This is a genomic window from Pseudomonas sp. NFACC02 (genome assembly GCF_900110765.1).
GTDB lineage: Bacteria > Pseudomonadota > Gammaproteobacteria > Pseudomonadales > Pseudomonadaceae > Aquipseudomonas.
In genome coordinates, this window is sequence record NZ_FOEO01000030.1 from 1 (window position 1) to 57,181 (window position 57,181).

The 57,181-nt window shown below is 60.2% G+C and carries 52 protein-coding genes and 2 pseudogenes (1 of these 54 cut by a window edge); 35 read left to right on the forward strand and 19 right to left on the reverse strand.

Annotation, left to right across the window (positions count from 1 at the left end; translation table 11 throughout):
* Positions 1-405 precede the first annotated feature (405 nt).
* From BMY73_RS20435 to BMY73_RS20455, 5 genes are all read right to left on the reverse strand, one after another.
* A complete protein-coding gene (locus tag BMY73_RS20435) occupies positions 406-783 on the reverse strand; it encodes a response regulator (RefSeq protein WP_062381871.1) in 378 nt (125 codons plus the stop codon).
* Positions 784-950: 167 nt separating this feature from the next.
* On the reverse strand, positions 951-2,132 hold the full coding sequence (locus BMY73_RS20440; RefSeq protein WP_092409286.1) for a hybrid sensor histidine kinase/response regulator: 1,182 nt from the start codon (positions 2,130-2,132) through the stop codon (positions 951-953).
* Positions 2,126-2,743, reverse strand: coding sequence for a chemotaxis protein CheB (locus BMY73_RS20445; protein ID WP_092409288.1), 618 nt, complete (start codon positions 2,741-2,743; stop codon positions 2,126-2,128). Before BMY73_RS20445 ends, BMY73_RS20440 begins: the two co-directional genes overlap by 7 nt.
* Complete coding sequence (locus tag BMY73_RS20450; protein WP_092409290.1) at positions 2,740-3,561, reverse strand: CheR family methyltransferase; 822 nt, start codon at positions 3,559-3,561, stop codon at positions 2,740-2,742. Before BMY73_RS20450 ends, BMY73_RS20445 begins: the two co-directional genes overlap by 4 nt.
* Positions 3,562-3,609: 48 nt before the next feature.
* Entirely contained in the window at positions 3,610-7,107 is a 3,498-nt protein-coding gene (locus BMY73_RS20455; RefSeq protein WP_092409292.1) for a response regulator, read from the reverse strand.
* A gap of 286 nt (positions 7,108-7,393) precedes the next feature.
* Here BMY73_RS20455 and BMY73_RS20460 point away from each other — a divergent pair, with 286 nt between their 5' ends.
* Positions 7,394-7,756 carry a response regulator gene (locus BMY73_RS20460; protein ID WP_062381876.1) on the forward strand — a complete coding sequence of 121 codons (363 nt, stop codon included), beginning with the start codon at positions 7,394-7,396 and terminating at the stop codon, positions 7,754-7,756.
* Entirely contained in the window at positions 7,752-9,053 is a 1,302-nt protein-coding gene (locus BMY73_RS20465) for a glycosyltransferase (protein WP_256571252.1), read from the forward strand. Before BMY73_RS20460 ends, BMY73_RS20465 begins: the two co-directional genes overlap by 5 nt.
* Before the next feature lie 22 nt (positions 9,054-9,075).
* Here BMY73_RS20465 and cobF read toward each other — a convergent pair whose 3' ends face one another.
* The 3 genes from cobF to BMY73_RS20480 are packed head-to-tail and all read right to left on the reverse strand — an operon-like array spanning position 9,076 to position 10,486.
* The gene (gene cobF, locus BMY73_RS20470) at positions 9,076-9,837 is read right to left on the reverse strand and encodes a precorrin-6A synthase (deacetylating) (protein WP_092409294.1); all 762 of its coding nucleotides are present in this window, start codon (positions 9,835-9,837) and stop codon (positions 9,076-9,078) included.
* Between the two features lie 27 nt (positions 9,838-9,864).
* Complete coding sequence (locus BMY73_RS20475; RefSeq protein ID WP_092409296.1) at positions 9,865-10,266, reverse strand: type II toxin-antitoxin system HicB family antitoxin; 402 nt, start codon at positions 10,264-10,266, stop codon at positions 9,865-9,867.
* Positions 10,267-10,303: 37 nt separating this feature from the next.
* Entirely contained in the window at positions 10,304-10,486 is a 183-nt protein-coding gene (locus BMY73_RS20480) for a type II toxin-antitoxin system HicA family toxin (protein ID WP_092409298.1), read from the reverse strand.
* A 147-nt stretch (positions 10,487-10,633) separates the two neighbouring features.
* Here BMY73_RS20480 and BMY73_RS20485 point away from each other — a divergent pair, with 147 nt between their 5' ends.
* The 9 genes from BMY73_RS20485 to BMY73_RS20525 all read left to right on the forward strand — a co-directional run bounded on the left by BMY73_RS20485 (position 10,634) and on the right by BMY73_RS20525 (position 20,962).
* Complete coding sequence (locus BMY73_RS20485; protein WP_092409300.1) at positions 10,634-11,539, forward strand: AraC family transcriptional regulator; 906 nt, start codon at positions 10,634-10,636, stop codon at positions 11,537-11,539.
* 242 nt (positions 11,540-11,781) lie between these two features.
* A complete protein-coding gene (locus BMY73_RS20490; RefSeq protein WP_062381881.1) occupies positions 11,782-13,104 on the forward strand; it encodes an ABC transporter substrate-binding protein in 1,323 nt (440 codons plus the stop codon).
* A 78-nt stretch (positions 13,105-13,182) separates the two neighbouring features.
* Positions 13,183-14,115 (forward strand): carbohydrate ABC transporter permease, encoded by a 933-nt coding sequence (locus BMY73_RS20495; protein WP_092409302.1) that lies wholly within the window; start codon positions 13,183-13,185, stop codon positions 14,113-14,115.
* Positions 14,116-14,125: 10 nt separating this feature from the next.
* The gene (locus tag BMY73_RS20500) at positions 14,126-14,959 is read left to right on the forward strand and encodes a carbohydrate ABC transporter permease (protein ID WP_062381883.1); all 834 of its coding nucleotides are present in this window, start codon (positions 14,126-14,128) and stop codon (positions 14,957-14,959) included.
* 139 nt (positions 14,960-15,098) lie between these two features.
* Positions 15,099-16,202, forward strand: coding sequence for an ABC transporter ATP-binding protein (locus BMY73_RS20505; RefSeq protein ID WP_062381884.1), 1,104 nt, complete (start codon positions 15,099-15,101; stop codon positions 16,200-16,202).
* Between the two features lie 33 nt (positions 16,203-16,235).
* Positions 16,236-17,753 carry a mannitol dehydrogenase family protein gene (locus tag BMY73_RS20510; protein ID WP_062381885.1) on the forward strand — a complete coding sequence of 506 codons (1,518 nt, stop codon included), beginning with the start codon at positions 16,236-16,238 and terminating at the stop codon, positions 17,751-17,753.
* 39 nt (positions 17,754-17,792) lie between these two features.
* Positions 17,793-19,274 carry a xylulokinase gene (gene xylB, locus BMY73_RS20515; RefSeq protein ID WP_092409304.1) on the forward strand — a complete coding sequence of 494 codons (1,482 nt, stop codon included), beginning with the start codon at positions 17,793-17,795 and terminating at the stop codon, positions 19,272-19,274.
* Positions 19,275-19,297: 23 nt separating this feature from the next.
* Positions 19,298-20,239 carry a carbohydrate kinase family protein gene (locus BMY73_RS20520; protein WP_092409306.1) on the forward strand — a complete coding sequence of 314 codons (942 nt, stop codon included), beginning with the start codon at positions 19,298-19,300 and terminating at the stop codon, positions 20,237-20,239.
* A gap of 114 nt (positions 20,240-20,353) precedes the next feature.
* Complete coding sequence (locus BMY73_RS20525) at positions 20,354-20,962, forward strand: FMN-dependent NADH-azoreductase (RefSeq protein WP_092409308.1); 609 nt, start codon at positions 20,354-20,356, stop codon at positions 20,960-20,962.
* Here the strand turns inward: BMY73_RS20525 and BMY73_RS20530 are convergent.
* On the reverse strand, positions 20,957-21,376 hold the full coding sequence (locus tag BMY73_RS20530) for a winged helix-turn-helix transcriptional regulator (protein WP_062381889.1): 420 nt from the start codon (positions 21,374-21,376) through the stop codon (positions 20,957-20,959). The two genes, BMY73_RS20525 and BMY73_RS20530, sit on opposite strands and share 6 nt — an antisense overlap.
* Before the next feature lie 85 nt (positions 21,377-21,461).
* On the opposite strand from BMY73_RS20530, the gene BMY73_RS20535 reads away from it, so the two are divergent.
* From BMY73_RS20535 to BMY73_RS20545, 3 genes are all read left to right on the forward strand, one after another.
* Positions 21,462-22,319 (forward strand): SDR family oxidoreductase, encoded by an 858-nt coding sequence (locus tag BMY73_RS20535; protein ID WP_092409310.1) that lies wholly within the window; start codon positions 21,462-21,464, stop codon positions 22,317-22,319.
* Positions 22,320-22,518: 199 nt separating this feature from the next.
* A complete protein-coding gene (locus BMY73_RS20540; protein WP_092409312.1) occupies positions 22,519-22,827 on the forward strand; it encodes an RcnB family protein in 309 nt (102 codons plus the stop codon).
* Between the two features lie 188 nt (positions 22,828-23,015).
* Entirely contained in the window at positions 23,016-23,945 is a 930-nt protein-coding gene (locus BMY73_RS20545) for an AEC family transporter (protein WP_092409314.1), read from the forward strand.
* A gap of 39 nt (positions 23,946-23,984) precedes the next feature.
* On the opposite strand, the gene BMY73_RS20550 is transcribed toward BMY73_RS20545, so the two are convergent.
* Positions 23,985-24,743, reverse strand: a complete 759-nt coding sequence (locus BMY73_RS20550) for an SDR family NAD(P)-dependent oxidoreductase (RefSeq protein ID WP_092409316.1) — start codon at positions 24,741-24,743, stop codon at positions 23,985-23,987.
* Positions 24,744-24,867: 124 nt separating this feature from the next.
* Here BMY73_RS20550 and BMY73_RS20555 point away from each other — a divergent pair, with 124 nt between their 5' ends.
* The 5 genes from BMY73_RS20555 (at position 24,868) to BMY73_RS20575 (ending at position 28,369) form a co-directional block, all read left to right on the forward strand.
* Positions 24,868-25,773 carry a LysR family transcriptional regulator gene (locus BMY73_RS20555; protein WP_092409318.1) on the forward strand — a complete coding sequence of 302 codons (906 nt, stop codon included), beginning with the start codon at positions 24,868-24,870 and terminating at the stop codon, positions 25,771-25,773.
* Between the two features lie 141 nt (positions 25,774-25,914).
* Complete coding sequence (locus BMY73_RS20560; RefSeq protein ID WP_062381895.1) at positions 25,915-26,184, forward strand: BufA1 family periplasmic bufferin-type metallophore; 270 nt, start codon at positions 25,915-25,917, stop codon at positions 26,182-26,184.
* A 69-nt stretch (positions 26,185-26,253) separates the two neighbouring features.
* The gene (locus tag BMY73_RS20565; RefSeq protein ID WP_092409320.1) at positions 26,254-27,096 is read left to right on the forward strand and encodes an MNIO family bufferin maturase; all 843 of its coding nucleotides are present in this window, start codon (positions 26,254-26,256) and stop codon (positions 27,094-27,096) included.
* Entirely contained in the window at positions 27,081-27,836 is a 756-nt protein-coding gene (locus tag BMY73_RS20570; RefSeq protein WP_092409322.1) for an HvfC/BufC N-terminal domain-containing protein, read from the forward strand. Before BMY73_RS20565 ends, BMY73_RS20570 begins: the two co-directional genes overlap by 16 nt.
* Positions 27,837-27,898: 62 nt before the next feature.
* Positions 27,899-28,369, forward strand: coding sequence for a DoxX family protein (locus BMY73_RS20575; protein WP_092409324.1), 471 nt, complete (start codon positions 27,899-27,901; stop codon positions 28,367-28,369).
* 74 nt (positions 28,370-28,443) lie between these two features.
* Here the strand turns inward: BMY73_RS20575 and BMY73_RS20580 are convergent, their stop codons facing one another.
* Together BMY73_RS20580 and BMY73_RS20585 are read right to left on the reverse strand one after the other, a co-directional pair.
* Positions 28,444-30,012, reverse strand: a complete 1,569-nt coding sequence (locus BMY73_RS20580; protein ID WP_092409326.1) for a GMC family oxidoreductase — start codon at positions 30,010-30,012, stop codon at positions 28,444-28,446.
* Between the two features lie 11 nt (positions 30,013-30,023).
* Positions 30,024-30,584: a tat (twin-arginine translocation) pathway signal sequence gene (locus tag BMY73_RS20585; RefSeq protein WP_092409328.1), complete on the reverse strand. Its 561-nt coding sequence runs from the start codon at positions 30,582-30,584 to the stop codon at positions 30,024-30,026.
* Between the two features lie 364 nt (positions 30,585-30,948).
* Between BMY73_RS20585 and BMY73_RS28945 the strand changes: the two are divergent.
* The 3 genes and pseudogenes from BMY73_RS28945 to gloA all read left to right on the forward strand — a co-directional run.
* Positions 30,949-31,725 (forward strand): annotated as a pseudogene (locus tag BMY73_RS28945) (PAS domain-containing protein); the annotation flags it as partial.
* A 99-nt stretch (positions 31,726-31,824) separates the two neighbouring features.
* Positions 31,825-32,259 (forward strand): annotated as a pseudogene (locus BMY73_RS28950) (methyl-accepting chemotaxis protein); the annotation flags it as partial.
* 128 nt (positions 32,260-32,387) lie between these two features.
* On the forward strand, positions 32,388-32,915 hold the full coding sequence (gloA, locus tag BMY73_RS20595) for a lactoylglutathione lyase (protein ID WP_092409332.1): 528 nt from the start codon (positions 32,388-32,390) through the stop codon (positions 32,913-32,915).
* Positions 32,916-32,965: 50 nt separating this feature from the next.
* Here gloA and BMY73_RS20600 read toward each other — a convergent pair whose 3' ends face one another.
* The gene (locus tag BMY73_RS20600; protein ID WP_092409334.1) at positions 32,966-34,216 is read right to left on the reverse strand and encodes a serine hydrolase domain-containing protein; all 1,251 of its coding nucleotides are present in this window, start codon (positions 34,214-34,216) and stop codon (positions 32,966-32,968) included.
* A gap of 315 nt (positions 34,217-34,531) precedes the next feature.
* Entirely contained in the window at positions 34,532-35,551 is a 1,020-nt protein-coding gene (locus tag BMY73_RS20605; RefSeq protein WP_092409336.1) for a branched-chain amino acid aminotransferase, read from the reverse strand.
* A gap of 258 nt (positions 35,552-35,809) precedes the next feature.
* Between BMY73_RS20605 and BMY73_RS20610 the strand changes: the two genes are divergently transcribed.
* The 3 genes from BMY73_RS20610 (at position 35,810) to BMY73_RS20620 (ending at position 38,622) form a co-directional block, all read left to right on the forward strand.
* A complete protein-coding gene (locus tag BMY73_RS20610; RefSeq protein ID WP_062381905.1) occupies positions 35,810-36,577 on the forward strand; it encodes an MBL fold metallo-hydrolase in 768 nt (255 codons plus the stop codon).
* A gap of 146 nt (positions 36,578-36,723) precedes the next feature.
* Positions 36,724-37,548: an HDOD domain-containing protein gene (locus BMY73_RS20615; protein WP_092409338.1), complete on the forward strand. Its 825-nt coding sequence runs from the start codon at positions 36,724-36,726 to the stop codon at positions 37,546-37,548.
* A gap of 222 nt (positions 37,549-37,770) precedes the next feature.
* Positions 37,771-38,622, forward strand: a complete 852-nt coding sequence (locus BMY73_RS20620) for an NAD-dependent protein deacetylase (protein WP_092409340.1) — start codon at positions 37,771-37,773, stop codon at positions 38,620-38,622.
* Positions 38,623-38,662: 40 nt separating this feature from the next.
* On the opposite strand, the gene BMY73_RS20625 is transcribed toward BMY73_RS20620, so the two are convergent.
* Entirely contained in the window at positions 38,663-39,772 is a 1,110-nt protein-coding gene (locus tag BMY73_RS20625; RefSeq protein ID WP_092409342.1) for a DUF2817 domain-containing protein, read from the reverse strand.
* 299 nt (positions 39,773-40,071) lie between these two features.
* On the opposite strand from BMY73_RS20625, the gene BMY73_RS28360 reads away from it, so the two are divergent.
* From BMY73_RS28360 to BMY73_RS20670, 10 genes are all read left to right on the forward strand, one after another.
* On the forward strand, positions 40,072-40,218 hold the full coding sequence (locus BMY73_RS28360; protein ID WP_175500222.1) for a hypothetical protein: 147 nt from the start codon (positions 40,072-40,074) through the stop codon (positions 40,216-40,218).
* 792 nt (positions 40,219-41,010) lie between these two features.
* On the forward strand, positions 41,011-41,844 hold the full coding sequence (locus BMY73_RS20630; RefSeq protein ID WP_092409344.1) for an energy transducer TonB: 834 nt from the start codon (positions 41,011-41,013) through the stop codon (positions 41,842-41,844).
* A 50-nt stretch (positions 41,845-41,894) separates the two neighbouring features.
* Complete coding sequence (locus BMY73_RS20635; RefSeq protein WP_092409346.1) at positions 41,895-42,602, forward strand: MotA/TolQ/ExbB proton channel family protein; 708 nt, start codon at positions 41,895-41,897, stop codon at positions 42,600-42,602.
* On the forward strand, positions 42,602-43,003 hold the full coding sequence (locus BMY73_RS20640; protein ID WP_062381909.1) for an ExbD/TolR family protein: 402 nt from the start codon (positions 42,602-42,604) through the stop codon (positions 43,001-43,003). Before BMY73_RS20635 ends, BMY73_RS20640 begins: the two co-directional genes overlap by 1 nt.
* Positions 43,004-43,201: 198 nt before the next feature.
* Positions 43,202-45,937 carry a TonB-dependent receptor gene (locus BMY73_RS20645; protein WP_092409374.1) on the forward strand — a complete coding sequence of 912 codons (2,736 nt, stop codon included), beginning with the start codon at positions 43,202-43,204 and terminating at the stop codon, positions 45,935-45,937.
* A 250-nt stretch (positions 45,938-46,187) separates the two neighbouring features.
* On the forward strand, positions 46,188-48,029 hold the full coding sequence (locus BMY73_RS20650) for an extracellular solute-binding protein (protein ID WP_092409376.1): 1,842 nt from the start codon (positions 46,188-46,190) through the stop codon (positions 48,027-48,029).
* 1 nt (position 48,030) lies between these two features.
* The gene (locus BMY73_RS20655) at positions 48,031-49,101 is read left to right on the forward strand and encodes a microcin C ABC transporter permease YejB (protein ID WP_092409348.1); all 1,071 of its coding nucleotides are present in this window, start codon (positions 48,031-48,033) and stop codon (positions 49,099-49,101) included.
* Positions 49,101-50,123, forward strand: a complete 1,023-nt coding sequence (locus BMY73_RS20660) for an ABC transporter permease (protein ID WP_092409350.1) — start codon at positions 49,101-49,103, stop codon at positions 50,121-50,123. Before BMY73_RS20655 ends, BMY73_RS20660 begins: the two co-directional genes overlap by 1 nt.
* Before the next feature lie 9 nt (positions 50,124-50,132).
* Positions 50,133-51,731 carry an ABC transporter ATP-binding protein gene (locus tag BMY73_RS20665; RefSeq protein WP_092409352.1) on the forward strand — a complete coding sequence of 533 codons (1,599 nt, stop codon included), beginning with the start codon at positions 50,133-50,135 and terminating at the stop codon, positions 51,729-51,731.
* 516 nt (positions 51,732-52,247) lie between these two features.
* Positions 52,248-53,303 carry a permease gene (locus BMY73_RS20670; protein WP_062381914.1) on the forward strand — a complete coding sequence of 352 codons (1,056 nt, stop codon included), beginning with the start codon at positions 52,248-52,250 and terminating at the stop codon, positions 53,301-53,303.
* Positions 53,304-53,400: 97 nt separating this feature from the next.
* On the opposite strand, the gene mnmH is transcribed toward BMY73_RS20670, so the two are convergent.
* From mnmH to treS, 4 genes are all read right to left on the reverse strand, one after another.
* Positions 53,401-54,501 carry a tRNA 2-selenouridine(34) synthase MnmH gene (gene mnmH / locus BMY73_RS20675; protein WP_092409354.1) on the reverse strand — a complete coding sequence of 367 codons (1,101 nt, stop codon included), beginning with the start codon at positions 54,499-54,501 and terminating at the stop codon, positions 53,401-53,403.
* Positions 54,501-55,535, reverse strand: coding sequence for a selenide, water dikinase SelD (gene selD / locus BMY73_RS20680; protein ID WP_092409356.1), 1,035 nt, complete (start codon positions 55,533-55,535; stop codon positions 54,501-54,503). Before selD ends, mnmH begins: the two co-directional genes overlap by 1 nt.
* Before the next feature lie 282 nt (positions 55,536-55,817).
* Positions 55,818-56,957 carry an MFS transporter gene (locus BMY73_RS20685; protein WP_256571249.1) on the reverse strand — a complete coding sequence of 380 codons (1,140 nt, stop codon included), beginning with the start codon at positions 56,955-56,957 and terminating at the stop codon, positions 55,818-55,820.
* A gap of 2 nt (positions 56,958-56,959) precedes the next feature.
* Positions 56,960-57,181, reverse strand: the 3' portion of a protein-coding gene (gene treS / locus BMY73_RS20690; RefSeq protein WP_092409360.1) for a maltose alpha-D-glucosyltransferase. 1,848 nt of this gene lie beyond the right edge of the window; the window shows 222 of its 2,070 coding nt (coding positions 1,849-2,070); its start codon lies off the right edge, out of view; the stop codon is at positions 56,960-56,962.

Here is a 57,181-nt window from a genome sequence, read left to right on the forward strand (position 1 = left end):
AACAGTGAGTCTTATCAACACCACGCTGAGCGGTGACAAGTTCCGCCATCGCCACATCGACACCCACAATCGCCGCTGCATCAAGGATTGCCATGTCACACCCTCCGAGCTAGGGTTTAAGAGCTTGCTGGGGGTTCACCGTAAGCGCTGGCTTGCTTCTATCGTCGGTCCAGGCCGATGCATTCCATATCGGCGCTTATAGGTGACAGGGCGGGGCTGGAAGTCTCCCAACGGTCTGTACTGGCTAGAGTCAGATTCGGCTTTCCGTCCCTCCCACCCCATCAAGTCTAAACATACAAGCCGGCTTGCTGGCGAAGGCGTCTGCTCAGTCGCTGCGGGTGCACCGGCCTGGAATATTCGCCAGCAGGTCGGTGGACAGGGCTCGCCGGAATGAGGGCGTTTTTCTCAATTCAATAACTGCTGGATCTGCGAGTGCAGGGTGTCCATGGTGAACGGTTTCGCCAGAATCGGTGCCTTGCGGGCAATCGGGCTGCCGGACTCGACAATTTCGGCTGGATAGCCGCTGATGAAAATCACCTTCAGCTCCGGCCGCAGTTTGACCGCGGGCTCGGCGATCATCACCCCGGAAACGCCACCTGGCAGCCGATAATCGGTGATCATCAGGTCTAGGTGAGGTTTGGTGGCGAGGATTTCAAATGCCTGTTCGCCGTTTTCCGCCTGCAAGACCCGATACCCTTCGCCCGACAGGTAGTCGGACAGCAGCATCAGAATCAGCGGCTCGTCTTCGACGATGAGTACGACATTTTCTGCATCAGAGCTCATTGGAACGCCTTCGATCTTGTAAATAGCTGCCATTACGACCATGGCCCGCGCTGGAGGTTGCGCAGATAAATCAGTTATTTATCCTGACGGTCGTGGGTGCTTGAAACTGACGACGGCAAACACGCTGCGCACCGCTCTGGCCCGCGCCTGCCGGGCCAGAAATGCCTTTAGAGGGGCAAGCTGACGCGAAACAGCGAACCACTGCCCTCTTCGCTTTCCACGCTGATCGTGCCGCCGTGCGCCGCCACGATCTGGTCAGAGATGAACAGGCCCAGACCGAGCCCCGACACCGCATGACTGGCAGACACGCGTTCGAACTGCTGGAAAATGCGTTTCTGGTTCTCGGCGCTGATGCCGATCCCCTGGTCCTGCACTTCCACACGAGCCTCATTGCCCTCGCTGTACACCCGTACTTCGATGGGTTTATGAGCACCGTAACGCAACGCATTCGTTAACAGGTTCGCGACCACCTGTTCGATACGGAATTCGTCCCATACCCCGATCACCGGCTCGCTGGCCTGCAAGGTGACGACGCTCTCGGCCGCGGCAATCTGCGCGGCGTAGCTCTCCACCAGATTGACCACCAGCTCAGACAAGTCAAACGGGCTGGTACGGATGGAAAGCTTGCCGGTGCGGATGCGCGACACATCGAGCATGTCTTCGATCAGACGGATCAGGCTCTGGATCTGTCGCTCGTCGCGATCGACCATTGCCTTGAGCTTGTCCATGGTGAACGCCGACGCATTGTCTTTGGCCAGGTGCAGCTTGCGCAGTTGGGTTTCAAGGATCAAACCGTTCAGCGGCGTGCGCACTTCGTGGGAAACGATCGACATGAAGTCGTCGCGCATGCGAATTGCGTGTTCGAGTTCGTTCTGAGTCGACTTGAGCTCACGCAGTAGCGCTTCCTGCTCCTGACGGCTGCGTTCCAGCGCCTCGACTTGCTGTTTCATCGCCTTGCGTTGGCGGTACAGATCGACGAACACGTTGACCTTGCTCTTCACCGCGTGGATATCCAGCGGTTTGTGCAGGAAGTCGACCGCGCCGCTTTCGTAGCCCTTGAAGGCATAGTTGAGCTCGCGCCCGGCGGCGCTGACGAACACGATCGGAATGTTCTTGGTCTTCTCGGTACCGCGCATCATTTCGGCAAGCTCGAAGCCATTCATGCCCGGCATCTGCACATCGAGAATCGCCATGGCGAACTCGTGCTCCAGCAACAGCGACAGCGCCTCGTCGGCCGACAGCGCCTTGTACACCTGGCGGTCTTCACGTTTGATCAACGCTTCGAGCGCGAGCAGGTTTTCCGGCAGATCGTCGACGATCAGCAACTTGGCTTTGATTTCACTCAGCATGCAATTCGTTCCAGCTCGACAAGCAACAGACCAATGTCGGGCAAAGGCAGGAGAAAGTCTGGTGTGTGCAGGGCCAGCGCTGCGTCGGGCATGGTACGCGCCAACGCCAGGGCCGGGTCCTGGACCACGGTAAGACCACCGTATTCTTTGATTCGTGCCATCCCCCGGGCACCGTCGCTGTTGGCACCGGTCAATAACACGGCGGCGAGCCTCCCATCGTAGGCATCGGCGGCGGACTCAAAGAGAAAATCGACGCTGGGGCGCGAGTGGCACACCCGTTCTTCCTGGCTGAAGGACAGCGTGAAATCCGCTTCCACGGAGAGGTGATACCCAGGCGCCGCGAAGTATAGCGTACCGGGAACGATGGGCTCTTTATCGTCCGCCTCCTTGACCGGTATCGCCAACTGCGCGCTGAACACTTCCGCGAGCAGACTGCGGCGCTCGTCCGGAAGATGCAGCACCGCAATGATCGGCAGTCCGAACCCCTTGCGCAACGGACGAAAAATCTTCAGCAACGCTTCGACGCCGCCAGCGGACGCGCCGACGACGATGGCCTCGACCTTAGGCAACGCAGCGTGATCCGGGGTCGTGCCCGGAAACGACGTTCTCATGATTTTCGGTAGATCCGCTCTTGTTTGACCAAGGGCTCGAAGTGATCCTTATAGCCGGAAAATTCCAGCGTTTCTTTGCTGCCAAGCACTAGAAATCCGCGGTGACACAACGACTCATGAAACAAACCGAACGCCCGGTCCTGCAACTTCTTGTTGAAATAGATCAGCACATTGCGGCACGAGATCAGTTGGGTCTCGGAGAACACACTGTCGGTCGCCAGGCTATGGTCGGCGAAGGTTACATTTTCCCGCAGTGTCTTGTCGAAAATCGCATGATCGTAAGCGGCCGTGTAGTACTCGGAAAACAACCGTTTGCCGCCTGCCTTGAGGTAGTTCTCGTTGTAGGCGCGCATGCTCTCCATGGAGAAGATGCCCTGCTTGGCTTTTTCCAGAGAGGTCGGGTTGATGTCGGTCGCGTAAATGATCGTGCGCTCCAGCAGCCCTTCTTCTCGCAACAGAATGGCCATCGAGTAGACCTCTTCCCCCGTGCTGCATCCAGCGATCCAGATCTTCAGCGAGGGGTAAGTCTTGAGCAGCGGTACGACTTCCTGACGAATCTTCAGGAAGTGCGTCGGGTCACGGAACATCTCACTGACGGGTATCGTCAGGAACTGCAGCAGCTGCATGAACGCCGAAGGATCGTGCAGCACGCGTTCCTGCAAAGCGGAGATGGTCTTCAAGTCAAACTGGCGCAACGCATGGGCGACGCGTCGCTTTACCGACGCCCCCGAGTAATCGCGGAAGTCGTAGCTGTACTTCAGGTAGATCGCCTCGATCAGCAAGCGCAATTCGATGTCGGCATTTCGCTCATGGGGCATCAGTAAAACCTGGTCTTTCTACGGTCGTGGTCAATTGATCCGATCCATTCAGATACGTTCCATTTTGGGCAGCCACACGCGAATCAGCGAGAACAGACGATCCAGGTCGATTGGCTTGGCCAGGTAGTCATTCGATCCGGCCTGCATGCAGCGGTCCTGATCGTCCTTCATGGCCTTGGCGGTGACGGCAATGATCGGCAGCTTGCGCCAGCGCGGGTCTTTGCGTATCTCGGCGGTGGCTTCGTAACCGTCCATCTCCGGCATCATCACGTCCATCAATACCAGATCGATGTCCTCAACCGTGTTGAGCTTCTCGATCGCTTCCAGGCCGTTTCGCCCGACTTCGACGATGGCGCCTTTATGTTCCAGCGCGCTGGTCAGGGCAAAAATGTTGCGCACGTCGTCGTCGACCACCAGGATCTTGCGGCCCTCGAACACACGGTCGCGGCTGCGCGCGGTCTTGAGCATTTTCTGCCGCTCGTTCGAGAGTTGCGATTCGACCTTGTGCAGGAACAAGGTGACTTCATCGAGCAGACGCTCGGGTGAGCGCGCCCCTTTGATAATGATCGTGCGCGAGTATTTGAGCAGCTCGGCTTCTTCATCGCGGGTCAGGTTACGGCCGGTATAAACGATGACCGGCGGGAACGCACAGATCTCGTCGGTGGACATGCGTTTAAGCAGGTCATTGCCGAGCATGTCAGGCAGTTTCAGGTCGATGATCATGCAGTCATAGGCATTGTCGCGCAGCAGTTCCAGCGCGTCCTGAGCGAAACCGACCGCAGTGATCTCGATGTCGTCGTCGCCAATCAGGCGCGCGATGCTGTCACGCTGCAGCGCATCGTCCTCGACCAGCAGCACGCGCTTGACCTTCTGGGTCAGCTTGGCTTCCAGACGCGCGAACACGTCCTTGAGCTCTTCGCGCGTGGTCGGTTTGACGGCATAGCCGATGGCGCCCATCTGCAACGCGGCTTCCTGACGGTCTTCGACGGAGATGACATGCACCGGAATGTGCCGGGTGCTCGGCATCTCTTTCAGACGCTGCAACACGGTCAGGCCGGAATGGTCCGGCAGGCGCATGTCGAGAAGGATGGCATCCGGCAAGAAGCTCGACGCCAGATCGAACCCTTCGTCCGCGCCATGCGCGACCAGGCAGTTGTACCCCAGCTCATGCGCCAGGTCGTAGAGAATGTGGGCAAAACGTACCTCATCCTCGATCACCAGAATGCAGCGATTGTTGAACGGAGCCTTGTCGCGGTCGTCGGCAAACTGGGGAATGGGTTGGCTGGCCGGCACAGGGACCGGAGCGGGCGTAACCGGTGCAGGCTTGGGTGTCGACTGAACAGCGGCGGGTGGCGCCTCGGCATCGGGGCCAACCGTATGCTCCACATATTCCTCAGGCAATACCAGGGTGAAGATACTGCCCTGACCGGGTGCGCTCGTGACCGAGATCGAGCCGCCCAGCAACCTGGCCAAATCACGGGAAATCGACAAGCCCAGGCCCGTGCCGCCATAGCGACGGTTGGTGGTGCCGTCCGCCTGACGGAACGCTTCGAAAATGCTTTCCTGCTGATCTTCTGCAATCCCGATACCGGAGTCGCGCACGGTGAAGGCGATACCCTCGCCCGGCTGACGCGACACGGTCAGGCTGACCGCGCCCGCCTCAGTGAATTTGACTGCGTTGGACAGCAGATTCTTGAGGATCTGCTCCAGACGTTGCCGATCGGTGTACAGCGACACCGGTGCGCCCGGCTGCACTTCCACCGAGAACTGCAGGTGTTTGTCGGCCGCCAACGGTTCGAAGGTCATGCGCAAACCATCGACCAGACGACTGACGCTGCTGTTTTCCGGGCGCACGTCCAGCTTGCCCGCCTCGACCTTGGAGATGTCGAGGATATCGTTGATCAGGTTCAGCAGGTCGTTGCCCGCCGAATAAATCGATTCGGCAAACTTGACCTGCTCTTCGGTCAGGTTCTCTTGCGGGTTCTCGGCCAACAGCTTGGCGAGGATCAACGAGCTGTTCAGCGGCGTGCGCAACTCGTGCGACATGTTCGCGAGGAATTCGGACTTGTACTTGCTCGAACGCTGAAGTTCGTCGGCGCGCGCTTCGAGTTCGATCTGGGCAACGCTCAGCTCTTCGTTATTGCGGTCCAGCGCGTCGCGCTGCTCTGCCAGCGCCTTGCCTTGCTCGGCCAATTGCTCGTTGGTTTGCTCAAGCTCCGCTTGCTGCGTTTCAAGGTGTACCTGGGACTCCTTGAGAATCCGGGACTGTTCTTCGAGCTCCTCATTGGCGGTGCGCAGCTCTTCCTGTTGCACTTGCAGCTCTTCGTTGAGTTGCTGGGTCTCCGCCAGCACTTCCTGAAGACGCTGACGATAGCGCGCTGCTTCGATGGAGGCCCCGATATTTTCGGCCACCAGTTCAAGGAACTCGACGTCACGCGTGGTCAGTTCTCGCAGAAAGCCCAGTTCAACCACCCCGTTGACCTGATCGTCGTTGCGGGTCGGCACCACCACCACGCTGCGCGGGGAACCGTCGCCCAGTCCCGAGGTGACCTTGAAGTAATCCTGCGGCACGTCTTCCAGCACAATGACTTGATCCTGATCGGCGGCTTTGCCTACCACGCCTTCGCCGTTGGAGATCAATTGTTCCTGCAGTTCCTGTTGCCGCGAAAAGCCATAGGAGGCGACACGCACCAGACCGCCGTGCTCCTGACGCACGTAAACCGCAGACACCACGGCGCCCAGGTGTTGAGCAAAGAACTGCAGGACATTGCGCCCCAGAAGATTGAGAGTCAGTTGCCCGATCACTTGTTCGGCGAGATCGCTCTGACCGTTGCGCAGCCACGCAACGTGGGCCAGACGCTCGGCGTCTTCCTGTTGGGCCTTAAGATTGGCGGCATAGGTGCTGGACAGTGCGGTCATGTCACGACGACCGACCCAGGCCAGAATACCGCTGACAATCAAGATGAACGCGATGTACAGCGAAACGGAGATGATCGTGGTGTGGGTCACCTCGGTATTACGCGTCAAACGCAGTTGATGCTCGATGTTCGCCGCCTGATCGTACTGATCGCGAATCTCGTCGGTCAGCCGCTTGCCCCGGCGGTTCAGAATCGGCGTTGCGTAGTCGCCGTTGTTACGGCGCAGGGAAATCATGTCCTGAGCAAACTGATTCCACGATTCTTGCATCGCCGCCAGCCGCTTGAAGCGGTCGACTTGATCGGGGTTATCCGCCACCAGCTCTTCCAGGCCTTTGAGCTCGGCGATGATGCTGGGTTTGGCGACTTCGTAGGGGTCCAGAAAACGCTCATCCCCGGTCAACAGGAACCCGCGCATACCGGTTTCCATGTCCACCGACAACTTTAAAGAACGGTTGATGTTGTTGATGACACGGTCCGTGTGCTCGACCCACTGAATGGCTGACAGCAAATACGTGATCAGTACAACGAAAAAAGCACCGCTAAGAACCCCGACTGCCAAGGGCAAACTGACGTTGCGGCTTAGCAGTTTGCGGAAACGTTGCTCATCGACTGCAGAGGGTTGGATCATCGCAAAGGCCCCGGGCGAATTCGTCTAAACGACGGAGTTTGCCGTAAACTTCAGCAAAAAACTCCAGCATCTGACATACAAGATTGAATTTTCTGACTTTAGCTGTAAGACAAAACGTGGCGCACTATACGTTTGAGTGATTACTTAAAGCCATCACACCCATTTGAATTGTGTCGCTGATGCGTGGAAGTTGTCACAATTACCGGGTCAATCAATACGTCGTTTTTTCGCCGATCATGCGCTGCAGGTTTGATCCGGCCCCTGTCATTTCCAAGGAAAAATCTACATGCCCGACCCAGCCAGCACGATTCTGGTGGTTGAAGACGACAGCATCGTCCGGATGCTGATCGTCGACGTTCTCGAAGAACTCGAGTACCGCGTGCTCGAAGCAGCCGACGGTTCAGAAGCCTTGGCCTTTCTGCAAAACCTGGACGAGACGATCAACCTGATGATGACCGACAAAGGGTTACCAGACATGGACGGCACCGCGCTGGCCAGACGAGCTGCCGAACTGCGCCCCGCCCTGCCGATTCTGTTTGCCAGCGGTTACGCCGAAAATATTGATGTGCCGCCGGGCATGCACATGATCGGCAAACCGTTTTCCATCGACCAGCTGCGCGACAAAGTGAAAAGCATCCTTGGCGATTGAACACCCTTCAAGTGCTCGCCAGACCCATGTCCTGATCATCGGCTACGTGTGGCCGGAACCTCGGTCGTCGGCCGCCAGCGGTCACGTCATGCAGTTGATCGACTGCTTTCTCGAACAGGGTTGGCAAATCACATTCGCCAGTGCTGCCAGCGAGGGCGAACACAAGGCTGACCTGGCAGGCCTGGGCATCACGGAGGTCGCGATCGAGCTGAACGACAGCAGCTTCGACCACTTTGTCAGTGAATTGCAGCCGGATGTCGTGCTGTTCGATCAATTTTTGATGGAAGAGCAGTTTGGTTGGCGCGTCGAGAAGCACTGCCCCAGTGCCGTGCGGGTGCTGGAAACGTGCGACCTGCAAAGCATGCGCCACACCCGGCACCAGATGCTCAAGCACCTGTTGAAGCAAGATGGCGAACGCACCGATTTTGGCGAGCTGTTCTGCGCGCCCGATGCCACCCTTTTCCAGCGCATGTCGGTGACGGACCTGGCGCAGCGTGAATTGGCTTCGTTCTATCGCAGTGATCTGAACCTTGTGGTATCCGACGTCGAAATTGATTTTCTGACGACTCACTTCAAGGTACCCGCCCCTTTGCTTCATTGGTGTCCGTTGATGGTTCGCGACCGACCGGACAGCACCAGAGGCTTCGAAGAGCGTGCGTCCTTCCTGTGCATCGGCAATTTTCGCCACGCGCCGAACTGGGATGCGGTGTTTTGGCTGAAACACACCCTCTGGCCGTTGATTCGTCAGCAGTTGCCGACCGCGCAGTTGCACATTTATGGCGCCTACACCCCACCCAAAGCCACCGCGCTGCATAACCCCGCTCAAGGCTTTCACATCATGAACCGGGCTGAAGACGCATGGGAGGTGATGTCCCGGGCTCGCGTGTCCCTGGCCCCGCTGCGCTTCGGCGCGGGTATCAAGGGCAAGGTGATCGACGCCATGATCTGTGGGACCCCGACCGTCACCACCTCGATAGGTGCGGAAGCCATGCATGGCGATCTGCCGTTTCCAGGCGCGATCGCCAACGATGCCCGAGGGATCGCCGACGCCGCCGTGCGCCTGTATACGGATCAGGCGCTATGGGAGCAGGCCCAACGCGCAGGCGGGGCGTTGTTGCATCAGCGCTTCGCGCATGAGCACCACGCGGCCTCACTGATTGAGCGCATCGAACACCTGCGGGACGATCTGCAGTCTCACCGGACGGCCAACTTCACGGGCGCGATGCTTCGTCATCACCAGCACAAGAGCACGCAATACATGGCGCAGTGGATCGAGGCGAAAAACAAAAACGTCTGAGTATCAGGCGTTTCGCACCCGTTCACTCCAGTCTGCGGCGCAGCAGATAGGTGTCCATGATCCAGCCCTTCGCCGCTCGCGCGGCGTTGCGCGTGCGCTTGATCTGCTCGCAGACCTCCCGCAGCGGACCGGCTATCAGGATTTCATCCGGCGTCCCCAGATAAGCGCCCCAATAGATGTGCAAGTCCTGGTCGACGAACCGGTCGAAGGCGGTCTGTGCATCCAGCATCACCACCACATTGTCGAGATCGGCGCCTTGCTGACGGGCCAGACGCCGACCCGTGGTGATCTGGACGGGCTCACCGATACGGTTCAACGCCACACGGTGTTGCGCCGCCAGGGCCTGGACACTGGTGATGCCCGGGATGACTTCGTAGTCGAACACCTGTCGGCCTCGCGTCAGCACGTGCTCAAGAATCCGCAGCGTACTGTCGTACAACGCCGGATCGCCCCAGACCAGAAACCCGCCAGTTTCGTCTTCCCCGACTTCATCGGCGATCAACTGCTCGAACAGCGCCGCACGCTGCTCGTGCCACTGCTCGATGCCATTGCGGTAGGACAGCGGATCCGCTTCGCGCGCAGGGTCACGCACCTGAACCAGCCGGTAATCATCACCCTCAATGTACTGCTCGCACATCTCCCGGCGCAGCCGCAACAGATCGTCGTTGGCGTATCCCTTGTCGAGAATGAAAAACACCTTCGCGCGGTTCAGCGCCTTGATGGCCTGAACCGTGATGTGGTCCGGATTGCCCGCGCCGATGCCGATGACGAGGATTTTTTTCATGAGCGTCCTTTTTGAGGGTTCGACGACCTACTCATGCAACTCTCGCAGTGCCGCCGTTGCCAGAAACCCCGAACGGGAACTGTAGCGTTGATCACTTCTGACGCGCGCGTCGATCCGTTCAAGCAAAAACTCCGGCAACGTTGCGTTGAAGCGAACCGCCTTACCGAAATAAGGCGTCACGTCGATTTCGATGACGGCCCACACACCCCCCTCATAATCAGGGTTGGCCATGTGCGCATCGATGTCTTTCGCTTCGGGCAACGGGTCGCCATCGGCGACCAGCCCTTCGAAATGCAAGGCTAATGCTTCCTTGGTGTTATCCAGTGCCTGGGCGACCGTCGCACCAGCGGAAAAACAACCCGGTATGTCGGGGATGGTTACGCCATACACCGAATCGGGATCCTTGTGCAGAACCACCGGTAGTTTCATGTTCGATTCCTTTTGATTCGCGCGGGGCCCCAGGTATTCATTTGAGGCCAGCCTGTTTCATGATGTTGTGCACTGTCCCTTTGGGCAGGTCGTCCTTGGGGTGTGGGACTGTCACGCGCCCTTTCTTGGAAGGGTGCTTGTATTGAGAGTGACTGCCACGTACCTCAACCAGAAACCAGCCATCCGCCTCGATCCTCTTGATCATCTCCCTGCTACGCATCAGCCTATCCCTTAATTGACTGATGTGTATAGTACACACTGAAAGTTTGCCAACCCTTGAGCTTGGCCATTTTTGTCAGACCAGATGTAACCGACGCTCAATTAGTGCACATTAAGCCCAGGCTCTTCCCAGAATCACGGCAGCAGCATGACCAAAACAACAAAAGGCACTGACCCTTCCTACGAGTTGATGGACGACCACAACGGCCTGTCGATCATCTACCGCGAACATGGCTTTCCCTGCCCGCTGGTGCGCTGGCATTTCCACAAGGAGTACGAGCTGCACCTGATCGTGGCCAGCTCCGGCAAGGTGTTCGTCGGGGATTACATCGGCAACTTCTATCCCGGCACGCTGTTTCTGACAGGACCCAACCTGCCGCATAACTGGATCAGCCAGGTCGGGGAAGACGAGGTCGTTGCCAAGCGGGACATGCTGGTGAACTTCACCGAGGAACTGCTGGAAAGCGGTAATCAGGTCTTCGCTGAGCTCAAGACCCTGGCGCCGCTGCTGGAACGTGCGCAGTACGGTATCGAGTTTCGCTGCAAACGCACGATCCGTCAGGCGATGAAGCTGATGCAGAAGATCGCCGACTCCTCCGGGATGACCCGCCTGGGCCACTTCTTCATCCTGCTCGAACTGCTCGCCGCCAGCGACGACTTTCAGTTGCTGTCAGGCACCACGGCTTCGCAGCTGTCTGACGATCACGCGGTCGAGCGCACGAACAAGGCGGTCGATTACATCTTCACCCACTATGCGCGGGAACTGACCCTCGAAGAGGTCGCCGACCACCTGGGAATGAAGCCCACCTATTTCTCCCGAGTCTTCAAGCAGGCCACAGGGCGGACGTTCGTCGAGTTCGTCAATCGCCTGCGCATCAGCAAGTCCTGCGAACTGCTGGCCGACGGCGAGAAACCGGTGACCGATGTGTGTTTCGAGTCCGGTTTCAACAATATTTCCAACTTCAACCGGCGCTTTCAGAAGCTCAAAGGGATGACGCCCTCGCACTATCGGCGCCTCGCCGTGCAACGTCTGACAGAGCAAAACCTGTACTGATTCACTCGCTTGCCGCCTCCTTCTACTACGCTGGAACTGCGCCGGAGCCTGCCGGAACGCCGTTTCGGCGTGTCGCCGTTTGAACGACCAGTGCAAAAAAGTATCAGTTCAAGTGTGTCGCAGGATTTGTCAATGTCCGTGCAGACCGTTGTAATCAACTGACCTTCTTCCATGTCTCCGGAAGGAACAAAAACAATAACCGAGCTTCTGCCGTCCCTCGGGACACAGAAGAGGAGTGATAAATGAAGACCTCTGCAAAAGTTCTGCTGGCTGGCACCTGTCTGACACTCTCAACCCTGGCCACCCTGGCTGAAGCGGGCGACGTGACCATCGCCACCGTCAACAACAGCGACATGATCCGCATGCAGCGGCTGTCGAAAACCTTCGAAGAACAGCATCCCGACATCAAGCTCAAGTGGGTCGTGCTCGAAGAGAACGTGCTGCGCCAACGTCTGACCACCGACATCGCCACCAAGGGCGGTCAGTTCGACGTGCTGACCATCGGCATGTACGAAGCCTCACTCTGGGGCGCCAAGGGTTGGTTGAAGGAAATGGACAACCTGCCTGCGTCCTACGCTCTGGATGACGTGTTTCCCTCAGTGCGCGACGGCCTGTCGGTCGACGGCAAACTCTATGCCCTGCCGTTCTACGCCGAGAGTTCGATCACCTACTACCGCAAAGACCTGTTCAAGGCCGCCGGCCTGACCATGCCGGAACGTCCCACCTGGACCCAGATTGCCGAATTCGCTGACAAACTCACCGACAAATCGAAAGAACAGTACGGCATCTGCCTGCGCGGCAAGGCGGGCTGGGGTGAGAACATGGCGCTGATCACCACCGTGGCCAACGCCTTCGGTGCGCGCTGGTTCGACGAACAGTGGAAACCGCAGTTCGATCAGCCTGAGTGGAAAAACGCGCTGACGTTCTACACCAACGTGATGAAGAAAGACGGCCCTCCCGGCGCCTCGAGCAACGGCTTCAACGAAAACCTGGCGCTGTTCAACAGTGGCAAATGCGCCATCTGGGTGGACGCCAGCGTCGCCGGCTCGTTTGTGACCGACAAGTCGCAGAGCAAGGTGGCCGACAGCGTAGGCTTCACCTATGCGCCTCACGAAGTGACCGACAAAGGGTCGGCGTGGTTGTACTCGTGGGCCCTGGCCATACCGACCAGTGCCAAGAACGACAAGGATGCGCGCGCCTTCACCGAGTGGGCGACATCCAAAGAATACGCCGCGTTGGTGGCCGAGAAAGACGGCGTCTCCAATGTGCCGCCAGGCACGCGCGCGTCGACCTATACCGATGCGTACAAGCAAGCGGCGCCGTTCGCCAACATCACCCTGGAATCGCTCAAGGCCGTGACGCCCAAAGCACCGACCCTCAAGCCTGTGCCCTACGTCGGCATCCAGTTGGTGACCATTCCCGAGTTCCAGTCGATCGGTACCTCCGTGGGCCAGCAGTTCTCTGCGGCGCTGGTAGGCACCTCTTCCGTCGACCAGGCACTGACCAATGCGCAAAGCGTGACCGAACGTGAAATGAAGCGAGCCGGTTACCCGAAAAAGGGATAACGCACGTCGCTTCAAGGCAGCAGTTGGCGCCCTGTCGCTGCTGCCACGCTCACGCTTTCGTCCCGGTTCGGAGTCATCATGAACACGTCAACCATTCCCCCTCGTACGGCCGCGGCCGATGAAACGTCCCACGCCAAGGGCAGCGTCACCAAACCTGGCTGGTTTCTGGTCAGTCCCTCGGTGCTGTTGCTGCTGGTCTGGATGATCGTCCCGCTGGGCATGACCATCTACTTCTCGCTGATTCGCTACAACTTGCTGAACCCGGGCGAAAACGAATTCGTCGGGCTCGAGAACTTCGAATTTTTCGTCACCGACGCAGGGTTTTTACCCGGCGCCATGAACACCCTGTTGCTGGTCGGCAGCGTTCTGGCCATCAGCGTGATCCTCGGCGTATTGATCTCGGCGTTGCTGGAGGCCAGCGAGTTTCTGGGCCGCGGCATCGTGCGCGTATTGCTGATCTCGCCGTTCTTCATCATGCCCACGGTGAGCGCGCTGATCTGGAAGAACCTGATTTTTCACCCGGTTTCCGGCATTCTCGCCTCGGTCTGGAAGCTGTTCGGGGCGCAGCCCGTGGATTGGCTGGCCAATTACCCGATGCTATCGATCATCATCATCGTCTCCTGGCAGTGGCTGCCGTTCGCCATCCTGATCCTGATGACCGCCATGCAGTCCCTTGACCAGGAACAGAAAGAAGCCGCGCGCCTGGACGGTGCGGGTCCCATCGCGATCTTCTGGCACCTGACCCTGCCACACCTGGCGCGCCCCATCGCCGTGGTGGTGATGATCGAAACCATCTTCCTGCTGTCGGTGTTCGCGGAAATCTTCACCACCACCAACGGCGGCCCAGGCTTCGCTTCAACCAACCTTGCGTACCTGATCTACAACCAGGCGCTGTTGCAATTCGACGTGGGCATGGCATCGGCAGGCGGCTTGATTGCCGTGGTCATCGCCAATATTGCCGCCATCATCCTGATCCGGATGATCGGCAAAAACCTCACCGACAAGTCTTGAGGGCAAGGTCATGATGACGCTCAAACAATCCCGTCGCCTGCAAAGCGTGCTGCTCGGCACCTTGTCGTGGGTGATCGCTGCGCTGATTTTCTTCCCGATCTTCTGGATGGTACTGACCAGCTTCAAGACCGAGATCGACGCGTTCGCCACGCCGCCACAGTTCATCTTCACGCCGACGCTGGAAAATTACCTGCACATTCAGGAACGCAGCGATTACTTCCACTTTGCCTGGAACTCGATCCTGATTTCCTTCAGCGCCACGATCCTGTGCCTGCTGATCGCGGTGCCAGCCGCGTATTCCATGGCGTTCTTTGAAACCAAACGGACCAAGAGCACGTTGCTGTGGATGCTGTCCACCAAAATGCTGCCGCCGGTCGGCGTGTTGATGCCGATCTACCTGCTGGCCAAGACATTCGGCCTGCTCGACTCGCGCATCGCGTTGATCGTGATCTACACCCTGATCAACCTGCCGATCGTGGTCTGGATGATTTACACCTACTTCAAGGACATTCCCGGCGAAATTCTCGAGGCTTCCCGACTGGATGGCGCGACCACCCGCCAGGAAATCTTCAAGGTGTTGATCCCGATCTGCAAAGGCGGCCTGGCTTCCACGGCACTGTTGTCGTTGATCCTGTGCTGGAACGAAGCATTCTGGTCCTTGAACCTGACCTCGTCCAACGCCGCGCCACTGACCGCCTTGATCGCTTCGTACTCAAGCCCTGAAGGGCTGTTCTGGGCCAAGTTGTCAGCGGTGTCGACACTGGCCTGTGCGCCGATCCTGATCTTCGGCTGGATCAGTCAGAAACAGTTGGTGCGCGGCCTGTCGTTCGGTGCCGTGAAATGATCGAGAACACGATGGTTCCCACGCTTTGCGTCCAGTCGCTGACGCAGAGCGTCGATGGATGCATGCCCACGCGAAGCGTGGGAACGATCCTGTTCAGTACCCTTTGTGATGTATTTGAAGAATAAGACTGGAGCCCCACATGGCTAACCTGACAATCAGAAATCTGCAAAAAGGCTTCGATGGCCACCAGATCATCAAAGGCATCGACCTGGACGTCAAAGACCGTGAATTCGTGGTCTTCGTCGGTCCGTCCGGCTGCGGTAAATCAACGCTGTTGCGCCTGATCGCCGGCCTCGAAGACGTGACCAGCGGCAGCATCGAACTCGATGGCCGCGAGATCACTCAGGTCACCCCCGCCAAGCGTGACCTGGCGATGGTGTTCCAGACCTATGCGTTGTATCCGCACATGACCGTGGGCAAGAACCTGTCTTTCGCCCTGGACCTGGCGGGCACGCCGAAAGCCGAGGTCGAGAAGAAAGTCGCCGAGGCCGCGCGCATTCTGGAACTGGGCCCCTTGCTTGAGCGCAAGCCCAAGCAACTCTCCGGCGGTCAGCGTCAACGCGTGGCCATCGGCCGCGCCATCGTGCGTAACCCGAAAATCTTCCTGTTCGACGAACCGCTCTCCAACCTCGACGCGGCGCTGCGCGTGCAGACCCGTCTGGAACTGTCGCGACTGCACAAAGAGCTCGAAGCGACCATGATCTACGTGACCCACGATCAGGTCGAAGCCATGACCCTGGCCGACAAGGTGGTCGTGCTCAACGGCGGGCGCGTGGAACAGGTGGGTTCGCCTCTGGAGCTGTACCATCACCCGGCCAACCTGTTCGTCGCCGGCTTCCTCGGCACACCGAAGATGGGCTTTCTCAAAGGCAAGGTCAGCCGCGTCAGCAGCACCGGCTGCGACGTGACCCTGGACGCGGGCGCCACCATCAGCCTGCCGTTCACCAACGCACAACAGAGCGTCGGCGATGCGGTGACATTGGGCATTCGCCCGGAACACCTGGAACTCGCCAAAGAAGGCGATTGCCAGCTCCAGGTGGTGGCCGACGTCAGCGAACGGCTGGGCAGCGACACCTATTGCCACGTGCGCACGAACTCCGGTGAAGCCCTGACCATGCGCATCCGCGGCGACCTTGCCAGCCAGTACGGCGAAACACTGAACCTGCACCTGGACAGCACCCATTGCCACCTGTTCGACGCACAGGGCCAGGTCATTCGCAAGGCCCTGCAAGCCGCCGCCTGAGCCGACGCCCCTCAAGAATCCGAGACCGTAGTCATGAAACTGAACAAGCAGAATCTTTCTAACCTGGGTGCTGGCATTGCGGTGCCCGCCTACGCCCTTGAAGACCGTCGTCAGGGCATCGCCCACATCGGTGTGGGTGGTTTCCATCGTGCGCATCAGGCGTTCTATACCGACGCCCTCATGTCTCTCGGTGCGCAGGACAAGAGCGGTGAAGGCCTGGACTGGGCCATCTGTGGCGTCAGTCTGCGCGAGGAAGACCGCGCCAATTTCGAAGCCCTGAAGAGCCAGGACTTTCTGTTCACGCTGTTCGAACTGGGTGATACCCCGGACACCGAAACCCGCATCATCGGCTCCATGAGCCAAATGCTGATGTCCACCGACAATGACCTGGCGCTGATCGACAAGCTCGCCAGCCCGGAGATCCGCATCGTCTCCTTGACCATCACCGAAGGCGGTTACTGCATCGACGACAGCACCGGCGAGTTCATGAGCCACCTGCCGCAGATCCAGCATGACCTGCAGCACCCGGCCACACCGAAGACCGTGTTCGGTTACCTGTGCGCCGCACTGGCCAAACGCCGCGCCGAAGGCACTCCGGCGTTCACGCTGATGTCCTGCGATAACCTGCCGCACAACGGCGCGGTGACCCGCAAGGCGCTGCTCGCCTTTGCCAAGGAGCGCGATGCCGAGTTGCACGACTGGATCGCCGAACACGTCAGCTTCCCCAACGCCATGGTCGACCGCATCACACCGATGACCAGCACGGCGCACCGCCTGCAGCTGCACGACGAAAAAGGCATCGATGACGCCTGGCCGGTTGTCTGCGAACCGTTCGTGCAATGGGTGCTGGAAGACAAATTCGTCAACGGTCGTCCGGCCTGGGAGAAAGTCGGCGTGCAGTTCACCGACGACGTCACGCCTTACGAAGAAATGAAGATCAAGCTGCTCAACGGCAGCCACCTCGCCCTGACCTACCTGGGCGCGTTGAAGGGCTACCGTTTCGTTCACGAAACCATGAACGATCCGTTGTTCGTCGACTACATCCGCACCTACATGGACCTGGACGTCACCCCGCAACTGGCGCCGGTTCCGGGCATCGACCTGACCGACTACAAGCAGACGCTGATCGACCGCTTCTCCAATCAGGCCATTGCCGACCAACTGGAGCGTGTGTGCTCCGACGGCTCGTCGAAGTTTCCCAAATTCACCGTGCCGACCATCAACCGTCTGATCGTCGACGGCGGCAACATGGACCGTGCTTCGCTGGTGGTCGCGGCCTGGGCCTTGTACCTGCAAGGCAATAAAAACGGCGACTTCAAGGGTGAGAACGGCGTCGATTACAAGGTCGTCGACCCACGTGCCGATTTCTGCAAGGCGCTGGTGGCCGATGACGTGCTGGTCACTCAGCGCCTGCTGGAAGTCGAAGAAATCTTCGGCGCGGCGATTCCGAAATCCGCCGAATTCGTGGCATCGTTCGAACACAACCTGAACAGCCTGAAGCAATTGGGCGTCAGCAAAACCCTGGAAAACCTGTTGGCGAAAACCGTCTGAGCTGACAGGTAAATCTGAGCGCTGGGTAAAGAGGTGAACATGTTTCTTGGCATCGATTGCGGCACCCAAGGCACCAAGGCCATTGTCCTTGATGCCGTCAGCGGCAAGGTCCTGGGCGAAGGCTCGGGCGCGCATCACATGATCAGCGGTGCCAACGGACGCCGCGAGCAGGATGTGCAGGAATGGCTCAACGCCTTCGAGCAGGCCACCGCCGCCGCGCTGGCGCAGGCTGGTATTTCCGGTGCCGAGATTCAGGCCATCGGCGTGTCCGGGCAGCAACACGGGCTGGTGATGATCGACGAACTGGGCCATGTGTTGCGCCCGGCCAAACTCTGGTGCGACACCGAGTCCGCTCCGGAAAACGACCGTCTGCTCGACTATTTGGGCGGCGAAGCCGGCTCACTGGAGCGCCTGGGCATTGCCATCGCGCCGGGCTACACCGTGTCCAAGCTGCTCTGGACCAAGGAGCAGTTCCCCGACCTGTTCGCGCGTATTGACAAGATCCTGCTGCCTCACGACTTCCTGAATTACTGGCTGACCGGGCGCTGCTGCAGCGAGTTCGGCGACGCTTCGGGGACGGGCTATTTCAACGTCCGTACCCGCGAATGGGACCTCGACATCCTGCAGCACATCGACTCGACAGGCCGTTTGGTCAAGGCCTTGCCTCAGTTGCTGGATGCCCATGAAGCCGTTGGCAAGATTCTGCCGGCGATCGCTGAGCGCCTGGGCATCAACCCCAACGCCATCGTTTCCAGTGGCGGCGGCGACAACATGATGGGCGCCATCGGCACCGGCAACATCGCACCGGGCTCGATCACCATGAGCCTGGGTTCCTCCGGCACCGTGTATGCTTTTGCCGACGAAGCCAACGTCAGCGCCCAACCGTCGGTGGCGACGTTCTGTTCCTCGTCCGGCGGCTGGTTGCCGCTGATCTGCACCATGAACCTGACCAATGCCACCAGTGCCATCCGCGAGCTGTTTGCCCTGGACATCGGTGCGTTCAATGCCGCGATCGCCTCCTCGCCCATCGGCGCCCAGGGTGTGCTGATGCTGCCCTTCCTCAATGGCGAGCGCGTGCCCGCCCTACCCCACGCCACCGGCAGCATTCTGGGGCTGGACAGCACCAACCTGAATCAGGCCAACCTGTGCCGCGCGGTGGTCGAGGGTACGACGTTCGGGCTGCGCTACGGTCTGGACTTGCTGCGTGACAGCGGCATCAAAAGCGCTAACATCCGCCTGATTGGCGGCGGGGCAAAAAGCGCGATCTGGCGCCAGATTGTCGCCGACATTATGGACACCCCGGTGATCTGCACCACCGGCGCCGAGGCCGCGGCGCTGGGCGCAGCGATACAGGCGGCGTGGTGCTATTCGCACGCCCGGGGCGCCGGCGAGTCCCTGCAGGCCCTGAGTGAACGTTGCGTCAGCGTCGATCCCGACAGCGAGACCCGACCGGTGGCCGAGCATGTGGCGGCGTATCAACAGGTCTATCAGCACTACCGCAATCAATTGCAGGGCGTTTAACCCACGCCCTTTATGGAGCCCCTATGTATCTGGTTTGTGGCGAAGCACTGTTCGACTTTTTCAGTCAGCCGGACGTCGATGGCAAGCGTAATCGCATCGGCTACCAGGCCGTCGCGGGCGGTTCACCGTTCAACGTTGCCGTAGGCCTTCGCCGCCTGGGCGTGGAAGCCGGTTTCTTTGCCGGTCTGTCCACCGACTATCTGGGCAAGCGTCTGGCGACGGTGCTTGAAGAAGAAGGCGTGCGTGACGACTTCCTCGTTCACTTCGACGCCCCCACTACCCTGTCGATGGTCGCTGTCGGAACCGATGGTTCGCCGCAGTACAGCTTCCGCGGCGAAGGCTGCGCCGACCGGCTGCTGACCGTGGAGCAACTGCCCGCGCTGGACGACAGCGTCCGCGGGCTGCATGTCGGCTCGTTTTCGCTGGTGGTGCAGCCGGTCGCCGATGCGTTGCTGACGCTGGTGCAACGCGAGAGCGGCAAACGCCTGATCACCTTCGATCCCAATGTGCGCCTGAACCCGGCGCCGAGCATCGACCTGTGGCGCGGTCAGGTGGCGAAATTCGCCGAGCACGCGCACCTCATCAAGGTCAGCGATGAGGACCTGCACCTGCTGTACCCCGATTCAGACGCCGAAACGGTCGCCATGGGCTGGCTAAAGCACAATTGCCAACTGGTGATCATGACCCGGGGTCGTCAGGGCGCCAGCATTTTCACTCGCGAACTGGGCACCTGGTCGGTCCCGGCCCGTGAAGTGAAAACCGCCGACACCGTCGGGGCTGGCGATACCTTCCAGGCTGCATTGATCACGTTCCTCACCGAACGCGGGCTCGATACCCCGGCCAGCCTGTCTTCGCTGGATCGGCAAACGCTGACGCAGATGCTGGACTTTGCCGTGGCGGCCGCGGCGGTCACCTGCACCCGCGAGGGACCGGACTTACCGTATAGGGACGAGGTGATTTTATAAGGCCATGCGTGCGGGTCCCCGTATTTCGGGAACACCGCTTTCGGACGGGGCACGCGACGCATTCTTCTGCTATCACTGATGCTCCCACTTACATCACGTGGAAGGACACCCGCCATGCCCCATCTGCTGTACATCGAAAGCTCACCGCGCAAGCAGCGCTCCGCCTCGATCGAAGTGGCCACCGCGTTCATCGAGGCCTGGAAAGCCCGGCACACCATCGCCACGGTGGACACGCTGGACGTCTGGAACACGCCGCTCCCGGAGTTCGACGGCGCGGCACTGGATGCAAAATACGCCGGGATAATGGGTGTCGAACGCCCCCCTGAACAGACACAGGCCTGGGATCAGATCACCGAGCTTGCCCAGCGCTTCATCAAGGCCGACATCATCCTGTTCGCCGTGCCCATGTGGAATTTCGGCGTTCCTTACAAGCTCAAGCACCTGATCGATGTGGTCAGCCAGAAAGACCTGCTGTTCACGTTCGACGAGCGCGGTCTGAATGGCTTGCTCGATGGTCGCAAGGTCGTCGTGATCGCGGCGCGCGGTGCGCCACTGGACCGCGCCGAACATCAGATCGCGTACCTGACGACCTGGAGCGAAATGGTAGGCATCGACGAACAGTACAACGTGGTCATCGAGAAAACCTTGCTGGGCCCCGAGGTCGACGCCGAATCGCGCCAGACCGCCACAACGGCGGCCGTCGATCTCGCTGCAACGTTATGAGTCTTCAGCCGTCGTCTTGCGAGTCTGCCGTGCGTCCATGATGCGCGGCAGGTTTTGCTCAATCCACGTGGTCAGCCCGTTCACCTGCATGGCCACTTCTTCGCCGAGCGGCGTCAGGCTGTATTCGACGTGAGGCGGGACCACCGGCAACGCCTTGCGATCGAGGAACCCGTCCTGTTCGAGGCTCTGCAGGGTTTGCGAGAGCATTTTCTCGCTGACCCCGCCGATCTTGCGCCGCAATTCACTGAAGCGGTGCGTGCCGTCCAGTAACACCACCAACACCAACACCCCCCAACGGCTGCAGACATGGTTGAGGATTTCCCGCGAAGGGCAATCGCGCGCCAGGATTTCGCCCATGCGAATGCGCTCGAGCAGCGAAACATTTTCCGCCGACGGGCCGGAAATATCGTTCATGACACTTACCTTTTTGTACGTACTTACTAAAGGTTAGCATGAAGCCTATGCTGAACGCACATTCATTGTCTTCAAGGAAATCATCATGATTGTCATCACCGGTGCATCGGGTCAGCTTGGCCGTCTGGTTATTGATCGACTGCTGCAAAAAATCCCTGCGTCAGGGATCGTCGCCGCCGTGCGCAGTCCTGAAAAAGTGGCCGATCTGGCAGCCAAAGGCGTGCATGTTCGCCAGGCCGATTATTCGCAACCCTCCACACTCGATGGCGCGTTCGCCGGCGCGAAAAAGATTCTGTTGATTTCGTCCAGCGAAGTCGGTCAGCGCGCCGCTCAACACCAGTCCGTGATCGACGCGGCGAAGCGCGCCGGGGTTGAACTGCTCGCCTACACCAGCGTGCTGCATGCCGACACGTCGCTGTTGGGATTGGCCGAAGACCATCGACAGACCGAAGTGGCGCTCGCCGCCTCTGGCGTCCCGGGCGTGTTACTGCGCAACGGTTGGTATCACGAGAATTACACCGCCGGGATTGCGGGAGACCTGGCCCATGGCGCGCATTTCGGCAGTGCCGGTGACGGTCGCATCAGTTCGGCGGCGCGCGCCGACTACGCCGATGCAGCGGTGGCGGTTTTGACGTCCAGTGACGATCAGGCAGGCCGTGTCTATGAACTCGCGGGGGACGCGTCTTACAGCCTCACGGAGTTCGCGGCCGAAGTGAGTCGTCAGACGGGAAAACCCGTGGTCTACACCGATCTGCCGGAAGCGGCATATAAAGCGGCGCTGCTGCAGGCCGGTTTGCCGGCGTTCGTGGCTGAGTTGCTGGCGAACTCCGATGCGGCCGCGGCCCAGGGCGCGTTGTTCGACGAGGGGCACCAGTTGAGCAAGTTGATCGGCCGGCCCACGACGCCACTGGCCGTCAGCGTGGCTGCAGCTTTAAAGAGCTGACACTTGACCTGTGGGGCGAAGTCATTCGTGGGAGCGTGCAGGCGAGAAAGACGGGCCAAATGCACCACCGTTTCGCGAATGAATTCGCGCCCACAGGTTTATGTGTGCCTGCGACACCGGTGTAAATCATGGAATGATTCACGCCTGACAGGGTCGGAGCTAGTGAACAGCGCATTACGCACTGGATAAGGAGCTTCGAATGAAAAACAAATCGCTCATCGCCGGGCTGACGATTCTGGGCTGCGTTTCGCTTGCCAGTTTCGCCTTGCAGGCCGAAGAGGCACCTGCGCAGACTGTTCAATCCTCCAAAGACAACCTTCGCGATCTCGAAAAAGGGGACCGCGCACCGGAAAAATTCCAGCGCCCTGGCGCCGCCATCAAGGACTGGAAGGCCAAAGGTCTTAAAGAGCCCGCTAAACAAAGCCAATGGGTGCGCATCAACGACAAGTACGTCGAAGTGCAAACCACCAACGGCCAGATCACCGACATCACCCCCGTCAAGAAATAAGCCCCTTCAGCGCCCGAAATCGCTCGGGCGCCCCTCCCGCTACTCCCACCGACCGCTCTGGATCAGGGCTCGACGCCCATGAACCCAATGCCCGGCGCGCAAGAAAGGTTGGACGCTAACGATTTCCGACTTTACTCTTGGCCGCTTGTTTCAACGTGTTGCAGTCAAACACCTGGGGCCGAGATCCGATGTCATCCGTTTTAAATGTCCTGTTGCCGATCTTCGCCTTGATTCTGGTCGGTTATCTCTGCCGTCGCACCAACCGTCTCGGCCCGACTGCCGCATCCGAAATCAACCGGATGGTGGTGTGGTTATGTCTGCCCGCCTTGTTGTTTACGGCGACCGCAACGGCCACATGGGAACAAATCTGGCACCCCGGATTCGTCGTGGTGTTCACCCTTTCGACGATGGTGATGTTCGTCATTACCCTGCTGATCCGGCGCAAGAAAGCCGGGCATTTTGCAGACGCCAGCATTGACGCACTGAGCGCTTCCTACGCCAACACCGGTTATATCGGCATCCCGCTGTGCGTCATGGTGCTCGGGCAAGACGGCCTCGAACCGGCCTTGATCGCCTCGCTGCTGGTGGTCTGCGTGCTGTTCGGGATTGCGCTGGTGTGCATCGAGATCGGCTTGCAAAGTGAAGCACGGGTGCATCGAATCGTCCTCAAAGTGCTGAAGGCACTGGCGAAGAATCCGCTGGTGGTGTCGCCGATTCTCGGCGCTTGCTGGGCGTCGACCGGCCTACCGTTGCCCGGGGCGCTGGACAAGTTCCTCAGCCTGTTGGGCGCGGCGACGACCCCGTGTGCGCTGATTTCCCTCGGGCTGTTTCTGGCCCACAAACAACAAGGCCCGCGCCATGGCACGAGCCTGTTGGTAGGGGTGAAACTGATTGCCCATCCACTGTTGACCTGGTTCCTGGCGTTTCACGTTTTCCACCTGCCACCGTTGTGGGCAAACGCTGCGCTCTTGCTCAGCGCGTTGCCCACGGGCACCGGCCCCTTCATGCTGGCCGAGTACTACAAACGCGAGGCGTCGGTGGTGTCCGGCACGATCCTGATCTCGACCCTGGCCTCACTGGTGACCTTGTCGTTGTGCATCTATTACATCAACGGGTAGTCCTCAGCCGTACCCACGCGTGAAGGCAGGGCTGTCAGCTCAAACAAACATCCCGCCAGACGCCTCGATGCGTTGCGCGGTGATCCAGCGTCCGCCGTCACTGAGCAGCATCGCAATCGCCGCACCAATGTCATCGGGCAACCCGGCCCGTTTCATCGCGGTGTTCGCGGCCACCCAGTCATTCACGTCCTTGTTGTCACGCACGGTGCCGCCACCGAAATCGGTTTCGATGGCGCCAGGCGCCAACGCATTCACCGTGATGCCACGGGGACCCAGCTCGTTGGCCAGATAACGCGTCCAGACTTCAATCGCGCCTTTCATCGAGGCGTAGGCGGCGTAGCCGATGGGCGAGAAGCGCGCCAGACCGGACGACAGGTTAACGATGCGACCGCCGTCGGCAATCAGCGGCAGGAGTTTCTGGGTCAGAAAGAACGGCCCTTTAAAATGCACGTTCATCAGTTGATCGAACTGCGACTCGGTGGTGTCGGCACAGCTGGCGTACAGGCCAATACCCGCGTTGTTCACCAGAAAGTCAAAACGTTCAGTGTTGAAGTGAGCCTTGAGCAGTGCCGCCACCTGTGTGGCGAAGGCCTCGAACCCACTGCTGTCGCCCACGTCCAGTTGCAGCATCCTGGCCTTGCCGCCCAACGCCTCGATCTCGGCAACAACGCTTCGCGCTTCGTCTTCACGGCTGCGGTACGTGCCAATGATATCGATACCCTGTCTGGCAAGGTGCAGGGCTGTGCTCTTGCCCAGGCCACGGCTGGCCCCGGTGATGATCGCGATTTTGTTGCCCATGTTCCTGTCCTCGAGTGGTTGTGTTCAGTCAGTGAGGAACAGAGTATTGTTCGGCAGGGCTTTAATAAATTCCCTTCAAACGAAATGACTGATCGAAAACTACGAACAATCTGGAGGAACAGCGATGAACAAACTCGACCTGCTGAGGACCTTCGTTCGCGTTGCCGAGCTGTCAAGCTTCACATTGGCCAGTGACGCGCTCGGCCTGCCCCGTTCCAGCGTCTCCGAGCAGATACGTGCCCTTGAGCAATTGATGAATACACGCCTGCTGCTGCGCACCACCCGCAAGGTGCAAACCACCCCGGACGGTCAGGTGCTGTATGAGCGCAGCAAAGATCTGCTGGCACAAATGGACGAAGTCGAAAGCCTGTTTCGCCAGGACAGTGCCGCACTCAGTGGACGTCTGCGGGTCGACATGCCCACGGCCGTGGCACGCAGGCTGGTGCTGCCACGCTTGAAGGAATTCATCGACCTGCACCCTCTCATCGAAATGGAAATCAGCAGTACCGATCGCCGCGTCGACCTCGTGCGCGAAGGTTTCGACTGCGTCATGCGGGTGGGCGAGTTACCAGACACGTCGCTGGTCGCACGCAACGTCGGCCATCTGGACATGGTCAACTGCATCAGCGCAGGCTACGCCGAACGTCACGGTGTGCCGCACACGCTGGAAGAGCTGCAGCAGCACCTGCTGATCGATTACGTCAGCGCGTTTGGCGCAGGCACCTCGATGTTCGAATACCGCCGCGACGGCAAGGATTACCGCGTCACCATGCCCTGCAGCGTCAAAGTGAACAACGTCGAAGCCTACGAAGCGGCCTGCCTGGGCGGACTGGGTATCATCCAGGCGCCGCTGTTATCCAGGGAATACCAACTGCAACGGGGCGAGCTGGTGGAAATTCTGCCCGACTACCGGCCTGCTCCGATGCCCGTTTCACTGCTTTACGCCCACCGCCGACATTTGCCGCAACGTTGCCGGGTGTTCATGGACTGGATGGAAAGCCTGTTGGTGGAGTACGGCGTGGTGAAGTAATACCCGAACGTTTTAAAAATATTTTCAACCGGCTGTAACCGTCTTCGTTTCTCCAGCGAACTACCTTTCGGATCAGATGCACAGCGTCACTCACACGCCGGTGCTGCGACCACCCTCAATCAAGGTAATTGGAGAAACAACATGAACAACCTCAAACTCGCTGCCGCCGCTCTGGCTTTCGCTTCCATGGCTACCGGCGCAATGGCCGCTGAAAAATCCGACGCTCCAGCGATGGAAAAATGCTACGGCGTGGCCATGGCTGGCAAGAACGATTGCAAAGCGGGCGCTGGCACCACCTGCGCAGGCACCGCCAAGACCGACTACCAGACCAACGCCTGGAAGAACGTTCCAGCCGGCACCTGCACCTCGATCAAAACCCCGCACGGCATGGGCTCGCTGACCCCGATGTAATTCGGGCGCTAGCGAAAGCGAACGCGCGAAGCAACACCGTAAACACCATCGCAAGGGCAGGCGTCGATCATGAACACATCACTCACACTGGGTGCCGGACTGGGCCTGAAGGCCGACCACTACGAAGCCGCGTTTGACTGCGCTGCCAAGGGTCTTTGGTTTGAAGTCCATCCGGAAAACTACATGATCGACGGCGGCCCGCGCCTGGCATGGCTGGAAACGATCGGCAGCCGTCACCCGCTGTCGCTGCACGGCGTGTCTCTGTCATTGGCGGCCGATTGCGCGCCCGACGTCGACCACCTGCAGCGGCTCAAGACACTCGTCGACCGCGTTCAGCCAGCCCTTGTTTCCGAGCACCTCGCCTGGTCCACCTGGCGGGGTCAGTACCACCCCGATCTGCTGCCCTTCCCTCGCACCGGGCACGCCCTGCAGCGGATCGCCGACAACATTCAGCGCACGCAGGACGTTCTCCAGCGGCGCATCGCCGTCGAGAACCCGAGTCACTACGTGCACCTTGAAGGTCACGAGTTCAGTGAAACCGACTTTCTCGCCGAGCTGAGCGCCCGCACCGGCTGCGGCCTGTTGCTGGACATCAACAACGTGTTTCTCAGCGCCCACAACATGGGCTATGACGCCAACGCCTACGTCGACGCGTTTCCCGGCGAGGCCATCATGGAAATTCATCTGGCCGGGCACAGCACCGACCCCGGAGGCGCTGCCTTGCTCATCGACTCTCACGACGCCCCGGTGGCAGAACCGGTCTGGGCCTTGTACCGGCGCTTGATTCAACGCGCAGGACCACGACCGACGCTGATCGAGCGGGACGACCACATCCCGCCGTTCAACGAGCTGTTACTGGAACGTGACCGTGCTCAATCCCTGCTGGAGGGGCTGCCATGCAACCGTCTCTGACCGATTTCCAGGACCTCTTCGTCGAGGCCTTGTACAACCCCGAAGCCGACACGCTCACCCTGCTCACCGATCAACCCGGTTTCTCGGTGTACCGCAACACGGTGATGAAGGGTGCGGTGGATGCCTTGCAAGCCAGCTTCCCCACCGTGGAGCGCCTGGTAGGCAGCGACTGGTTCGTGGCGGCGGCCGCGATCCATGCACGGCACGCGCCACCGGTCGATGCCCGGCTGGTGTTTCACGGTAGCGGCTTTCCCGAGTTTCTCGACCGCTTCGAGCACGCGCAGCCGATGCCGTACCTCGGCAACGTGGCGCGGCTGGATCTGCTGTGGAACCAGTGCCATACGGCTGCGGAAGAACCCGGTATCGATGTCACCCGCCTCGCCAGCCTGCGCCCTGAAGAGCTGGCCACCCTCGTGCTCAAACCCCGTCGTGCCTCGCAATGGCGGTGGTTTGCCGATCAGCCGGCATTCACGATCTGGCGGCACAACCGCGAACAGACTCCGATGCCGGAGGCGCTTGCCTGGCACGGCGAAGGGGCGCTGCTGGTCCGCAGTGGCGGCGTCGTCACCTGGCATCCGCTGACGGTTGGCGAGTGCGCCTTTCTCGATGCCTGTAAAGCGGGAGCACCACTGGAACACGCCGCGCAACAAGCGACAGAAATCGAGCCGTCGCTGGACATACTGGACCTGCTGACTCGTCTGGTCGGCGCCGACGCCTTTACAGCAACCGAGCCTGCCTGACGGCCCAACCCGAACCTGACAGCCCTGACTTAAGGGCAACCCAAGGGCAAATGGAGAACACCATGGACACCGTACGCACCGAACATGCGGGGCATAGATCCCTGCGCGCCATCTGGGGCCGTGCCGCAGACCGGCTTCACGTATTGATCAACGATTCGCTGCTGTCACTGGTCGCACGCTTCGCCATCGCCGGCGTGTTCCTGATGTCTGGCCGCACCAAGGTGGAAGGGTTTCTGACCATTACTGACAGTACCTACGAGCTGTTCCGCACCGAATACAAACTGCCGCTGGTGCCCCCGGAAATCGCCGCGCACATGGCGGCCTACGCCGAACACCTGTTTCCGCTGCTACTGGTGCTGGGCTTGTTTTCACGGTTGTCGGCGTTTGCGTTGCTGGGCATGACCACCGTGATCGAGGTGTTCGTCTACCCCGACGCCTGGGCCACCCACCTGACCTGGGCCGGACTGCTGCTGATCATCATCGCCAAGGGCGCGGGCAAACTGTCGCTGGATCACAGACTGGGGATTAAATAGGACGGCGTTTTGTCAGACGCGCGTGTGCTCTGCAAGCCAGAGCACACGCGTTCGGCCAATGGGCTGGAACGGTTTCAAACCGCCCTCGTTTTCAAAGCCTGCGCAATGAACTCAGCCTGCCGGATCGCCAGCGTCACGATGGTCAACGTCGGGTTTTCCCCCGCGCTGGTGGTGAACTGGCTGCCGTCGGAGATGAACAGATTGGGGATTTCGTGGCTCTGCCCATGTTTGTTGCACACCCCGTCCTGCGCTTTTTCGCTCATGCGGCAGGTGCCCAGATTGTGCGTCGACGGGTATGGCGGCACCCGAAACGTCTTCACCGCGCCGACCGACGAATACAGCGCCTCTCCCTGCTTGTACGCATGTTCGCGCATCGCCAGATCGTTGGGATGATCGTCGTAATGCACATTGGGCACAGGCAGGCCGTACTTGTCTTTGACGCTGTCGTTAAGGGTGATGCGGTTGCTCTCCTGGGGCATGTCCTCGCCAACAATCCACATCGCGGCCAGCTTGCTGTACTGCTCCATGACATCGGTGAATTCCCGGCCCCATGCGCCGGGATTGAAAAACGCCGCCAGAAACGATGGCCCCAGGGAAACGGTTTCCATCTCGTAACCGCCCACGAAACCGCGATCAGGCTTGTGGTGAATCTCATCACCAATGAGCCCGGCCATGATCGTGCCGCGATAAAAGTGAACCTCTTCGTTAAACGAGGCGAAGACGCTGCCCGTGGTGTGACGCATGTAGTGCTTGCCGACCATCCCCGATCCGTTGGCCAGGCCGTGAGGAAACTGACTGCTGGAGGAATTGAGCAGCAACCGCGGGGTTTCGATGGAATTCCCGGCCACCGCGACGACGCGCGCCTTCTGCCGCTGCTCCTTGCCCTGCGCGTCGAAATACACCACCGCGCTGGCCCGCCCCTGGTCGTCATGCTCGATCCTGGCGACGTGACACTGGGCGCGCAGCTCCAGTTTGCCGGTGGCCTCAGCGGCAGGGATTTCGGTATAGAGCGTCGACCATTTCGCGCCCATCTTGCAGCCCTGAAAACAAAAACCCAGTTGCTGACAGCCGGCGCGCCCGGCACGCGGCACGCTGTTGATCGCCATGTGCCCGGTGGAGCACTCCTTGTAGCCCATCTTCTGCGCGCCGTTGTACATCACCTTGAAGTTGTTGTTGCCCGGCAGGCCTTGAATATTGTTGGTGCGGGTCACGCCCATCTTGTCTTCGGCACGGGCGTAATACGGCTCGAGCTCCGCCAGGGTGACGGGCCAGTTAAGCAGGCTGGCACCCTCGACGCTGCCGTAGGTATCGAGCGCACGGAACTCGTGTTCCTGAAAGCGCAGACTGGCGCCCGCCCAGTGCGTGGTCGTCCCGCCCACGGTCTTGCAGATCCAGGCCGGCAGATTCGGAAAGTCCTTCGCCACGCGCCAACTGCCTGATGTCGTGCGGGTGTCGCCCCAGGCCAGTTGGGCAAACGAGGGCCATTCGTCGTTGATGAACGTGCCCGGCGATTGCCGCGCGCCCGCTTCCAGCAGCACTACGGGCACGCCCTTCTGGCACAGCTCGTTGGCCAGGGTTCCGCCGCCCGCGCCGGACCCGATGATGACCACCACTGAATCGTCGTCAAAGTTGTAGGTCGTCATGATTGCGCTCCTCAGGCAGGGACATTCGGGCTGGCATCGATAGGCGGGGTCGGCAGCCATTTCAGGTCGTCGAAACCGCGATGGATGTAACCGCCTTTGGGGAAGGAAGCGCCTTCATAACCGAAGTGCTTGTAGGCCAGTTCGTTGCTGTACAGGCTGTTGACCGACACCCCGCGCACCAGCGCAAAGAACGGTTCGCCCTGCACGTCCTTGAGAATGCCGACCTGCTTGTCCTCAGGCAGCTTGCTCCAGTCACCTCCGGCACGCTGATCGAGATCGGCCAGCCCCTCTTTCAGGGTGTCAGCGACGCTCGGGTCCTGGGAGGCTTTTTCATCGAGGGCTTTCACGGAAAACGCATACACCGCGTCTTCCATGGTGTCATGGGGGAATATGCGACGGATGACCAGCAACAGTTTGCTGCCGGTGGCACTGTCCAGCGTGTTCATCTCCAGTGCCCAGGTCCGGGATGGAGCAAGCAGTGCAATGGGGCCGGAACCGAACAACAGGGTTCCCAGGAGCAGTCCGCCACTTCCTTGCAAAAAGCGGCGACGATCGAACTTCAGGTCTCTCATGGCTTCTGTCCTTTTTATTGTTCTTGTCGGTGCAATCAAGCTCAATTGATAGTAGTTGCGCTGTCGGGCGTCAGGTAATAGCGGTCTACTACAACGCAACAGGGCCACTTCCGTTAGCCTCCAGGCGCTCTAGCCGCTCACCCGCTGCTTGAAAAGCTGGGCCCGTAACTACGGACATACACTGTTTTTAAAGCATCAATGCCGTGTCGGATCAATTGCGGCGGGGCCGCCGGAATGCAACGGCTTGCCACTCCATAACACGGGCTTCCGCGCACCGCGTTAGCGCTATTGCATCCGCGATGCCTCATGCTCGTGCAAAACCTGCCGACAGACTTATAACCCTTGAACGAATCCGGTTATCGACATGTTTGGATCCAAGCGCAAGCAAGACCTTCAGTTGCTTCAGGCGGAATTGGCTGCGCTGCGCCAGGCGCAGCGCTCGGTCGCCGACGAAATGCTTCAACTCACCGTAGACCGGCAACTGACCATCACGGCGGTGAATGAAAATTTCGCAGCATTTGTAGGCCATGCTGCCGACAGTTTGCTGGGAAAACCACTCATGACGCTGACCCCCAGCTATGTAAAGGATCTGCCCTGTTTCAAAAACTTCAATGACGCGGTGAAGAGCGGACGGGGCGTCACTGACGATTATCGCTACATCGCGCATGACGGCAGACTGGTCTGGATGCACGCCTCATGGTGTCCGGTCAAAGACGACCAGGGCACTATCACGCATATGACCAGCTTCGGTTCGGACGTGACGGATGTCATGAACAGATCACGAGAAAACGAGGAATTCATTCACGCACTGTTGCGGTCAACGGCCGTCATCGAGTTTGATCTTTCGGGGACGATCATCCATGCCAACCCGAATTTCCTGAACGCTGTCGGGTATGACCTCAACCAGATTTCCGGGAAACATCACAGCATTTTCTGCGAGCCGAGCTATGCGTCATCGCCTGACTACAAGGCGTTTTGGAGCAGACTGAATCTTGGCGAGTTCGTGGCCGGGCGATTCAAGCGGATCGACAGCGCCGGGCGGGAAATCTGGCTCGAAGCCAGCTACAACCCGGTTCACGACACGATGGGGAAGCTGTACAAGATCGTCAAATTCGCGACCGACATCACACCGCAGGTGGAACGAGAGGCTGAAGTCAGCAGCGCCGCCAATACCGCGTACGAAATCTCACAGCAGACCGATGTCAGTGCCAATCGTGGCGCCCAAGTGGTCCAGGATACGGTGGTGACGATGAACAAGATCGTTGACCAGATGTCTTCAGCCTCGGAGGGCATCGAGGCGTTGGGGCGTCAGTCGCACCTCATCAGCTCGATCGTGCAGACTATCGGAGGCATTGCCCAGCAAACGAATTTGCTCGCCCTCAACGCTGCGATCGAAGCCGCTCGCGCGGGAGAGCAAGGACGAGGGTTTGCCGTTGTGGCCGATGAGGTGAGGCAATTGGCGGGGCGCACCAGTCAGGCGACCGAGGAAATCGTTTCTGTGGTGCAGCGCAACCAGAACCTGGTCGATAACGCCGTGTCCAGCATGGGCGAGAGCCGCGAGCAAGCGGAACAGGGGCTGGCGCTGGCGAAGCAGGCCGGTAACGTAATCGTGGAGATCCAATCAGGCGCCAAGGAGGTTGTTGGCGCCGTGGAACGGTTTTCCAACCAGCTCTAGACCGCGAAAGACTCCCTCGTCTCGGGAATCCGTGATCGGCGCGCCTGACGGTCCGTAGTAATCGAGTATTACCCGCCCGCGAAACGGCCTCTCTACACTGCTGGATCACTCACCACGAGCAGCCTGCCATGTCCTTCGTCAGCGAAACTCAACCCGGTGTCTGCCTGACGCCGGATGCCGTCACCCAGGATTACGTGTTCAACCACACCATGCTGCGGGTGAAAGACCCGGAGCGTTCACTGGACTTCTATACGCGCGTATTGGGCATGCGCCTGCTGCGCAAGGTGGATTTTCCCGAGGCGAAGTTCTCGCTTCTGTTTCTGGCGATGACGAAAGGCAGTGAAGTGCCGGACGAAACGTCGGCGCGGATGAGCCACACCTTCAGCCGTGAATCGGTGCTGGAGCTCACCCACAACTGGGGCACGGAGAGCGACGAGTCGCAGTACCACAATGGCAACAAGGACCCTCGCGGGTTTGGCCATATCTGTTTCTCGGTGCCTGACATTGAAGCCGCCTGTGCGCGGTTCGAATCGTTGGGCGTGCCCTTCGTCAAGCGTCTGGACAAAGGCATGAAGCATGTCGCGTTCATTGCCGACCCGGACGAATACTGGATCGAAATCGTGCAGGCTGACCTGCTGGGCAATCTGGGCCAGTGACCGGTTGAAAAAGCCGCCCTGATCCGGGCGGCTTCGGTTCAACCAAGCGGCTATTTCAGCGCGGCGACCACCGCGTCGAAGAACACCATGGGATCGATGGGATCTTTGTCGACCGGCTTGGGTTGTGCGCCAAACGTCACGATCACCACGTTATTGGCCGGGTTGATGTAGATGTTCTGGCCCTGAATGCCGACGGCCGAATAGGCGCCGTCTTTTTTCGACGGGTCGGTCCAGGCGGTCCACCACATGTAGCCGTAATCCAGTTTCTTGCCGCCCTTGAGCGTGGTTGGCGTTGTGGCCTCCTTGACCCAGCCCTCGGGCAGGATCGATTTCCCGTCGATCTTGCCGTCGTTCATGAAAAACAGGCCGAACCGGCCATAGTCGCGCAGCGTGGCACTGATGCCACTGCCCCCGATTTCCACGCCGTTCGTGGAGTCCAGCCACCACGTCGCATCGCTCTCCATGCCGTAGGGCTGCCAGATCTTCTGCGACAGGTAGTCGGCCAGCGGCATTTTCACCGCACCACGCACGACCTCGCCGAGGATCTGCGTTTCACCGGTGCTGTAGTTGTTGACCGTGCCGGGTTCCGCCGCTCTGGGCAGCTTGGCCATCAGAGCGACCGCCGACCGCGGCTTCTGCGATATCTGCGCATTGAGCAGCGCTCGCCGGTCCGACTTCGGATCGGTGTAGGTCTCGTTCCATTTCACGCCCGAGGACATCATCAGCACATCGCGCACGGTCACGCCTTCATACGCACTGCCCTTGAGCTCCGGGACATAGTCCACCACCTGCGCGTCGAGGCCTTTGATCAGGCCGTCATGGATCGCGGCGGCCGCCAGGGTCGAGGTGATGGACTTGGCGACTGACATCGACATCCAGCGCGTTTTCTCGGTGTTGCCCCGCTGATAGGTTTCGTAGGCAATCTTGCCATCCTTGATCACCAGCATCGCGGTGACACTGTCGAGGGCGACGTAGTCGTACAGGTCGTACTGTTTGCCGTCGTAGGTGAAATGGACGTTGCCCAGCGGCTTGTCGGATTTGGGCAGTGCATACGGGTGACCGCCGGCCTTGATGGTGTGGGTCGGAAACAACCGGTCGATGTTGCGATAGGTGCTCACGGCCAGGTCTGGCAACATGGCGCCGTCGTAGATTTGCTCGACGGTGCCGATGGTTTCATGAGCATGCGGGTATTCGGCATCCGCGGCCCAGGCGTCAGGTGTGATCCCTGTCGCCAGCAGACTCAAGGATAACGTCAGTGGTCGAAGTCGCTGGAGGGGACGAGAAACAGCGCGTGTGAACATAAAGCTTCCTTCTTTTTATTGACCTTCTTGTTGATCGAGGTTCATGCGGGGTCGGGACATCTGCCCGGTTGAACCATAGTCCACTTGCTGGCAATCCACCCCGCCGTCAGTTAAGCGTTTACAGAACCTGAGGTGTGAAATGCTGTACGTGAATGCACTGTCGACGCCTTTCACACGGTGCGTCGCCCTCCTCACACAAAGGGCCGCACATGATCGCCACCGACCTGACCACCCAAGCCGGTCGCTGAAGCCACCGCAAAAAAAACCACCGCCAAAGGGCGGTGGTTTTTCATTGCACGTTCGCCTCGGTCAGGTTCAGACCTTGACGACCCAGCCTGCAGGGCCTTCGATCTCGCCGAACTGGATGCCGGTCAGCTCTTTGTACAGACGCTGGGTCACCGGACCGACTTCGGTTTCGCTGTGGAACACGTGCAGCTTGTCCTTGTAGCTGATCCCGCCAATCGGCGTGATCACTGCGGCAGTACCGCAGGCGCCGGCTTCCTTGAACTGATCCAGCTTGTCGATGAAGACTTCGCCTTCGGTGACTTTCAGGCCCAGGCGGCTCTGCGCCAGCTCGATCAGCGAGAGACGGGTGATGCCAGGCAGCACGGAAGGTGATTTCGGTGTGATGAACTGTTCATCGTGGGTAATACCGAAGAAGTTGGCCGAGCCGACTTCTTCGATTTTCGAGTGGGTCAGTGGATCCAGGTAGATCGCGTCGGCAAAGCCATTCTTCTTGGCTTCGGCGCCCGGCATCATGCTGGCGGCGTAGTTACCGCCGACCTTGGCGGCACCGGTGCCCTGAGGCGCGGCGCGGTCGTAGCTGGAGATCACGAAGTTATGAGGCTTCATGCCGCCTTTGAAGTAAGGGCCGACCGGGATGCAGAACACCGAGAAGATGAATTCAGGCGCGGCACGCACACCGATGTTGTCGCCCACGCCGATCACGAACGGACGCAGGTACAGCGCGCCGCCGGTGCCATAGGGAGGAATGAAACGCTCGTTGGCACGAACCACTTCCTTGCACGCCTCGATGAACATGTCGGTCGGTACGTGGGGCATCAGCAGACGTGAGCAGCTACGTTGCATGCGGGCGGCGTTCTGATCCGGGCGGAACAGGTTGATCGAGCCGTCTTTGGCGCGGTAGGCCTTCAGGCCTTCGAAGCACTGCTGACCATAGTGCAGCGCGGTCGAGCCTTCGCTGATGTGCAGCACATTGTCTTCGGTCAGGGTGCCCTTTTCCCACTGGCCATCACGCCAGGTGGACAGGAAACGCTTGTCGGTCTTGATGTAGTCGAAACCCAGCTTGTCCCAATTAATGCTCTCGTTACCCATGACACCCTCTATTTCCTGACCAGCGCGCCCGACGTTCGTGGAGGCTGGTGTTTCATCAATATGGTCGTGAAGGCCCGGTACAGGACTGGCCCACACCGATGTTGCGCCATATTACTGATTTTTTGCCCGACAAACCGCCTCCAACGCACGCGTCCTGAAAAAGAACCGCCGAAGGGTCGCCCAGGTGGTTTAAAAATCGGCGGCGACCTGCGACGCTGGCGTCTGTTCTCCTCTTTCATCGGGGCCGAGGCGTTCGCCATGTTGAGAAAAGTCGCAGACCAGTGGTATTCGTTCGAGAAGATCGATGACGCCATTACCCTGATCACCGAACCTCATGTCACCCCCTGGCTGCGCTGCAATATCTGGCACATTCGCGGGCGCGATCAGGACGTCGTGATCGACACCGGCATGGGCATCTGCAGCTTGCGCGAAGCGGCAAAAAACCTCTTTGGCCAGCGTATCAGCGCCGTGGCCAGTCACGTGCATCTGGACCACGTCGGTTGTCATCACGAGTTCGATCAATGCCTGGTTCACAGCGCAGAAGCCGACGGCCTGCGCAGTTCGGATGGCTATTTCACGCTGGTCGAGCCCGATTTCGACCCTGACGACTTCAGCCTCGCCACCCTCGGCGGCGAGCGTCTGGGGCCGATCATCAGTGCCCTGCCCTCGCCCGACTATGACTTGAGCAGCTGGAAAATCCAGGCGGCCCACGTCACCCGCACACTGGAAGAAGGTGATGTCGTGGACCTGGGTAATCGCCATTTCGAAGTGCTGCACCTGCCCGGCCATTCACCGGGCAGCATTGGCCTGTGGGAAGCGTCCACCCAGACGCTGTTTTCCGGTGATGCCATCTATGACGGCGAACTGCTGGACAACCTCGCCCATTCGTCGATCGAGGACTACGTGCGCACGATGCGACGCCTGCGAGCGCTTCCCGCTCGCGTGGTGCATGGCGGGCATTGCAAGAGTTTCGGGCGCGAACGGCTGATCGAGCTGGCAGACGGCTATCTGAAGACAGTCGACTGACGGTGTCCCCGTGATCCCATCCGTCATCGCCAGGCGAACTGGATGAGTCCATTTGTGTGCCGCCTGTACCAGAACCCGAACACCCGGCGTGCAGATCCGCGAATGTTGCCTATCGTTGCTAATTCACATGAAACAGGAGCAATGCCATGGGTATCGAGCAACTCTTCGCGGATTTGAGCAGTCTTCCGAGCATTCCCAAAGTGGCTCAGGACCTGATTCAGCAATTCGACAACCCTACCTCTAACCTTGAAAGCATCGCCCGCAACATCCAGAAGGATCCGGTGATTTCGGCGAAGATCCTGCGTCTGGCCAACTCGGCGCGCTTTCGCGGCGCGCGGGAATCGTCAAGCATCGAAGACGCTGCCATGCGGCTGGGGTTCAATACGCTACGCACGCTGGTGCTGGCCTCTGCGGTGACCGGCGCGTTCAAGGCGGGACCAAGCTTCGACCTCAAAGGGTTCTGGCTGAAGAGTTTTCAGGTGGCCGGCATCTGCCGGTTACTTGCCAAGCAAACTGGAGCAGACGCTGAAATCGCCTTTACCTGCGGGGTGATGCACGACATCGGCGAGCTGTTGATCCAGACCGGCGCGCCGCAGGTGGCCGAGCGCATCAACAGCGTGACCAAGACCGGGACCACCGGGCGCGCAGCGATCGAAACGCTGCAACTGGGCTTTGGCTACCCCGAAGTCGGCGCGGAGCTGGCCCGCCGCTGGCAGTTGCCGGCCGTGATCCAGCACGCCATCGCCTACCAGGCGCGTCCGATGCAGGCGCCGGGGGACGCGACCCAGGCGCGCATCGTCGCGCAGGCGCTGACCATTTCCGATGCGCTGGACACCCACGGGGGTGCCACGCCGCAAGCGCAGCAGGCGGTGGACGGGCCGTTGCTCGAAGGCATCGACCTTGATGCGCTGTTCGCCGCCCTGCCTGCGGTACTGGAGGCGGATAAGGCGTTTGCCGAGCTATTGAGCTAAGCCCCCGGCTGGAAGGTGACACAAGCCCTGTGGGACTGAGCTTGCTCGGGAAGGTGTCGTGTCAGTTGGATTACACGTCGCTGAACCGACGCCTTCGCGAGCAAGCTCACGCCCACAGGGACGCGGCCAGTCGAACGACCGCGGCCCCGCGACATTGCACCGAGCACATTTGCATCACCTCGTTTAGTATCGCCCCACCGCTGTCTTCACGAGGACCTGTGCATGTTCGATACACCTGCCCACGCCGACGTCGAATCCCTGCTGCACTGGATGAACGAGCGCTCGTTCGTCGTTCTGACAGGCGCGGGCATCAGCACCTCCTCCGGCATTCCTGACTACCGTGACAGCGAAGGCGTGCGTCGCGGTCGGCAACCGATGATGTTTCAGGAATTCCTCAATGCGCCCGAAGCACGCCGACGCTACTGGGCCCGCGCGATGTTGGGCTGGCCGCGCGTGCGTGCCGCGCAACCCAACGCTGCGCACCAGGCGCTGGCAACCCTGCAACACCAAGGCGTCATCAGCGGCGTCATTACCCAGAACGTCGACACCCTGCACGACAAGGCTGGCAGCCATGATGTCGTCGAACTGCACGGTAGCCTGCACTGGGTGCTGTGCCTCGATTGTCGGCAGCGCACCGAACGCGACCTCGTTCAGGTCACATTGCTGGAACAGAATCCCTACCTGGCCGGTGTCGACGCCATTCAGGCGCCCGACGGCGACACCCTGCTTGAGCCGGCGTTTGAAGAACGCTTCCAGGTCCCGCACTGCCCGCACTGTGGCGGCGAGCGGATGAAACCAGACGTGGTGTTTTTCGGTGAAAACGTTGCACCGCCCACCGCCGCCAAAGCCATGGCCCGGGTCGAGCAGGCCGAAGGGCTGCTGGTGGTCGGCTCATCGTTGATGGCGTATTCGGCGTTTCGCTTGTGTCGCACCGTGGCCGATCACGGCAAACCCCTGATCGCGATCAATCTGGGCAAAACCCGCGCGGACGATCTGCTGGACCTGAAGATCGGAGCGTCGTGCGAGGTGTTGTTGCCAGCGCTGACCCAACACCTCGTTGACCGGCTGTCCTGAGCGGACGTTCACCCAGACCAGGCGCGCTCCTACAGGTGTCTCAGCGTGCGATGCCGGGCAGCGCGGCCAATGTCTTCTCCCAGATCTGCCGCGTCCGCACCCACACCACTTCCTGCCAGTCCGGGTCGACCGGGTAAAACTGCTCCAGCAACCCTTGCTTGATCGCGCGTCCGGTTTCGTCCAGCGGGTCGCCGTGAAGGTGCAACCAATGATCGTCACGCAAATGCCCATGAACGATATCGCCCGCGTAGGTCCCGCACTCGATGACGAACGGCATCAGATGCACATTTGGCAACGCGTCCAGCAGCATCTGCGAGGTGTACCCCGTCGACGTCGCGGCCACGCCGGTTTCACTGACCTGACTGGCCCCGGTGATCAAGGTGAACAGCCACGGTCCGAACAGGGCTTTTGCATCGGCCAGCGCGGGATAGGCCGACTCCACGATGCTCATCAGCATGGGATGACCGTAATCCCCCGCTCCGGTGTGGAGGTCGAAGCAGGCGGCCACCTCGACGCCGCTCAGGTGTTTTTCGACGATGGCGCGCAATGTCCGGTTCGACCAGCTCGGTCCTGAGCCACCGTAGAACAACCCGTCAGCGAATGCGTATTGCCCGGCTTCCACCACTGACATCAAGCCTGACCAGCCCCGCTCAGCGACCGCAGCATTGAACAGCGCATCGACCTGATCACGCTGCGGCCCGCGCAGTTGCGCGCAAGTATAAAAAGCATGCACGTCGTGGTACGCACGGTTATCGGGCAACGGTCGGCTGAAATCCAGGTAGTTGCGGTTCTGGTCGAGGTTGTCTTCGTTGACGCGGCGCAACCACGCGGTGCCCCACGGATTGATCAAGTGAATCATCAGCACGGCCACGCCCTCGGGGAGCGAACGGTCCTCGAGGCTTTCCAGCCAGCGACTCTGACAGTCGGAACCGTAATAACCCTCCACACCGTGAGTGCCGCTCAATGCGACCAGCACCTTGCTGGCGTCCGGCGCACCGATCCAGGCGACGTCGGTAAACAGCGCCTCGCCAAACGGGCCGCTGAGCGGATGCGGGTATTCACTCAACGCCGCGCCGACACGGCTCGCGGCCTTCAGAAAACGCTCACGCAACTGACGGTAACGGGGATGTCCAGGAAAAAAATGACTCATCAAAAACCCTCTCAGGATTCAGTAATCATCGGCAGCCCGTTCAGGCGTTAATCCTGTCAATTCGCCGCCGCATCAAAAAAGTGACAAAAGGACAGCTTTTTGGCACATTTCTTTCAAGATATTTCACAAGTGGAACGTCAGTACCACCAGCAGACCCAAACGCCCCACAAAGTCGTGAGTCTACGCTGCCAACCGGTGCGCACCACGCACCAACGTGCAGAAAACGGACAGCACCCTGTCCATTAACAGTGCAGGACGCAAACCCGACGTTTGTCGTCCTTCGATAAGGAATTCGATCCGTGTCTGACCTGTCCTTGCTGTCTTCAGCCACACCCCGCTCCACCCGGCCTTTGCCGTTGATACCCGTCACTGGGCCTCAAGCCGTCTCGCGGACCTCGCCGCCAACCTTCCCGCTCTTCGTCGTACCGCGCCTGACCAGCGCCTGATTTCTATTACTTGCATCGCCTGGAAGTCTCGCGTTTTCACGCGGGCAATCCTTTTTATTTTTGGTCCGTTAATCAGCGCTTTCGACGCCCACACTTGATGATGGAAAAGACACTGACCGCCGCACGATTAGACATTATATAAACGGGACATTCCCGTACAGAAAACAGCAAACTATTAAATAGCCATCACTTTAGCGATGGACGCTATCGCTCGCACTTTTAAACGAGCATTCGACAACTAAATGACTCTACAGTCACATTGACCGGGACGTTACCCATGCACAGTTAAATGATTACGCACCAATTCGAATCTCGATTAACGAGTTTGGTGCACGCCACACCACCCATTCAAATACGGGCTATCGCGAACACAACTCGCCTGGCTCAACGGATTGGCTCGCGCCGACATTACTACTTGGTTCCAAAGGTTCACCGTTGTTCGTAAGTGTTTTAATCGCTGAATCGATAAAAAATTACAGGAATGCGACATGGGCACCTTATAAGCCAGAAACCTCGTCATAGAGGCCTTCGCTGGCATAACGGTTGCTATTACACCGTTGCAGGCGTTACGACACACCGTCGTATCTTCAGGTACACAACAAGAAGCCAGGAAAATAACAATGTCGTCTCCATAGCTCATGCTGCACCCTCTCTTCCAATTAAAGAGCTGACGCACTTCCGTACGCTCACGGGTGTTATGCGCCTCACAAAAGTGCAAACATCAGGCATTCGAACATTCACAAAATGTTTGAACGGACTCTTATTGCCCTTCAATGACCCGAGGGAGCTTTAATGAACGACGCGGCAAAAATGAAAGCCTTACCCGATCCGTCCCCGAATGAAACTTTCGGGGTCTGGCCGAGTATTCCTTTCAAGGAAAACATTTCACGCCCGGGTGGGTTGAACAGGCCACAGGTGTTGTTATTGATCGCCGCTTCGGTCCTTATTCACGGAGCGGTCTGGTGGTACATGCAAGTCGCAAAAGCCGAGGTCCCGGAAGTTGCGCCGCAAGTGCCCGAGATGACTGTCGAGTTGACCAGCCCGACGCCGCCGGTTCCGGAGCCTCCACCGCCCGAACCACCACCGCCCCCACCTCCGCCGCCGCCACCACCGCCTGAACCGGAACAGCCGGTGGAAGACCCCGATGCGGTCAAGCCGCCGCCCAAGCCGGTTGAAAAGCCCAAGGTGGAAAAACCCAAACCGGTCAAAAAACCGGAGCCGGTGAAAAAGCCCGCGCCGCCAGCGCCGCCCATGCCCGCCGCACCGAGTACGCCAGCGCCGCCCGCTCCAGCCCCGACGCCCGCGCCAGCGGCGCCTGCTGCACCCGCGGCGCCGGTCAAGGAGTCGGCAGCGGTTTCGGGGCTGGCCAGCCTGGGCAACCCGCCACCGGAATACCCCGGCGCGGCACTGCGCAAAGGCATGGAAGGTCGCGTGATTCTGCGCATCAAGGTACTGCCCAACGGCCGTGCAGGCAGTGTCGAGGTGACCAAGTCCAGCGGCAAGCAGGTGCTCGACGATGCGGCGGTGGAAACGGTGCGCAACTGGAAGTTCATTCCGGCCAAGCGCGGCGACACACCGATTGAAGGCTTCGCGACCCAGACCATTGATTTCAAGTTGCCGGAATGACCCGGCAGGCAAACGACTGACAACTCTTATATAGCGGGTGAGGTGTAACCATGAACGAATCGATCTCTTCCATGATTGTCCCTGGCGTGCTCTGGGCGCTGGTGCTCTTCTCGGTGTTGAGCTGGGGGCTGCTGCTGATCAAGTCCGCGCAGTACCTGAAATTGAAAAACCAGAACAAACAGTTCACCAAAGCCTTCTGGACAGCACCGGACCTGCTGACCGCGGCCGAACATGCCACCCAGTACCCAGGCTCGCTGGCACGCATTGCCAACAGCGGGTTCGAGGCCATGGCCGTCGACGAATCACCCCGTACCACTCAGCAACTGGCCCACACCATCAACCGCTCGGACCGTCTGGAACGCAACCTTCGCCAACAGATTCAGAAGGAACGCCGTGCGCTGGAAGCCGGTCAGGCCATCCTGGCCAGTATCGGCAGCACCGCGCCCTTCATCGGTCTGTTCGGCACGGTCTGGGGGATCATGGAAGCCCTGCAAAGCATCGGTGCCAGCGGCTCGGCCAGCCTGGAAACGGTCGCAGGCCCTATTGGTCATGCGCTGATCGCCACCGGTGTCGGTATCGCGGTCGCGGTGCCGGCGGTGCTGATTTACAACTTCTTCCTGCGTCGCCTGAAACTGGCCGTGGCCGACATGGACGACTTCGCCCATGACTTCGATTCGCTGGCACAGCGCAGCGCCTTCGCGGTCAGCCGTCAGCCCATCGCCCACAAGCACGGCCAGTCCGTGCGGGAGGCGAGCTGATGTCGTTCTCCACTCAAGACAGCGATGAAGTGCTCAGCGAAATGAACGTCACGCCGCTGGTGGACGTGATGCTGGTGCTGCTGGTGGTGTTCATCGTCACGGCGCCGCTGATGACCAACGCGATCAAGGTCAATCTGCCGAAAACCGACGCCGTGGCGCCCGCCGAGAAAAAGGACCCGGTGGTGGTCAGCGTCGATCAGGACGGCAAGTTCTACCTTGCCAAGTCCGAGATTGCCCCGGAATCGCTGGAGATCAGCCTCAAGGACGTCAAGGCCAAGGACCCGGACGTGCGCGTGCAGTTGCAGGCGGACACCAGCGTCAACTACGGCCAGGTGGCCAAAGCCATGGCGTCAATCGAGCGCTCGGGGATCACGAAGATTTCCGTGATGACCTCCAAATGATCAACGCGCCATGAACTGAGGGCTGCGCGCGAACGCGGCCCTGCACACCCAACTCCCGATGTAACGGCCGTCCGTGGTTTTGCCATGGAGGGGAGCGGCTTGCTTGAAAAGTGGATTTCCCGACCGCCACAACCGCGTCGGAGCAACGAGGGCTCACAAGGCCATTTCAATAACATCTGGAATAAGTCGGAAATTACCATGCTGATGAGTTTTCCTGGTTTTACCCTCAAGCCCCTGGCTGTTGCAGTACAGCGCCATCCTCGTGCCGTGATCTGCGCACTGGCGATGGGCATGAGCTCGGCGTATGCCGCTGACAATACCGAGACCGCTGCCGACGCAGCCCCCGCCAGCGAAGCCGCCGTTCCGGCAGCCGCCGCCGTGCCCGCGACCACTCAGCTCAAACGGGTCGAAGTCACGGGTTCGGCGATTCGCCGGGTGGATGCCGAAACCGCTGTGCCAATCACCATCATGCGCACCGAAGACTTGAAAAAGCAGGGCGTGACCACCACCGCCGAGATCGTCTCGCGCATCACCGGCAGCAACTCCATCGATAACGCCGCAGGCTCTATCGGCAGCGCGACAGGCGGCGCTTCGTTCGCAGACATGCGAGGTATCGGTGCGAACAAGACGCTGATCCTGCTCAACGGCCGCCGTCTGGCCAATAACTCGATGTCCGGCACGCACTCTCAGGGTGGCGCCGTCGACCTGAACACTATTCCCTTCGCCGCCATTGACCGCGTTGAAGTGTTGCGCGACGGCGCCTCGGCCCTCTACGGGACCGACGCCATCGGCGGGGTGATCAACTTCATCACCAAAAAATCGCTGACCGAAGGCAACCTGGAACTAGGTGGCAGCATGGCCGACGCCAGCGGTGGCGGCGGCACCAAGGACATGAGCGGCAGTTGGGGCTTCGGCGATCTGGAGCAAGACCGTTTCAACGTCATGGGTGTATTCAACTACACCACTCAACAGAATCTCGACGCCAATGATCGGACTTTCGCCAAAGACTATGTACCGGGTCGCGGGCTGGACGCCACCTCGCCTACACCCTATCCAGCCAACTACAGCCAGAACGGAGGGCCGAGCACCAATCCGCTGTCGTCTAGCAACTGCAACGGACCGAATCTGATCCCGGGCCAGGGCAACTGCAACTACAGCACTCGCAACTCAATCGACCTGATCCCGCAAACCGAAAAGACCTCGTTCTTCGGCAAGGCGACCGGCAAGCTGGCCGACGATCACAACGTCAGCCTCGAGTACTTCTGGGCGCGCAACAACAACGCCACCACCATCGCCCCACAACCACTGACCGGCATCAGCGTGCCGAATACGTCGCCCTTCTATCCCGGCAACGGCATTACCCCGCTGCCAAACAACTTCACTCTCGATCCCAACGATCCGGTAGACATCCGCTGGCGTGAAACCGCCGCAGGAGACCGCGAGCAAAAGGACCAAAACACTGCCCAACGCTTGCTGCTGACATTCGATGGCAACGTGTCGGGTTGGGATTACAACGTCGGCGCGTCGTACAACCAGAGCAAAGTCGTCAACAGCGTAACCGGCGGTTTTGCCAGCGACTCGGCTCTGACCAATGGCATTCTCAACGGTATTCTTAACCCCTTTGGCCCGCAAACGCCGGAAGGTCAGGCGTACATCGATGCGAACCAGTACCACGGCGCTTACAGCACCTCCGTCGGTCGCGTCAGTGCGCTGGACGGTCGCGTCAGCCGCGAAATCGGTAACTGGTTTGGCGCCGGTGAGGCCGGGATCGCCTTGGGTGGCGAATACCGTAAAGAGAAGTTCCACCAGACCATCGAGGACTTCGCGGGCGATCTGGACAGCCTGGGCGTCGATCCCGACTCAAGCGTCTCGGGTGACCGCAGCATTCAGGCGCAATACGCCGAACTGAATGTGCCAGTGCTGGACAGCCTCGAACTGTCGGCGGCCGTCCGTCACGATAAATACAGCGACTTCGGCAGCACCACCAACCCGAAATACTCTTTCCGCTTCCAGCCGTTCAAGGAACTGGTGGTCCGTGGTGCTTACAGCGAAGGCTTCAGGGCCCCGTCTCTGTACGAGCTCAACAACCCAAACTACACCACTTACAGCGTTGGCAAGTATGACGATCCGCGCTTGTGTACTGGCGGTGTAGTCCAGCCAGGTGGCAACTCGGGGCGCGACTGTGGCCTGCAGTTCTACAACCGCACGGGTGGTAACCAAGACCTGCAACCGGAAACAGCCCGCAACGTTACGTTTGGTTTCGTCTACCAACCGGTGCGCAACCTCTCAGTTGGCCTGGACTTTTGGTGGGTCAAGATCGCCAACCAGATCGAAGAGTTTCCGGAATCTTCAGTGTTCGAAAATCCAGACCTGTACGCCGATCGTATTGTGCGCGCAGCCGACGGCTCGATCGACCACATCATTACTGGCCTGGCGAACCTGGGCAAAGTCAAAACCAATGGCGTGGACGTCAGCCTTGACTACCTGTTCCCGAACACCCCCTACGGTCAATTTGGCGCGAACCTGCAAGGCACTTACGTTGATCGTTACGACTATCAGGAAACCATTGGCGGCGCTTACATCGACCGCGTAGGCGACTACCAGGGAACCGGCGTCTCGGCGCGCTGGAAACACAACCTCGTTGGAACCTGGAACTTGGGGCCGTATCGCGCTTCGATCACTAACCGGTTCACCACGGGTTACTACGATCAGGACCGAACCACCAACTCCCGCGTTGCATCTTATTCGGTATGGGACATGTCGGCGGGCTACACCTTCGACAAGGCGCTGGATATCGATGTCGGCATGAAGAACATGTTTGACCGCAACCCGCCGTTCTCCAACCAGACCGACAACTTCCAGACTGGCTACGACCCGCGCTACACCGATCCACTGGGCCGGACGCTGTTCGCACGTATGAATTACCACTTCTAAGCGTCCTCCCCTGACACGCTCATGCTCCGGCGCGTCAGGGGTCCTTCTGCGAAATCGCGCCCCCGGCTTTCAGGTCTCGTCCACCTTCCCCGGCCGGGGGATTTTTTCCCAGCGCTGGACGTGCGTCGATCAGCAAACCAAGGATTGTCCGAACATGTGCGCCTCCCCGCTTTCGTTGCGACGCCTGTTGCCCGGCATCGCATTGCTTTACACCGTGGTGTTTTTCATCTCGCTGCTGTCCGGCGTGCCGATGGCCATTGCCGCTCCGGTGCATGCCCTGACCGTGTACGGTGAACCACCGAAGTACCCGGCTGACTTCAAGTACTTCGATTACGTCGACCCATACGCGCCCAAGGGCGGATCGATGAGTCGCTCGGCCGAGGAGATCGGTCAGTACAACTACCTGACGCCCTACGTCGATCAGGGCATCGCCGTCAGCCAGATCGACACGTGGGTCTATTCGCCGCTGGCTTATCGCTCACTCGATGAGCCTTACACCGTCTACGGGCTGGTGGCGGAAAAGCTGGAACGCGACCCCGGCAACCTGTGGGTGCGTTTTTATTTGAACCCCAAGGCGCGCTTCGATGACGGAACGCCCATCACCGCCGAAGACGTCCGTTACACCTACCAGACCTTGATCACTCAGGGCAGCTTCAGCTACCGACCACTCTACGGCGACGTCAAGGACGTGATCATCGAAGCGCCGGGGCAGATACGTTTCGATTTCAAGAACAACCTCAACCGGACGCTGGCGCTGGACCTGGCGAGCATGCGTGTGCTGCCCGAACACTGGTGGAAGACCCGCGACTTCACCAAAGGCGGTGGTTTCGAGCCGCCTCTGGGCAGCGGGCCTTACCGGGTGTCGCGGGTCGACCCCGGGCGCAGCGTCAGTTTTCAGCGCGTCAACGACTGGTGGGCCAAGGATTTGCCAGTCAGCCGAGGGCTGTACAACTTCGACACCCTGACCGTGAATTTCTACGGCGACGTTGACGTCGCCCGGCAACTGGTTCAGGCCGGCAGCTTCGATTACAACCGCGAATATTCATCCTCCGGTTACGTGGTGGGCTACACCGCACCCACCTTGCTGGACGGCCGCCTGCAAAAAACCATCCTGGCCAAACGACGACCGGTTGCAGGGCAAGGCTTTGTGTTCAACCTCGACAAGGCGATGTTTCAGGACCGCCGCGTGCGTGAAGCACTGGCCATGCTCTGGGATTTCGAATGGGTCAACGGGCAGATCATGCGCAACTTCTATGTGCGCGAGCAGACCTATTTCCCGAAAAGCGAGATGGCCGCGACTGAGTTGCCCGACGCGCAAGAGCTGAAAATCCTCGAGCCACTGCGTGGGCAGGTCCCTGACGAGGTGTTTACCCAGGTGTGGCAGGCCCCGAAAACCGACGGCAGCGGCTACATCCGTGACAAACAATTGAAGGCGCTGAAGTTGCTGGCCGAGGCGGGCTGGCATCCGAAGAACAACCGTCTGGTGAATGCTGCGGGTCAGCCGCTGGAATTCACCTTCCTCGACGGTCAGGGCGGTTTTGATCGCCTGGTGCTGCCCTACAAACGGGTGCTGGCGCAGATCGGCATCACCCTGAACTTTCGCCTCGTCGATTCGGCGCAGTACATGAACCGTCTCAACGCCCGGGACTACGACATGATCGTGGTCACGCTGCCGAACAACGGCAATCCGATCCTCTCCCCCGGTCGCGAGCTGTACAACCTGTTCGGCTCGCAGAGCGCGCGACAGGTGGGCAGTTCAAACGCCATGGTGCTGCGCGATCCGGCCGTGGACTCGCTGATCGACGGCCTGGTGGCCGCCAACAGCCGCAACGACATGCTGCATTACGCCCGCGCGCTGGACCGGGTGCTGCTCTGGGGGTTCTACATGATTCCGAACTATTACTCCCAGGGCACGCCAGTGGTATTCGCCAACCGCTTTGGCCGGCCGAAGGTTGAGCCGATCTATGACGTGGGTCTGGACAGCTGGTGGCAGGTCAGCCCTGTCGCACTGACCAACCAGGAAATGGCCGCGCGTCTGGCGCCACAGACCAGTGCGCCGATCACCTCCACCGCTCAGAACGAGGGACGCTGACATGCTTGGTTATGCGATGCGTCGCCTGTTGCTGATCCTCCCAACCCTGCTGTGCATTCTGGTGGTCAACTTTCTTATCGTGCAGGCCGCGCCGGGCGGCCCGGTGGAGCAGGCCATCGCGCGGGTCCAGGGGTTGAGCACCCATTCCGGAATCGGCGGTGGCGGTGGTGAAGTCGCTGCAAGCGGTAGCGTCAGCCGCAGTTCGCAAGGACTGGATCCGGCGTTGGTGGAAGCGATCAAGCACCAGTACGGTTTCGACAAGCCGATGCACGAACGCCTGTGGCTGATGCTGACCCACTACGCGCAACTGGATTTTGGCAGCAGCTTCTTTCGCGGCGCGACAGTGACGGGCCTGATTGCCCAGAAACTGCCGGTGACCCTGTCGCTGGGGCTGTGGGCGACGCTGATCACCTACCTGATTTCAATCCCGCTGGGTATCCGCAAGGCAGTGCACCACGGCAGCCGGTTCGATGTCTGGAGCAGCACAATGATCATCGTCGGTTACGCCATTCCGGCATTCCTGTTCGCGATCCTGCTGATCGTGGTATTCGCCGGAGGCAGTTACCTGAGCTGGTTTCCGGCGCAAGGGCTGGTGTCGGACGACTTCGACAGCCTCTCGACCTTCGGCAAGCTGCGCGACTATCTGTGGCACCTCGTCCTGCCGGTCAGTGCGCTGGTAATCGGCGGCTTCGCCACCCTGACGATCCTGACCAAAAACAGCTTCCTCAATGAAATCAGCCGCCAGTACGTGGTCACCGCGCGGGCCAAAGGCCTGAGCGAAAACCGGGTGCTCTACGGGCACGTGTTCCGCAATGCGATGCTGCTGGTGGTGGCCGGGATTCCCCAGGCGTTGATCGAGGTGTTCTTCGCCGGATCCTTGTTGATCGAAACCATCTTCGGCCTCGACGGCATCGGCCGCATGAGCTACGAGGCCGCGGTGTCCCGCGATTACCCGGTGGTGTTCGGCACGTTGTTCCTGTTCACCCTGTTCGGCCTGTTGATCAAGCTGGCGGGCGACCTCTGCTACACCCTGGTCGACCCGCGTATCGACTTTTCCGCGAGGAGCGCCTGATGTTCGAGATTTCCCCGCAAAGCCAACGCCGGCTGACGCTCTTCAAATCCAATCGGCGCGGCTGGTGGTCATTGTGGATCTTCCTTGCGCTGTTGTTGATCTGCCTCTTTGGCGAACTCATCGCCAACGACCGCCCATTGATCGTCAGTTACCAGGGCCACCTTTACTACCCGACCCTGCATCAGTACGTGGAAACCGATTTCGGCGGTGAACTGCCGTTCGAGCCGGACTACGCGAGCGACTATGTGCGCCACCTGATTGAAGGCAAAGGTGGCTGGATGCTCTGGGCGCCGATCCCGTTCAGCTACGACACGATCAACTACGAACTCAAGGCGCCCTCGCCCAGCCCGCCGAGCGCTCGCAACTGGCTGGGCACCGACGATCAGGCACGGGATGTGGCGGCGCGGGTGCTGTTCGGCACCCGGGTGTCGATTCTGTTTGCCCTGTTGCTGACCGCCATCAGCACCGTGATCGGCGTGTTCGCCGGCGCGATTCAGGGGTATTACGGCGGTCTGGCTGACCTGATCGGTCAACGCCTGCAAGAGATCTGGTCGGGACTGCCGGTGTTGTACCTGCTGATCATTCTGTCGGGTTTCGTCGAGCCGAGTTTCTGGTGGTTGCTGGGCATCATGGCGCTGTTCTCCTGGCTGGCGCTGGTGGATGTGGTGCGCGCCGAGTTCCTGCGCGGACGCAATCTGGAGTACGTCAAAGCCGCTCGCGCACTGGGCCTGACCGACAGTGCCCTGATGCTGCGGCACATCCTGCCCAACGCGATGACCAGCACCTTGACCTACCTGCCATTCATTGTCACCGGGGCGATTGCAACCCTGACCGCGCTGGACTTCCTGGGCTTCGGCATGCCCGCAGGCAGCGCGTCGCTGGGCGAACTGATCGGCCAGGCCAAGCACAACTTGCAGGCACCCTGGCTGGGCCTGACGGCGTTCTGCTCGCTGGCGTTGATCCTTTCCCTGTTGGTGTTCATCGGCGAAGCCTGCCGTGACGCCTTCGATCCCAGAACCTGAGGCGTCGCCATGAACGAAGCTGAACATGAGAGCCTGATCGACATCCGCAAGCTGCGCGTGGCCTTCAATGGCACCGAAGTGGTCCACGGCATCGACCTGACGATCCGCCGGGGTGAATGCCTGGCACTGGTGGGCGAATCGGGATCGGGCAAGTCGGTCACCGCGCACTCCATCCTGCGCCTGCTGCCGAAGAAGTCGGTCAGCACGCAAGGCAACATCGTCTACAACGGCGTTGATCTGGTGCACGCCAGCGACAGCCAGTTGCGCGCTTTGCGCGGCAACCGCATCGCCATGATCTTTCAGGAGCCGATGACCTCGCTCAACCCTCTGCACACGGTGGAAAAGCAGATTGGCGAGATCCTGGCGATGCACAAAGGTCTCAAAGGCAAGGCGGCGCGCGCGCGAACGCTCGAACTGCTGGAACTGGTCGGCATCCACAATCCGCAGCACCGGCTCAAGGCGTTCCCTCATCAGTTATCCGGCGGTCAACGGCAACGGGTGATGATTGCCATGGCGCTGGCCAACGAGCCGGACCTGCTGATCGCGGATGAGCCCACTACCGCACTGGACGTGACCGTGCAGGTGAAGATTCTTGAGCTGCTGAAGTCATTGCAGGCACGGCTGGGGATGTCGTTGCTGCTGATCAGCCACGACCTCAACCTGGTCAGGCGCATCGCGCAAAGGGTCTGCGTGATGCGCGCCGGGGCAATCGTCGAACAGGCGGACTGCCAGACCCTGTTCAGCCACCCGCAACATGAGTACAGCCGGCTGCTGATCAATGCCGAGCCTGACGGCGAGCCCGTGCCCAGCGTGCACTCGCAAACGTTGCTGTCGGTGGATGAACTGAAAGTCTGGTTTCCATTGCCCAAGCCCCTGTTCAGTCGCGAACGGCAATTCATCAAGGCCGTGGACGGGGTCAGTTTCGAGCTGCTCAAAGGCAAAACGCTGGGGATCGTCGGCGAATCAGGGTCGGGGAAATCGACACTCGGGCAAGCGATCTTGCGATTGATCGATTCCGAAGGCGGCATTCGCTTTGCCAACAAGGAACTGAGCCTGCACAGCCAGGAACGAATGCGTCCTCTGCGCAAGCGCTTGCAGGTAGTGTTTCAAGACCCCTTCGGCAGCCTCAGCCCGAGAATGACCGTGCAGCAGATCATCGCCGAAGGCCTGCTGACCCACGGCATCGGCACGCCGCAGACGCGTGAGCAAACGGTCATACGGGTCCTGCGTGAAGTCGGTCTGGATCCGCAGATGCGTCATCGCTATCCCCATGAGTTTTCAGGCGGGCAGCGCCAGCGCATTTCGATCGCCCGCGCGCTGGTGCTGGAACCTGACCTGATCTTGCTGGACGAGCCGACCTCGGCACTGGATCGTACGGTGCAAAAGCAGATTGTCGCGCTGCTCAGGGATTTGCAGACTCGCCACGGTCTGACGTACCTGTTCATCAGCCACGACCTGGCCGTGGTCCACGCACTGGCCCACGACCTGATCGTGATCAAGGACGGCAAGGTGGTGGAGCAAGGCGCGTCACGAACGATATTCGCCCATCCGCAGCAGCCTTACACAAGGGAGCTGTTGAAGGCGTCGGGATTGGTGTTTGGCGGGTGACTCAGTCTGCTGGCCTGGTGATGACCCAGCGTTTGAGCTCACCGTGGATCCTGCGGTCGGACACAAGTCCGCGCCTCAACCCGGTCACTGTAGGAGACGTCCGAGGTTACGGGGGCAGCGAATGAGGTGGGTCAGTCATTGGTGATGTCGCTGACCCACCGCATTCGCCAGCAAGCCGGCTCCTACAGTATCAGCGGCGTCCTCATGGCTTCGGACCGACGCGAACCCCTGTGGGAGACGTCCGAGGTTACGAGGGCAGCGAATGGGGGTGTCAGTTACCTTTGATGGCGCTGGCCCACCGCATTCGCCAGCAAGCCGGCTCCTACAGTATCAGCGGCGTCCTCATGGCTTCGGACCGACGCGGACCCTGTGGGAGACGTCCGAGGTTACGAGGGCAGCGAATTTGATCGCTTCGGAGAACGACCTCGCGCACGCCGGACACTCACTGCAACACCTACTACACTGACCCGCGAAAGCGTATCATCGCGCCCCTGTTTTCTTGCCCCGGTGCCTGTCATGTCCACACTTCCGCTCGCCACTGAACGCCGTGGCTGGTCATTCTGGTGGAAACCTCTGGTGTTTCTGCTGGTGGCCGCCATCGGTTTGTACTACGTCAAATGGTCGCCGTATTACCTGAAGTCCTTCGTCGCTGCCGATACGCATAACATTGGCGGCTCGATCATCAACGACAACCCCGCCAATCCATGGGCCGCTGCGCTGGCCTACGCACAGGTGTATTTCCTGGCGATCTGGAAAGCTGCCGTGCTGGCGGTGATCCTCGGTTCGCTGCTGCAAGTGCTGATCCCGCGCGACTGGTTGCTGCGCATGTTCGGTCGTGCCGGTCTGGGCTCGACCGTGCGCGGCGGCCTGTTCGCGCTGCCTGGCATGATGTGCAGCTGCTGTGCGGCACCGGTCGCGGCAGGTCTGCGCAAGCAGAATGTCTCGGTAGGTGCTGCGCTGGCGTTCTGGATCGCCAACCCTGTGCTCAATCCAGCAACGCTGGTGTTCATGGGTTTCGTGCTGGGCTGGGGCTTCACGGCGCTGCGTCTGGTGGCGGGCATTGTGCTGGTGGTGGGCGTTTCGCTGGTCGCCCAGCGCATTTCACGGCCGCAGACGTTGCCGGAAGAAGCGGTGGAAGCCGTGGTTGAAGCCGAAGCGCCGGAACAAGGCAGCCTGCTGACCCGTTGGGGCAAGACGATCTGGCAGCTGTTCTGGACCACCATCCCGATCTACGTCGTGGCCGTGCTGGTGCTGGGCGCTGCCCGCGTCTGGCTGTTCCCGCACGTGGATGGCGCGATGGGCAACAGCCTGCTGTGGCTGGTGCCGCTGGCCATCGTCGGCACCCTGTTCGTGATCCCCACCGCCGCCGAAATCCCGATCGTACAGACCCTGATGACCCTCGGTCTGGGCACCGCACCCGCCGTGGCCCTGCTCATGACACTGCCAAGCGTAAGCTTGCCGTCGCTGCTGATGCTGCGTAAGTCCTTCGACGCCAAGGTGCTGGTGACCGTCGGCGTACTGACCATGCTGATCGGTGTCGTCAGCGGCTTGATCGGCGCTGCGGTGTTGTAAACACTACGCAAAACCCTGTGAGAGCCGGCTTGCTGGCTCCCACAGGATCCAGCCCACCGAGATCCGCGCGGCTTAACTGTGGACGGGTTGTCGTCACTTACCGAGCCGTTCTGTGCTTCAGGTATTCAACCACCGCCGCCTGGTCACCCGCGAACTCAATGCGCGGGTTCTTGCTGTCACGCTGATGGACGTACATCGGGTCGTAGTATTCGCTCAACATCGCACTGATCCAGGCCCGGTGCCGGTCGATGTCGCCGCTGCGCTCCTGCTCTTCCAGCGCACTGTCCATGATCGCGGACAGACGTTGATATCGCTCTCCGCCCAAGCGCCGCACGATGCTCGACAGGCTTTGTTTCAGCCGTTGGGCATACCCTTCGAAGCCCGTCTCGACACCCTGAACCTCAATGAACTCGACACACAGGTCGATCACGTAATCCTTGAGGATCCGCTCGACCCGCCCTTCGAAGCTGTCTTCCAGCCACACCAACGGCGCCGCCTGCATGGTTCGGTACAACTCCAGCGGAACAGCACGGCTGCCGACGATACGGCCCTCATCCTCGATCACGAACTGGTGCAGGTGTCTGGCGCGCTTCTTCAGAATGTCGATCGCCAACCGGTTTTCGAAATCGATCTGCTCCGGCTGAGGTGTCGCGTGCTTTCCGAAGCTTGAGCCACGGTGGTTGGCGAGGCCTTCCAGGTCCAGCGCATTGTCCAGTTGCTGCAGCACTTCGGTTTTACCGGTCCCGGTGAGGCCGCCGATCAGCACGAAATCGCATTCGGCGACGGCTTGCTCCGTGACCCCGATCAGGAAGTTACGCATGGCCTTGTAGCCGCCGATGATGCGCGGGTACTGAATGCCCGCCTCGGTCTTCAGCCATTGCTGGGTGATCTGCGAGCGCAACCCGCCCCGGAAACAATACAAAAAGCCTTCCGGGTGCTGGTTGGCAAACGCCGCCCAGGCTTCGATGCGCGCTTGCTTGAGCTCACCCGATACCAGTTGGTGGCCAAGTTCGATGGCGGCCTGTTGCCCGTCCTGCTTGTAGCGGGTGCCGACCTTCTGCCGCTCGACATCGTTCATCAGCGGCAGGTTGATCACGCCGGGAAACGCGCCCTTGGCGAATTCCACCGGGGCACGGACGTCCATCATCGGGATATCGTGGAGAAAGATGTCATGAAAGTGGGCGCTGTTGTCGCGCATCAAAACACCTCGACGGCGAGCCGCTGTCGCTCGACCAGTTCGCCAATCGGCGAGAGGCTCAAGCCCAGCTCGTCGGCCATCGCCAGAAACGCGGCCTCTTCGAGAGGTTCGACCGCGATCAGCAGCCCGCCACTGGTTTGCGGGTCACAGAGCAGCAGCTTCTGCGCCTCCGTCAGGGCGCCGATGCGTTCGCCGTAGCTGTCGTAATTGCGATGCGTGCCGCCAGGAATGCAGTTCTGCTCGATGTAGAAATCGACGCTGCCCAGGCGCGGGACCGCGGCGGCCTCGAGGCGCGCCGTCAACCGGCTGCCATCGGCCATTTCCACCAGATGCCCCAACAAGCCAAAGCCGGTGACGTCCGTCATGGCCGTGACGCCAGCCAGCTTCGAAAAGCGGCTGCCGGGCTTGTTCAGCGTACACATCACGTCCCGGGCCAGGCCGACGTCTTCATCCCGCAGCACGCCTTTCTTCTCGGCGGTGGTCAGAATGCCGATGCCCAGAGGTTTGGTGAGGAACAGCTTGCAGCCAACGGTCGCGGTGTCGTTGCGCTTCATGAAGCGCTTGTCCACGAGGCCAGTGACGGCCAGGCCAAAGATCGGCTCGGGCGCATCGATGGAGTGCCCCCCTGCCAACGGGATGCCCGCGGCGTCACACACGGCACGGCCACCCCGTATCACTTCGCGGGCGATTTCGGGGGCCAGGACGTTGACCGGCCACCCAAGAATGGCGATCGCCATCAACGGGTCGCCGCCCATGGCATAGATGTCGCTGATTGCATTGGTGGCGGCGATACGGCCGAAATCGAACGGGTCGTCGACGATGGGCATGAAGAAATCGGTGGTGGAGACCACGCCCTTCTCGTCATCGATGGCGTACACCGCCGCGTCGTCGCGCGAGGCGTTACCGACCCACAGACGCGGGTCGAGGTTCTGCGCGCCGCTGCCGGCAAGAATGGTTTCCAGGACTTTGGGAGAAATCTTGCAGCCGCAACCGGCGCCGTGACTGTATTGGGTAAGACGAACAGTATCGTTCATGGGAAGCCCCTTGGATTCAAGGCGCTGAAGTCTACCAGAGCCGGGCCGCATTGGTCGCTCGGGTGGATGGTCGGGATCTGTCTTGACGCTCAGGAGCGCGCTTGCCCGCGATCACAATGTTCCCCGCGAGTGATGCGAGTGATTTGTTACCGGCCTGCCGCGATCGCGCCATGCGCGTCTCCAAGGGTAGGCTCAGCAGGCGTGGCGCCCTGCTGTGCCTCTGGACGAAAAAAGCAGAAGGTGAGCCGATCCGGGCTAAACATCATCACAGCCATGATCGGATCAGGGCCGGGCAATTCTGCGTGCGCTCAGCACTTGCGCCAGCATCAGAACACCGACACACAACAGGGCGTTCTGAAGCCCGATGAGGTGAGCGGCGAACCCAATCAGGGCGGGCCCTAGCAGAATGCCGCAGTAACCGATGCCGGTGATGACCGCGATGGCCAGTCCGGCCGGCATCGCGGTCTGCGCGCCGACCACCGAGCAATAGACGGGGAACGCGTTTGCCAGTCCGAGCCCGATCAGCGCAAACCCCAGCAGGAACAGCGGCCACGCCTGCAGCAGCACCGCCATGGCAAAGCCGACCATGACCAGCACACCACCGCCCATCAACAGCGAGACGGCTCCGAACCGTTTTCTTAACGCGTCTCCGCAAAAGCGCCCGGCAGCCATGGTCAGGGAAAACACCGCATAGGCGCTCCCGGCAATCGACAGGTCAATCTGATGGGCCCGGTTCAGAAACACCGCGCTCCAGTCGAGCACCGCACCTTCGACCAGCAGCGCGATGAAACACAACACGCCCACCACCACGACTTTGACGGACGGCCGGGCGAAAGGCGTCGCGGGATCGTCAGCGCCGTACGGCAGCAGATGCCGGGCGTGCCACAGCAGCAATCCGCCGACGATCGCCACGACGACCGCAACAGCCACCAATGGCGACGCACCGCCCCACAGCAGGACGCTCATCAACAACGCACTGGCAATGCCGCCCAGACTGAACAAGCCATGAAAGCCGGACATCAGCGGGCGCCCATGATCGCGCTCCACCATCAACCCCTGCACGTTCATCGCAACATCGATGCTGCCCAGCCCTGCGCCAAACAAAGCCAGCGACACGGCCAGCGCCGGTAAAGATGAAAGACTCGCCAGCAAGGGCAACATGCTGCAGATCAGCGCGCCACCGATCAACGACACGAACCGGCAGCCCTTGCGTGTCGTCAACGCGCCCGCGAGGGGCATCGCCAGCATCGACCCCAGGCCAAAGCACAACAGCAGCGCGCCAAGCTGAGCTTCCTCGAGCCCGGCCCGCTCACGCGCGAACGGCACCAGTGGTGCCCAGGCACCCAAGGACATTCCAGACAGCAGGAATGTCAGGCGGTAACTCCAGAGGTGGACAAGCGTCGGGGCTTTCAAAGGCTGCACGGTTACATCATCGGCGAGGCCATGCTCACCACTCGCAATGCCAGGCCTTCATAAGCGTCGAGGGTAATGGTGAACTCGCCCTCCTCCGTCAGATCGCCTTCGACCCGCTCGTTGATGATGTCCACCACAGGCCCCGGCGCGATGCCGGGCAGGTGCAGGGTTTCAACGATGGCTTCAGGACTGAAATTGAGCGCGGTGATCTGCGTGCCTTTCCCGGCAGGGAG

Bases quoted from the DNA above. Each gene is read 5' to 3' on its own strand.
- BMY73_RS20435 (WP_062381871.1), bottom strand. From the start codon at position 783: ATGAGCTCTGATGCAGAAAATGTCGTACTCATCGTCGAAGACGAGCCG.
- BMY73_RS20440 (WP_092409286.1), bottom strand. From the start codon at position 2,132: ATGCTGAGTGAAATCAAAGCCAAGTTGCTGATCGTCGACGATCTGCCG.
- BMY73_RS20445 (WP_092409288.1), bottom strand. From the start codon at position 2,743: ATGAGAACGTCGTTTCCGGGCACGACCCCGGATCACGCTGCGTTGCCT.
- BMY73_RS20450 (WP_092409290.1), bottom strand. From the start codon at position 3,561: ATGCCCCATGAGCGAAATGCCGACATCGAATTGCGCTTGCTGATCGAG.
- BMY73_RS20455 (WP_092409292.1), bottom strand. From the start codon at position 7,107: ATGATCCAACCCTCTGCAGTCGATGAGCAACGTTTCCGCAAACTGCTA.
- BMY73_RS20460 (WP_062381876.1), top strand. From the start codon at position 7,394: ATGCCCGACCCAGCCAGCACGATTCTGGTGGTTGAAGACGACAGCATC.
- cobF (WP_092409294.1), bottom strand. From the start codon at position 9,837: ATGAAAAAAATCCTCGTCATCGGCATCGGCGCGGGCAATCCGGACCAC.
- BMY73_RS20475 (WP_092409296.1), bottom strand. From the start codon at position 10,266: ATGAAACTACCGGTGGTTCTGCACAAGGATCCCGATTCGGTGTATGGC.
- BMY73_RS20480 (WP_092409298.1), bottom strand. From the start codon at position 10,486: ATGCGTAGCAGGGAGATGATCAAGAGGATCGAGGCGGATGGCTGGTTT.
- BMY73_RS20485 (WP_092409300.1), top strand. From the start codon at position 10,634: ATGACCAAAACAACAAAAGGCACTGACCCTTCCTACGAGTTGATGGAC.
- BMY73_RS20490 (WP_062381881.1), top strand. From the start codon at position 11,782: ATGAAGACCTCTGCAAAAGTTCTGCTGGCTGGCACCTGTCTGACACTC.
- BMY73_RS20495 (WP_092409302.1), top strand. From the start codon at position 13,183: ATGAACACGTCAACCATTCCCCCTCGTACGGCCGCGGCCGATGAAACG.
- BMY73_RS20500 (WP_062381883.1), top strand. From the start codon at position 14,126: ATGATGACGCTCAAACAATCCCGTCGCCTGCAAAGCGTGCTGCTCGGC.
- BMY73_RS20505 (WP_062381884.1), top strand. From the start codon at position 15,099: ATGGCTAACCTGACAATCAGAAATCTGCAAAAAGGCTTCGATGGCCAC.
- BMY73_RS20510 (WP_062381885.1), top strand. From the start codon at position 16,236: ATGAAACTGAACAAGCAGAATCTTTCTAACCTGGGTGCTGGCATTGCG.
- xylB (WP_092409304.1), top strand. From the start codon at position 17,793: ATGTTTCTTGGCATCGATTGCGGCACCCAAGGCACCAAGGCCATTGTC.
- BMY73_RS20520 (WP_092409306.1), top strand. From the start codon at position 19,298: ATGTATCTGGTTTGTGGCGAAGCACTGTTCGACTTTTTCAGTCAGCCG.
- BMY73_RS20525 (WP_092409308.1), top strand. From the start codon at position 20,354: ATGCCCCATCTGCTGTACATCGAAAGCTCACCGCGCAAGCAGCGCTCC.
- BMY73_RS20530 (WP_062381889.1), bottom strand. From the start codon at position 21,376: ATGAACGATATTTCCGGCCCGTCGGCGGAAAATGTTTCGCTGCTCGAG.
- BMY73_RS20535 (WP_092409310.1), top strand. From the start codon at position 21,462: ATGATTGTCATCACCGGTGCATCGGGTCAGCTTGGCCGTCTGGTTATT.
- BMY73_RS20540 (WP_092409312.1), top strand. From the start codon at position 22,519: ATGAAAAACAAATCGCTCATCGCCGGGCTGACGATTCTGGGCTGCGTT.
- BMY73_RS20545 (WP_092409314.1), top strand. From the start codon at position 23,016: ATGTCATCCGTTTTAAATGTCCTGTTGCCGATCTTCGCCTTGATTCTG.
- BMY73_RS20550 (WP_092409316.1), bottom strand. From the start codon at position 24,743: ATGGGCAACAAAATCGCGATCATCACCGGGGCCAGCCGTGGCCTGGGC.
- BMY73_RS20555 (WP_092409318.1), top strand. From the start codon at position 24,868: ATGAACAAACTCGACCTGCTGAGGACCTTCGTTCGCGTTGCCGAGCTG.
- BMY73_RS20560 (WP_062381895.1), top strand. From the start codon at position 25,915: ATGAACAACCTCAAACTCGCTGCCGCCGCTCTGGCTTTCGCTTCCATG.
- BMY73_RS20565 (WP_092409320.1), top strand. From the start codon at position 26,254: ATGAACACATCACTCACACTGGGTGCCGGACTGGGCCTGAAGGCCGAC.
- BMY73_RS20570 (WP_092409322.1), top strand. From the start codon at position 27,081: ATGCAACCGTCTCTGACCGATTTCCAGGACCTCTTCGTCGAGGCCTTG.
- BMY73_RS20575 (WP_092409324.1), top strand. From the start codon at position 27,899: ATGGACACCGTACGCACCGAACATGCGGGGCATAGATCCCTGCGCGCC.
- BMY73_RS20580 (WP_092409326.1), bottom strand. From the start codon at position 30,012: ATGACGACCTACAACTTTGACGACGATTCAGTGGTGGTCATCATCGGG.
- BMY73_RS20585 (WP_092409328.1), bottom strand. From the start codon at position 30,584: ATGAGAGACCTGAAGTTCGATCGTCGCCGCTTTTTGCAAGGAAGTGGC.
- gloA (WP_092409332.1), top strand. From the start codon at position 32,388: ATGTCCTTCGTCAGCGAAACTCAACCCGGTGTCTGCCTGACGCCGGAT.
- BMY73_RS20600 (WP_092409334.1), bottom strand. From the start codon at position 34,216: ATGTTCACACGCGCTGTTTCTCGTCCCCTCCAGCGACTTCGACCACTG.
- BMY73_RS20605 (WP_092409336.1), bottom strand. From the start codon at position 35,551: ATGGGTAACGAGAGCATTAATTGGGACAAGCTGGGTTTCGACTACATC.
- BMY73_RS20610 (WP_062381905.1), top strand. From the start codon at position 35,810: ATGTTGAGAAAAGTCGCAGACCAGTGGTATTCGTTCGAGAAGATCGAT.
- BMY73_RS20615 (WP_092409338.1), top strand. From the start codon at position 36,724: ATGGGTATCGAGCAACTCTTCGCGGATTTGAGCAGTCTTCCGAGCATT.
- BMY73_RS20620 (WP_092409340.1), top strand. From the start codon at position 37,771: ATGTTCGATACACCTGCCCACGCCGACGTCGAATCCCTGCTGCACTGG.
- BMY73_RS20625 (WP_092409342.1), bottom strand. From the start codon at position 39,772: ATGAGTCATTTTTTTCCTGGACATCCCCGTTACCGTCAGTTGCGTGAG.
- BMY73_RS20630 (WP_092409344.1), top strand. From the start codon at position 41,011: ATGAACGACGCGGCAAAAATGAAAGCCTTACCCGATCCGTCCCCGAAT.
- BMY73_RS20635 (WP_092409346.1), top strand. From the start codon at position 41,895: ATGAACGAATCGATCTCTTCCATGATTGTCCCTGGCGTGCTCTGGGCG.
- BMY73_RS20640 (WP_062381909.1), top strand. From the start codon at position 42,602: ATGTCGTTCTCCACTCAAGACAGCGATGAAGTGCTCAGCGAAATGAAC.
- BMY73_RS20645 (WP_092409374.1), top strand. From the start codon at position 43,202: ATGCTGATGAGTTTTCCTGGTTTTACCCTCAAGCCCCTGGCTGTTGCA.
- BMY73_RS20650 (WP_092409376.1), top strand. From the start codon at position 46,188: ATGGCCATTGCCGCTCCGGTGCATGCCCTGACCGTGTACGGTGAACCA.
- BMY73_RS20655 (WP_092409348.1), top strand. From the start codon at position 48,031: ATGCTTGGTTATGCGATGCGTCGCCTGTTGCTGATCCTCCCAACCCTG.
- BMY73_RS20660 (WP_092409350.1), top strand. From the start codon at position 49,101: ATGTTCGAGATTTCCCCGCAAAGCCAACGCCGGCTGACGCTCTTCAAA.
- BMY73_RS20665 (WP_092409352.1), top strand. From the start codon at position 50,133: ATGAACGAAGCTGAACATGAGAGCCTGATCGACATCCGCAAGCTGCGC.
- BMY73_RS20670 (WP_062381914.1), top strand. From the start codon at position 52,248: ATGTCCACACTTCCGCTCGCCACTGAACGCCGTGGCTGGTCATTCTGG.
- mnmH (WP_092409354.1), bottom strand. From the start codon at position 54,501: ATGCGCGACAACAGCGCCCACTTTCATGACATCTTTCTCCACGATATC.
- selD (WP_092409356.1), bottom strand. From the start codon at position 55,535: ATGAACGATACTGTTCGTCTTACCCAATACAGTCACGGCGCCGGTTGC.